Here is a 55189-nt window from a genome sequence, read left to right on the forward strand (position 1 = left end):
CTCGGGCCCGGTGACACCACCCCCCAGGTCATCCGTTCGACAGGGGGACACAGTCATGCCGGGCCCGGAGGCCAGCGGCCCTCTTGCAGGACCGCAAAGAACATAACGGGGGCCGCGTCAGTGGCGCGGCACGCCCAGCGGGTTGCCGTCGCGCAGCTCCGGCGGGAGCAGGTGCTGCGGGGTCGACTGGTACGTGACCGGGCGCAGCCAGCGCTCGATCGCGGTCGCGCCGACCGAGGTCGAGGTGGAGGTGGTGGCCGGGTAGGGACCGCCGTGGTGCTGCGCGGCCGCGACCGCCACGCCGGTCGGCCAGCCGTTGACGAGCACGCGGCCGGCCAGCGGCGTCAGCTCGGCGAGCAGGGAGGCGGCGTCCGGGTCCTCGTCGGCCATCTGGAGCGTGGCGGTGAGGTTGCCGGGGAGCAGGGCGAGGACCGCGGTGACCTCGTCCCGGGTGGCGTAGCGGGAGACCACGGTCACCGGTCCGAAGCACTCCTCCAGGAGCGCCTCGTGGCCGCCCGCCAGCAGGTCCGCCGCGTCGACGGTCAGGATGCCCGCGTTGACCGTGTGCTCCCCGCCCGCGCCGGGTGTGACGGGGGCGGTGACGCCCGGGAGTCCGACACGCTCGCTCGTTCCCGAGAGGAACGCGCCCCGCATGCGGTGGTCGAGCATCACACCGGGTTCGGTCCGGCTGACGGCGTCCGTGAGGGCCGACACGAAGCGGTCGCCCGCCTCGCCCGTGGGGGCGAGGACGAAACCGGGCTTGGTGCAGAACTGCCCCTGGCTCATGGTCATGGAGGCCGCGAGCCCGGCACCGATCTCCGCGGCCCGCTGCTCGGCTGCGGTGCCGGTGATCACCACCGGGTTCAGCGAACCGAGTTCGCCGTGGAAGGGGATGGGCACGGGCCGGGCCGCCGCCGCGTCGAAGAGCGCCCGTCCGCCCCGTACGGAACCGGTGAAGCCCGCCGCGGCGACCAGCGGGTGGCGGACGAGCTCGACGCCCGCGTCGAAGCCGTGGACCAGGACGACCACGTCCTCGGGGAGACCGGCCTTGGTGGCGGCCCTGCGCAGCAGCGAGGCGCAGAGCTCGGAGGTGGCGGGGTGGTCGGGGTGGGCCTTGATCACGACCGGGCAGCCGGCGGCGAGCGCGCTGGCGGTGTCGCCGCCGGGGACGGAGAAGGCGAGCGGGAAGTTGCTGGCCGCGTAGACGGCGACGACCCCGAGGGGGATCTTCCAACGGCGCAGATCGGGCCGGGGCGGGGTGGTCGACGGATCGGGCAGATCGACACGTACGTCGAGGAAGGAGCCCTCGTCGACGACGTCCGCGAAGGACCGCAACTGGGCCGTGGTGCGGGCGAGTTCACCGGTGAGCCGGACCGGGCCGAGCGCGGTCTCGGCGTCGGCGGCCTCGATGACCTGCGGCCCCGCCTCGTCGAGGAGGTCGGCTGCGGTGCGGAGCAGCGCGGCCCGCGCCGTACGGTCGGCGAGCGCCTCGCGTGCGGCGGCCGCGGCGCGGACGGCCCGGTCGATCTCGTCCGTCGTGGCCTCCACCGCAACCTGTTCCCGCGGCTTCCCCGTCCGGGGGTCCACACTCCACACTGGTTCAGCTGCCACCGCATGCCCCTCCGTGCGCCCTGTTCGCTATTCTGAACAGAGTTCCTGTAGATGAATCAGGACTCTATTGACGGGCGTGCCGACTCCACAAGAGGCACGGGAAGAGGGGGCGAGGTCAATGTCGACCGACACGGGTGGGGCCCAGGTCAAGTCCGCGGTGCGCACGGTGGAACTGCTCGAGTACTTCGCCGGGCGTCCCGGAATGCACTCGCTGGCCGCCGTCCAGGAGGCTGTCGGCTACCCCAAGTCCAGCCTGTACATGCTGCTGCGCACCCTGGTCGAGCTGGGCTGGGTGGAGACGGACGCGACGGGCACGCGGTACGGCATCGGCGTGCGGGCCCTGCTGGTCGGCACCTCGTACATCGACGGCGACGAGGTGGTGGCCGCCGCACGGCCGACTCTGGACCGGCTCTCCGACGACACGACCGAGACCATCCACATGGCGCGGCTCGACGGCACCAACGTCGTCTACCTGGCGACCCGTCAGTCCCAGCACTATCTGCGGCCGTTCACACGCGTCGGCCGCCGGCTGCCGGCCCACTCGACCTCGCTGGGCAAGGCGCTGCTCGCCACCCACAGCGACGAGCAGGTCCGCAAGCTGCTCCCGGAGACGCTGCCCGCGCTGACCGAGCACACGATCACCGACCGCGAGCAGCTCATCGAGGAGCTGCACCTCGTCCGCGAGCAGGGATACGCGGTGGACCGCGAGGAGAACACCCTCGGGCTGCGCTGCTTCGGCATCGCGATCCCCTACCGGACCCCGGCCCGCGACGCGATCAGCTGCTCGGTGCCGGTGGCCCGGCTGACGCCCGGACACGAGCAGATGATCAAGGACGCGCTCTTCGACGCCCGCGACCGCCTGACGCTGGCGACGCGCCGCCTCTGACCTCCTCACCGGCGCGGGGCGCGGGCCGTCCGGCGGGCGTAGGGGCTTCTCCCCCACGCGGCGGATGCGGTTCGCCGGCGGGCAGGAGGCGCGGGGAGGGACCCGCGCGGGAGCGTGGAGCCATGACGCAGACCGCTCCTCTCCCCACTTCCGCGCCCACCGCGTCCGGCCGGCGGAGCGCCGCCCGCCGGATCCTGCGCGCCCTGGCAGCCGTGGCCTGTCTCCCGTACATCTCGCTGAAGATCGCCTGGGTGGCAGGCAGCGAGATCGGCATCCCGGCCGGCAGCGTGCTCCTGGAGCACCGGACGCTGCTGATCGTCGCCAACTCGGCCTCCGTGGTGATGGACGCCGTGGTGGCCGTCCTCGCCCTGCTCCTCACCCAGCCGTGGGGCCTGCGGGTGCGGGCCTGGCTCCTCGCCTTCCCCATGTGGGCCGCGACCGGGCTGCTCTCACCGATCATGATCGGCTTCCCCGCGCAGCTCGCGGTCTCGCTCGTCACCGGCCCGTCGAAGCCCGCCGCCGACAGCGAACCGTTCCTCGACGGCTGGGTCTTCGGGGTCGTCTACGGCGGTTTCATCGTGCAGGGCCTCGCGCTCGGCACGCTCTTCGTCCTCTACGTACGCGAGCGCTGGGCGCTCGTCTGGCACGGCACCCTGGGCGACCTGCCCACCCGGCTCTGCGGCACCGGTACACGCGTCGCGGCCGTCGTCGCCTCGCTGCTCGCCCTCGCACCCGCCACCGTCCATGTGTTGTGGGCCCTCGGCTCGACGCGCGGGCTCGCTCCGGCGCAGATCGCCCGGCGCGGCGCCGACTTCCACGTACTGGAGGGGATGCGCGCGCTCTTCGTCGCCGTCGCCGCCGTCGGAGTCCTCCTCCTGGTCTTCCGGAGGACCGGCGCGTGGTCGGTCCGTACGACCCTGGCCCTGGCCTGGGTCGGCTCGGGTGGAGTCGGGTGCTGGGGCGCGTACATGCTGCTCGTGACGTTCATGCCGGACACCGATCCCGCCAAGACCTTCACCGGCCTGGCGCAGCTCACCTACGCTGGGGAAATGATCATCGGGTTCCTGCTGGCGGGCTGTGTGGCCGTCTTCCTGCGACGCCGGAGCGCGAGCGCGTGAGACCTCCGTCGGCATCGCTGCTCGGCCGGCGCGCCCGGCTCCGCTGGGTCCATCTGATCCTGGGCGGCGCCCTGTTCATGCCGTACTGGCTGGTCGGCACCGTGGTCGTGGGGTTGCTCACGGGCGAGGGGTCGATGCTCTCGGGCGGTCTCACCGTGCAGTTCGGGGCGTACGCGGTCGGCCTGCCGCTCGTCACTCTCTCCGCGCTCTTCCCGCTGACCCGGCCGATGTCGGTGGCGGCGGCGCGGGCGCTCTGCGGGGTCGAGGGCGGTCGGCTGGCGGACGGACCCGCGCGGGGGCGGAGCGCGAAGGCGCGGACGGCGGGATGGTTCACGCTCCATCTGGGCATCGGCGCGCTGGTCAGCGGGGCGACGCTGGCCCTGCCGCCGTTCGCGGTCACGGTGATGGCGCTGCCGTTCTCGGAGTCGCTCCAGAAGTCGGAGCTGACCTCGTTCTGGGGTCTGGACCGGCCCTGGCTGCAGTGGGCCGCCGTACCGGCCGGGCTGCTGATGCTCCTCGCGCTGACCGCCGTCGCCGCCGGCACGGGGGCCCTCCTCGCCCGGCAGGCGCCGGTGCTGCTCGGGCCGAGTCCGGCGGACCGGCTCGCCGCGGCCGAGCGGCGGGCGGCCGAACTGGCGGTACGCAACCGGCTGGCGCGCGAGCTGCACGACTCCGTGGGCCACTCCCTGAGCGCGGTGACGCTCCAGGCGAGCGCGGCCCGCCGGGTCCTGGACACCGACGTGGAGTTCGTACGCGAGGCCTTGGCGGCGATCGAGGAGACGACGCGGCGCGCGGTCGGCGAACTGGACTCGGTCCTGGGCCTGTTGCGCGAGGGTGAGGACGGCGGGGAGCTGCCCGGACCCCGGCTCGACGCGCTGGACGGGCTGGTGAGAGGCGCCGGGCGGCAGGTGGAACTGACGGTGACCGGGGCCCTCGACCGGGTGCCGGACGCGGTGTCGAGGGAGGCGTACCGGATCGTCCAGGAGGGTTTGACGAACGCGGCACGGTACGCGGGCGGGGAGCGCGTGACGGCGCGGCTCTCCCTGCACGACGACGAGTTGGAGATCACGATGGAGAACCCGCTGCCCGCACGGGCCCCGGTGACCCGCCCCGACGGCGGACGCGGCCTGCGCGGCGTCGCCGAACGCGCACGGCTGCTCGGCGGCACGTCCGAAGCGGGCCGGGTGGCCGGCGTCTGGCGCCTCGCGGTACGCCTGCCGCTGGGGACAGCGAGCGGGCCGAAGGGCGCCGCGGGCGCCGAACGAGAGAACGCGGGCGGGCAGCGAGGAACGAGCGACCGAGCACGTTCGACCGTCGACGCACGCTCGACGGCGCCCGCAGGCGAGCCGAGCGTGAACGAGGAGGGTGGCCGGTGATCCGGGTGGTGCTCGCGGACGACGAGCGGATGGTGCGGACCGCCCTGCGGGTGATCCTCGACGCGGAGCCCGACCTGGAGGTCGTCGGCGAGGCGTCCACGGGGGCCGAGGCCGTGTCGGTGGTGCGTGAGGCGCGGCCGGACGTGGTCCTGATGGATGTGCGCATGCCGGAGATCGACGGGATCCGGGCGACGGAGCAGATCCTGGCCGGGATGGCGGAACCGCCGCGGATCGTGGTCGTGACGACCTTCGAGAACGACGCGTACGTCTATGACGCGCTCCGGGTCGGGGCCGCCGGCTTCCTGCTGAAGCGGGCCGGAGCGGAGGAGCTGGTGGACGCGGTCCGGCTGGTCGCCCGCAGCGACTCGCTGCTCTACCCGGCGGCCGTGCGGGGCCTGGCCGCCGAGCACGCCCGCCGCCGGCCCCCGAAGGCACCGCCCTGGGTGGCCCGGCTGACCGAGCGGGAGGCGCAGGTGCTCCGGCTGGTGGCGACCGGGCTGACGAACGCGGAGATCGCCGGGCGGATGGGGGTCGGTCCGGCGACGGTGAAGACCCATGTGGCGGCGGTCCTGGCCAAGACGGGGGCGCGGGACCGGACACAGGCGGTGATCGTCGCGTACGAGTCGGGTTTCGTGAGCCCGGGATGAGATGAACGTTTCCTGAGAAACGGGACACATCCGGAACGCGGCGCCCCCACTCGCTCGTCCCGCACATGGGATGAACAAGACGATCAGGCGCGCCTCGGCCTTCTCGCTGCTCCTGGTGCTCGCCCTGCTGGGCAGGGCGACCTGGGTGCAGGCGTACGAAGGCAAGGCCCTCGCGAACGACAAGCAGAACCGGCGGCAGGTCATGGCGCAGTACGCGCAGCCGCTCGGGAACATCGTCGTGGCCGGTTCGCCGGTCACGGGCTCGAAGCGGACGGAGGGCGGTGACCTCGCGTACAAGCGCGACCACACCGACGGCGAGCTGTACGCGGCCGTCACCGGGTACAGCTCCCAGGCGTACGGCGCCACCCAGCTGGAGGGCATCTACTCCGACGTCCTGGACGGCACCGACACCCGGCTGAAGAACCCGCTCGACGCCCTCACCGGCAAGCAGCAGGAGCCGGGTGATGTCCTCACGACCATCGACCCGGCCGTCCAGAAGGCCGCGTACGAGGCGCTCGGCGACACGAAGGGCGCGGCCGTCGCCATCGATCCGAAGACCGGCAGGATCCTCGGGATGGTGTCCACCCCCTCGTACGACCCCTCCGCGATCGCCGGTCTGACCGACGGCGCCACCTGGAAGGAGCTGACGGGGGACGAGGACAAGCCGCTGGTCAACCGTGCCCTGAGGCAGCCGCTGCCGCCCGGCTCGACCTTCAAACTGGTCGTCGCGGCGGCCGCCCTGGAAGACGGCCTGTACGGCTCCGTGGACACGGCGACCGACAGCCCGAACCCGTACCGGCTGCCCGGCTCCACGCGCGACCTGGAGAACGAGAACCCCTCCGCGCCCTGTGAGAACGCCACGATCCGCACCGCGCTCCAGTACTCCTGCAACAACGTCTTCGCCAAGATCGCGGTCGATCTCGGCCAGGACAGGGTGAGGGCGATGGCGGAGAAGTTCGGCTTCAACGACGAGGAGCAGGACGTGCCCGTACGCGCCTACGCCAGTGTGTACCCGTCCGGCATGGACAAGGCGCAGACGGCGCTGACCGGAATCGGCCAGTTCGACGTGACGGCGACCCCGCTCCAGATGGCCATGGTGTCCGCGGCGATCGCCAACGACGGGCTCATGGCGGCCCCCCACATGGTCTCGCGGGTGGTGGACTCCGACGGGGACACCCTCGACTCCTTCGAGGACGGGGACACCCGGCGGGTCGTCTCGTCCTCGACGGCGGAGCAGCTGCGCAGCGCGATGGTGACCGTGGTGGACAAGGGCACGGGCTCGAACGCGGCGATCGGCGGCGCCGAGGTGGGCGGCAAGACGGGCACCGCCCAGCACGGCGAGAACAACAGCAGGACGCCGTACGCCTGGTTCACCTCCTACGCGAAGGACGCGGACACCGGCAAGGAGGTCGCGGTCGCGGTGCTGATCGAGGACTCGGGCGCGGCGCGCTCGGAGGTCAGCGGCAACGGCCTGGCGGCCCCGGTGGCCCAGAAGATGATGAAGGCTGCGCTGAAGTGACCTACCGGTCCAGGGGTTTTGCCATGAAAAGGGCGGTCTCGCCCTCGGACTCGGTCCCGGTGTAGAGGGTGGTGTCCAGGCCGCAGAGCCGGAAGCCCATGCGCCGGTAGGCCCGTACCGCCGGGACGTTGACGCTGGTGACCTCCAGCCAGGCGGTGCGGGCGCCGTGCTCGCGGCCGTGGGCGAGGGCGCGGCGCATCAGCTCGCCGCCGATGCCGCGGCCGCGGTGGCCGGGGCCGACGGTGAGCTGGTGGACGACGAGCCGCCGGTTCCACTCCTCCACGCCGACGGCGATGAACCCGACGGGTGTGCCGTCGGCGTCGACGGCCACGATCTCGTGCCGGTCGTCGTCCGGTCCGCCGTCCCCCGGCTCGTCCTCCGGCTCGTCCTCCGCCGGGAAGACCTTGACCAGCGGCGGGTCGACGGCGACGAGCCGCAGCCCGAACCCGACGTCCCCGGAGGCGACTTCGTAGACGTACTCGGTGCTGAAGGAGTCGTCGAGCGCGGCGAGGGCCGATTGGTCGGCAGGCCCCGCGACACGATATGCAAGGTCACGCATGAGCCGAGCATAGTTTCGAACCGCGGAGGACCGCCGTGCGACTGCCCCGTTCAATGTCAGGCTGGACCATGGCCGTCTTCGGACTGCTCGCCGCTGCGCTGGGGGTGGTGGGACTGGTGTCGCCCGATGCCCTGCTCGGACTGATGGGCTTCGACCCCATACCCGGCGCGAGCCGCGCGGACGGGGACCACACCCTGGTCTTCCTGACGGCCTCCTCGATGGCCGCGCTCAACATGGGCGTCTACTACATCCTGGCCGCGCTCGCGGACTGGAAGGCGTTCTTCCGCTGGACGGTTCCGTTCCGGCTCCTCACCTGCGCCGTCTTCACCCTCGCCGTCGTCACCGGCCGCGCCCCGTCCGGCTTCCTCGGCGTGGGCCTGTGGGAGGGCCTGGGCGCCCTGGTGACCTGGGCCGCCCTGCGCCACGAGGACCGGGCGCGCACGAAGGCCGTGGCGTGACCGTTCCCTCTTCCGCGGATCCGGGCCACCCCTAACCTCAGGCGAGCGCCCGCAGGGCCTCCGCCACCAGGGCCAGGTCGGCGTCGGAGGCCAGACCCGCGTGGTAGAGGCGGAGTTCGGTGGCGCCCTCGGCCGCCGCCCGCTCGGCGTCCTCGGCGAGCGTGCCCGGGGAGCCGCCCATGCCCGTCACCACGCCGACGTTGGCCGCGAGGACGGTGTCCGGTCCGGACGCGCGGGCGAAAGGGGCCACGGAGGCGGCCGGGGTGACGACGCCGTCCGCGATCCCGAGGACATGGTCCGGGTCGGTGCCGGCGTTGGCGCCGCAGCGGTACGGGAGCGGGTCCGCGTGGAGCAGGACGCGGAAACCGGGTGCGGCGGCCTCTCGGACGGCGGCGACGGCGGCCTCCTGGAGGGTGCGGGCCGTCCGGGTGCGCCAGGCGAGCACCGCCTCCTCGAAGGCGTCGAGCCCTCGTGCCGGTTCCCCCGCCCACACCGGCTCCAGCGCGCCCCGCACGGCCGCCGCCAGCGCGTCGGGGTCGACGGCCTCCTGCCCGTACCCCTGCCGGCAGGAGGGGCAGAAGCAGAGGGACATCAGATACTGCTCGCGGTCGCCGAGCGCGACACCCGCGGTCTTGTCGTGGGCGTGGAGGTGGGCGAGGCTGTACCAGCCGCAGGCCTCCAGCTCGGTACCGGCCGCCCCGGGCCGTACCGCCGCTTCGACCGCAAGGTCCACCAGATAGGCACGGACGTCCGGTTGGGCGATGCAGGGCGCCCAGGGGTAGCGGTCTCCGTAGCCGTTGACGACCGGGGTGGCCGGATGGTCGGCGCCCAGACGGGAGTTGTGGGCGAGTCGACCCAGCTGTGGACCTCCAGGCCGGTGTCCGCGAGCGCCTGGGCCGCCTCGCCGTAGGCGTCGCCCGGCGCCCACTCGCCCGCCTCGAACGGCCGCAGCCCGCGCCCCGACCAGCGGTCGCCGTCCGGGGGATGGAGCACGGCGGCGTGTTCGGCGGTGACCACGCGGTGCTCGGGGTGCCGGGGCGTCAGGGCGCGGGTGGAGTGGTACGCGGAGGCGAGCGTGACGCTCGCGACGCCCAGGTCCGCGATGCGGCCGGGCGCGGCCGGGTCGCCGACGACGTCCCACGGGTAGACGAAGGTCCCGGTCCTCACGCGTCGCCCCCGAGCAGCGCGCGTCCGCGCTCGATGATCGTGGCGAGTTCCCTCAGATGCTCGGGAGCGGGCTCGCTGAGCGGCGGCCGTACCTCGCCGACGTCCAGGCCTCCCATCCGTACCGCCGCCTTGACGAGGGAGACGGCGTAGCCGCGCCCCTTGGCGCGGAGTTCGACGAGCGGCCGGTAGAAGCCGTCGATCAGCCGTTCCACGGCCGTGTCGTCGCCGGCCGCGAGGGCGCGGTGGAAGGCGAGGGCGATGTCGGGGGCGAAGCAGAAGACGGCCGAGGAGTAGAGGGTGACGCCGATGCCCCGGTAGGCGAGTCCGGTGAGCTCGGCGGTCGGCAGGCCGTTGAAGTAGAGCAGGTCGAGGCCCTCGGATCGTACGGCGCTGATGATGCGCTGCATCAGGTCGAGGTCGCCGAGGCCGTCCTTGAGGCCGATGATCCCGTCGGTCCGGGCGAGGGCGACGGCCGTCCCGGGGGTGAGGATCGCGTTGTCGCGCTGGTAGACGATGACGTCGAGGGAGGTGGCGGCTGCGAGTTCGGTGTAGTGCCGCAGGAGTCCTGCCTGGTCGGCGACGACGAGGTACGGGGGCATGGCGAGGAGCCCGTCCGCGCCCGCTTCCTCGGCCAGCCGCGCGTACCGGACCGCGAGCGCCGTGCCGTATCCGGCGCCGGCGAGGACCGGGACCCGGCCGGCCGACTCCTCCACGGCGGCGGCGACGCAGGCGTGGAACTCCTCGGGGGTCAGGGCGTGGAACTCGCCCGTGCCGCAGCAGGCGAAGACCGCGGCGGCGCCCGCCTCGATGCCCGCGTGGACGTGGGCGCGGAAGAGGTCGAGGTCGACGGTGCCGTCCGGGGCGAAGGGAGTGACGGGGAAGAACAGCAGGCCGTCGAGCCGTTCGGCGAGCGGGGCTGTGGTCACGGGCGCTCCCAGCGAAGTCCGTCGTGCACCGTCATGCACAGTCATGATTACTGTCCATACTCTTGAACAATCTCACGCTAAAGCAGCCCCGGAGCGCGGGTCAAGGCTCAAACCCGGCTCGGCCGGGCGGTCTTGACGGAGTGTGCGCACTCTTGCGCCCTCGCGGGCCCGCTCCCTACCGTGTCCATGGTTGTGAATACGATCCACGGACGGAGACTCCTCGCATGCCCGCACCCCGCACCGTCCTGCTCACCGGCGCCGCCGGTGGTGTCGGCACGCTGATGCGCGCCCTGCTGCCCGCGTACGGATACGAACTCCGCCTGCTCGACGTGGCACCCGTCGACGGCGCGCCGGACGCGATCGTCGCCGATCTCGCGGACCCGGAGGCGCTGCGCGCGGCCGTCCGCGGCGTCGACGCGGTGGTCCATCTCGCCGGCATCTCCCTGGAGGCGGACTTCGAGAAGATCGTGGCCGCGAACATCACCGGCCTGCACCACCTCTACGAGGCCGCACGCCAGGAGGGGGTTGGCCGGATCGTCTTCGCCTCCAGCAACCACGCCGTCGGCTTCACCCCGCGGCCGCGCGAGGACGGCCCGGTGATCCCCGTCGACACCCCGCACCGCCCGGACACCTTCTACGGCCTGTCCAAGTGCTTCGGCGAGGACCTGGCCCAGTTCTACTGGGACAAGCACGGCCTGGAGACCGTCTCGGTAGGGATCGGCTCCTGCTTCCCCGAGCCGACCTCGGTGCGCATGCTGTCGATGTGGCTGAGCCCGGCCGACTGCGCACGACTGCTGCACGCGGCGCTCACCGCCGAGGGCGTGGGGCACACCGTGGTGTACGGCTCCTCCGCCAACACCCGGCTGTGGTGGGACCTCTCCTCCGCGCGGGCACTCGGCTACGAGCCGCGGGACGACTCGGAGCCGTACGCGGAACGGATCATCGCCGAGCAGGGGCTGCCGAAGGAGGACGACCCGGCCCACGCGCACGTGGGCGGCCACTTCTGCACCGAAGCCCCGCGCTGGCCGCACTGACTGCGGGCGGGGACGGTCCTGCACGGGCCCGGCCGGACTTTTGCGGGGGCGCCGGCCGGACCCGGGTCACAGCATGCTTGGCACACGCGACAGAGGGAACGTTACGGCGGCCGCATATGCGGCCGCGATCCGCTGAGCGCGGCGACTGTCCGCGAAACGCGGCGGATCCGGCGAAGGCCCGCTGTCGGGCGGACGCGGGCGCTTCAGCAGGCGCGGACCGTCCGTCGACCGCCGGAGCTCCGACGGGCGCGGCCGACCACGAGCCGTCCCGCCGGCGCCTCAGCGGCCGCCGGCACCTCGCAGCGTCTGCGAGGGCGTCTCCCCGAACCGGGTCCGGTACTGCGCCGCGAACCGGCCGTGGTGCGCGAAACCCCAGCGCCAGGCCACGTCGCTCACGCTCAGCTCCCCTGGCTCCGCGCCCCGCAGTTCCTCATGGACCCGTTCGAGCCGGACCTGACGGACGTACGCCATCGGCGACATACCCACGTACTGCCGGAACGACTCCTGGAGCCGGCGCACGCCCACCCGGGCGAGACCGGCGAGTTCGGTCGTGGTGAAGGGGTGCTCGGGGCGGGCCCGCACGGCGTCCATCGCCCGTTTGACGGGCGCGGGCCGCAGCGGTTCGCCCGGATGGGCCAGCTCGTCGCGCCACGGGTGCTCGGCCGCGAGCAGCAGCCCGTTGAGCAGCGCCTCCTGGAGCGGCACGGCGACCAGCGCGTGATGGGCCAGGCTGTCCCCGGCGAGCGCCTCGCGGGCCACCTGACGGGCGAGGCGCACCCAGCTCAGCCCGGGGCCGCGGGTGGTGTCGAAGCGTGGCGCGAAGGCGAGGCGCCCGCGCGGCGGGCGCCCGAGCAGCCCTTCGAGACGCTCGTGCAGCGCGGCCGCGTCGATCTTGACGGAGAGGGTGCGACAGTCCCCGCTCCAGCGCTCCAGGACAGTGTCCCCGCACGGGTCGAGCAGCACCGCTTCGGCCGCCGTCGCGACCACCGGTGCTGCGCCGCCCTGGCGCAGCTCCATCGTCCCGCCGAGCGGGGCGTTGACGTGGAAGGCCCCGAGCTCCCCGAAACGCATGCGGACGTCCGCCCCGCAGGACAGGTCCCCGATGACCAGCGGCCCGAGGGCGACGGTGTCGAACCGGGCGGCGAAGGGCCGCTCGCGCCGCTCGATGACGTCCATGAAGTTGGCGTAGTACCGCGCGTCGATCTCCTGCCGCGCCTGGTCCACGTCCTGCGTACGAAAAGACCTCCCACCCACGAACGGAAGAATACGATCCGCTCGAATATTCATATGACGGACCTGCCCGGGACGGGCAGGATGCCCGTCATGCCACAGCCTCAGGGATTCAGCTACGAACAGCGCGCGGACGGCACGGTCCTCATCACCCACCGCGGGCGCGCCGCCGGCACCCTGCGCGGCGGCCGCGCGGAGAAGTTCCTGGCGGAGGTGGGTTCGGGGGACGCGCAGCTCGTCATGGCGCGCTGGACGGGCGCGTACAGGTTCGGCAACGAGCGCATGGCCAGGAACCACCCGCGTAACCGGAGTGGCCGAAGGTAGGGAAGGTAAGGGAACGGCAAAGCTGCCTCGCTCGTTAGCCCTGGCATGACCGCTATGACCCCCGGCTCGAACATCCCGCTCACCGCCGCGCGCGTGGCGGTGGACGTCGCCGCTCCGGTACGGCTCGACGTCTCGGGCCTCCTGCTCAGCGCCAACGGCAAAGTCCGCTCGGACGACGACTTCATCTTCTACAACCAGCCGACCGGCCCCGGTGTGACCTACCGCTCCGGCGGCGGCTCGGCTCCGGACGCGATCGTCGTGGACACCGGCGCCGTGCCGCCCGGCATCGAGAAGATCGTCGTCACCGCGAGCCCCGACGCCGCGGGCCAGACCTTCCAGGGCGTGGAGCCCACGGCGACGATCCGCAACGCGGACGACGGCAGCGTCCTCGCCACCTTCACCCCGCCGCAGCTCGGCACGGAGACGGCCCTGGTGGTCGTGGAGATCTACCTGCGCAACGGAGCCTGGAAGGCCCGTGCGGTGGGCCAGGGGTACGCCGACGGGCTGGCGGGCATCGCCACCGACTTCGGCGTCTCCGTCGACGAGGAGCCCGCGGCGGCCGCGCCCGCCGCCGTCCCGGCACCCGCGGCGCCGGTCGCGCCGCCCGCGCCCGCGGACCCGCGGATCACCGCTCCCACGCCTCCCCCGCCGGCCGCTCCCCCGGCCGCTCCGGCGGCCCCCGTCTCCACCGGCAAGATCAACCTGGACAAGGGCCGGGTCAACCTCCAGAAGAACCAGACCGTGTCGCTGGTCAAGGGCGGCCGTCCGCTGCTCTCCCAGGTCAAGATGGGCCTGGGCTGGGAGCCCGCGTACCGCGGCAAGGACATCGACCTCGACGCCTCGGTCATCGCGTACGGCCCCCAGCGCAACCACCTGGACAGCTGCTACTTCGGCAAGCTCTCCATCCTGAGCGGGGCGATCAAGCACTCCGGCGACAACCTGACCGGTGAGGGAGCGGGCGACGACGAGGTCATCGTCGTCGACCTCGGCCGCCTCCCCGCCGACGCCACGGGTCTGGTCTTCACGGTCAACTCGTTCTCGGGCCAGAAGTTCACCGAGGTCGCCAAGGCGTACTGCCGGCTGATCGACGCGGCGACGGGCGAGGAGCTGGTCCGCTTCGACCTGACCACGGCCGAGCCGCAGACGGGCGTGATGATGGCCAAGCTCATCAAGCAGTTCAGCGGCGAGTGGGAGATGACGGCGATGGGCGAGTTCGTGAAGTCGCGGACCGTCCGGGGCATGGTGAAGCCCGCCGCCCAGGCGCTCTGACGACCCCGGACACGCACAAGGGCCCGCCGGTCACCCGGCGGGCCCTTCCGTCGTCCGTCGTTCCGTCGTAGCGGCGTCGCTGGTCAGCGGCGCGGCTGGCGGCGCCACGGGCCGGTGATGGCGACCATGATGCCCGGGTCCTGGATGCTGGCGTAGAGGGTGTCGCCGTCGGGCGAGAAGACGACGCCGGCGAACTCGCTGTCGTTCAGGTCGTTGCGGGCGATCGGGTAGGTACGCCCGCGCTCGGTGGCGCCGAAGAGGTGCTGGACGCCCTCGCCGTCCTCGGCGATGACGAGACCGCCGTACGGGGAGACGGTGATGTTGTCCGGCCCGTCGTAGGCGCCGTCCTCGTCCGGGTTCGCGTTGACACCCAGAAGCACCTGGAGGGTCAGGGTGCGGCGCTTGGGGTCGTAGAACCAGACCTGGCCGTCGTGCGCGGCGCCGGGGCTCTCGTCACGGGCGTACGAGGAGACGATGTACGCGCCGCCGTCGGCCCACCACATGCCCTCCAGCTTGCGGGCGCGGGTGACCTCGTCGGGGCCGAACTGCTCGCGGACCTCGACCTCGCGGCCGTCGCGGTCGGGGACGTCCAGCCAGTCCACGCCGTAGACCGTGCCGATCCGGGTGGCGCGGGAGAGGTCGTCGACGAAGCGGCCGCCGGAGTCGATGCAGCGGGGCGCCTGGAGGACGCCGGCGTCGTCGGCGAGGGTGCGGAGCTTGCCGCGGCCGTGCTCGAAGCCCTTCGGCGGCACCCAGCGGAAGAAGAGGCCGTTGGGCTTGGAAGCGTCCTCGGTGAGGTAGGCGTGGCCGCGCTGGGGATCGATGACTACGGCCTCGTGGTCGTAGCGGCCGAACGCCTTGATGGGCTTGGGGTCGCGGTTGGCGCGGCGGTCGCGAGGATCGACCTCGAAGACGTAGCCGTGGTCCTTGGTCATGCCGTTCTCGCCGGCACGGTCGGAGTTCTCCTCGCAGGTGAGCCAGGTGCCCCAGGAGGTGCGGCCACCGGCGCAGTTGGTGGAGGTGCCCGCGATGCCGACCCACTCGGCGACGGTGCCGTCGCGGTGCACCTCGACGACGGTGCAGCCGCCGGACGCGGCGGGGTCGTAGACGAGGCCTTCGGTGAGCGGGACCGGATGCTTCCAGCCGGAGCGCTTGCCCTTGAGCTCGTGGTTGTTGACCAGGAGCGTGGTGCCGCGCGGGCCCGCGAAGGTGGCGGTGCCGTCGTGCTTCTGCGGAGTGAACTCGCCGGACTCCAGCTTGGTGACACCGCTGTGGGTGATGACGCGGTACGTGAAGCCTGCGGGGAGGGCGAGCATGCCGGCGGGGTCCTCGACGAGGGGTCCGTAGCCGAGCCGGTGCCGGTTGCCCGAGGCCGCGAGGTCGTCGGCGCGTTCGTCGAGCCGGTCGTCCGCGGTGGCGAGCGCCTCGGGTGCGGTGGCGAGCGCGGCGACCGAGCCGGTCAGGACGAGCCCGGCTCCGGCGGCGGTGGAGTGCTTGGCGAACTCTCTGCGGTTGAGGGGCATGGCGTGTTCGTCTCCCTGTCGTCACCCGATGTCGGGCACACGGTCCCGCCCACGCACGAACGACAGTTGAACGGGGAGACGCCCCCCGATGAACTGCACCCCGGCGAGGGGCACGCGGACGGCCGCCGCCCTCGGCGGACCGCCGGACGTCCCGTCGCGCGGGCCCGGTCCGCCGGGCCGTGCGACGGCCGCCGAGCGCCGCACGGAGCGGCCCCGCGAGCGCCCGTACCGGGCCGGGCGGCCCGCTCGACGACCGCGCAACACCTCACGCCGTCGGCGGACGCACGCGCCCTACGGCCCGCGCTGCGCGCCCGCGCCCGGCACCGCGCCCCGCGCCTGCCCCCCCGAATGCCGCGCCCCCCACCCCGCGCCGTCGGAGGCCGCTCACGAACCCGCGCGGGACCTCGCCTTGAAGGCCGCCTTGCGGGCTTCCTTGGCGGCGGTCTTGTCGGGGTGGAGTCGGCCCATGGCCTCCAGGACCTCGGCCGTCGCCGGGTGTTCCACGCGCCAGGCCGCGTCGAAGAAGCCGCCGTGCCGGCCGGTCAGCCCCTCGATCAGCTCACGGAGCTCGTCCAGCTCCCCCCGGGCGTCAAGCTGCGCCGCGATCGTGTCGATCGCCAGCCAGAAGATCATCGACTCCGACGGCGCCGGCACGTCCGCGGCCCCCCGCTCCGCGAGCCAGACCCGGGCGAGCCCGCCCAGTTCGGCGTCGTCGAGGACCTCCCGTACCGCGGGCTCGGCGTCCGCGCCCACGAGGGAGAGCGCCTGCTGGCAGTGGAGCCGGCGCAGCGGCGAGCCGGGATCGGCGCCGCGCGCCGCGGCGAGCAGGTCCCGCGCCGCGCTCACGGCGTCCCGCCCGGCAAGCCAGCCCACGGTCTCGGCGCGGGCCGCCGCCTCGGGGTAGACCGCGAGCCCGTCGAGGAGCACGTCCGCCCCCTTGTCGGCCAGTTCGCCGACGGCCGGGGCGTCGACGCCCGCCTCCAGCATCCGGGCCCGTACGCCGTAGAGCCCGAGCGGCGTCAGCCGGACCATGCCGTACCGGGTGACGTCCTCGTCGTCGACCTCGTCGATCCGCCCGGTGGGCTCCTCGCCCTCCTCGACCATCAGCGCCTCGTCGACGGGCTGGTACTCGACGAGCCCGATCGGTTCGAGCAGCCGGAACTGCTCGTCGAGGCGCATCATCGCCTCCGAGACCTGCTCCAGGACGTCGTCGGTCGGCTCGCCCATGCCGTCCGGGACGATCATCGACGCGGCGAGCGCCGGCAGCGGCACCGGACCCTCGCCCGGTCCGCCCTCGCCGACCGTCAGCAGGTAGAGGTTGCCGAGCACGCCCTCCAGGAACTCGGCCTCTTCCTCCGGGTTCCAGTCGAGCAGCTCGAAGTCGATCTCGCCGTCCTCGCCGATGACGTCCGCCAGGTCGTCGAGGACGGGCGCGGTGGCGTCGGCGAAGACGACGTCCAGGCCGTCGAGCCAGATGCCGAGGACGTCGAGCGGGGCGCCGCCGGTGAGGAGGCCGAGGTTCTCGCCCGGGGTGACCGCGCCCGGGGTGTCGTCGTCGCCGTCCTCGACCTCGACGAGCCCGGTGTCGACCGCGAGGCGCCATGCCTCGCTCGCGTACGCCGGGCCGTCCTCGTCCGATGTGATCCCCAACACTTCTGCGGCGGCAGGCAGTTGCTCGTCGAGGAGTTCGCCGCCAGCGCCGACCCTGGTCTCGGGCCCGGCCCAGCGGGCGAGTCGGGCCGCCCGCGCCAGCAGGGGCGCGGCCAGGGCATCCCTCGCCAGCTCCGCGTCCGAGTGCAGCTGAACGGGGGGCAGGGTGGGGCGGTCCGGTGCCATCTGGGGTCTTCTCCTCGAAGGTCCTGCGAGTCTGGGGGAGCCGGTCGTGCGGTCGGCGAACGGACTTCAGCGTAGACGCATTTCCCGTCCGGCCCGCCGGTTCACCGAGGCGTCAGCCTTCGTACACCCGTCGACTCTTGACAAGTCCACCGCTCAGCCAAGAGATTGACGCGCGTAGATACATCGACCGTTCATCCAAGTGCCTCCGGAGCCCCCTGATGCCTTCCTCCATACCGAGATCCGCGGCCGTGGCCGCCGTCGTGTCGGCCGCTCTCGCGGCCGGACTCCTCGCCGGCTCCACCGCCTCGGCGGACACCTCGACGGAGACCACCGCCGATGTCCGTATCCACGACATCCAGGGCACCACCCGCGTCTCACCCCTCGTCGGCACCCAGGTCACCGGCGTCACGGGCATCGTGACCGGTGTGCGGACCTACGGTTCGCGCGGATTCTGGATCCAGGACCCGCAGCCCGACGACAACCCGGCCACCAGCGAAGGCCTGTTCGTCTTCACGAGCTCGTCGCCGACCGTCGCGGTCGGCGACGCCGTCAGCGTCAACGGCACGGTCGGCGAGTACGTCCCCGGGGGCCTGAACTCCGGCAACCAGTCGCTGACGCAGATCTCCAGGCCCACGGTCACCGTGGTCTCGCAGGGCAACCCGGTCCCGGCCCCCGTGACGATCTCGGCCTGGTCCGTACCCCACGCGTACGCGCCCGAGGGCGACGCGGCGGCGGCCGGCTCCATCAACGGCCTCACCCTGAAGCCGAGGCGCTTCGCCCTGGACTACTACGAGTCCCTGGAGGGCACCAACGTCCGCGTGGGGACCTCGCGCGTCGTGGGCGCCTCCAACGCGTACGCGGAGCTGTGGGTGACGGTGAAGCCGTGGGAGAACCGCACCTGGCGCGGTGGCACCGTCTACGGCTCCTACACCTCGCAGAACTCCGGTCGCCTCAAGGTCCAGTCGCTGACCCCGCTCGCCCAGCAGCCCTTCCCGACGGCGAACGTCGGCGACGTGCTCGCCGGTTCGACCGAGGGCCCGCTGGACTTCAACCAGCACGGTGGCTACACGGTCACGGCCCGCACCATGGGCACGGTCGTCGACCGCGGCCTGGAGCGCGAGACCACGGACAAGCAGCACAAGAACGAGCTGGCGGTCGCGACGTACAACGTCGAGAACCTCGACCCGTCCGACCCGCAGGAGAAGTTCGACGCGCTGGCCGCGGCCGTGGTGAAGAACCTGGCCTCGCCCGACATCCTCGCCCTGGAGGAGATCCAGGACAACAGCGGCGCCAAGAACGACGGCACGGTCGCCGCCGACCAGACGCTGAAGAAGTTCACCGACGCCATCGTGGCGGCGGGCGGACCGGCGTACGAGTGGCGCTCGGTCGACCCGGAGAACAACAAGGACGGCGGCCAGCCCGGCGGCAACATCCGCCAGGCCTTCCTCTTCAACCCGGAGCGCGTCTCGTTCACCGACCGCGCCGGCGGCGACGCGACCACCGCGACGGATGCGGTGCGCGGTGAGGACGGCCGCCCGGAGCTGACCTTCTCCCCCGGACGGATCGACCCGGCGAACGAAGCGGCGTGGGAGAACAGCCGCAAGCCGCTGGCGGGCGAGTTCACCTTCCGTGGCCGCACGGTCTTCGTGGTCGCCAACCACTTCGGCTCCAAGGGCGGTGACGAGTCCCTGACCTCGCACCACCAGCCGCCGGTCCGCTCCTCCGAGGCCCAGCGCCTGCTCCAGGCGCAGTCCGTCAACGCCTTCGTGAAGGACGTGCTCTCGATCCGGAAGCACGCCGACGTCGTCGTCCTCGGCGACATCAACGACTTCGAGTTCTCGGAGACGACGAAGGCGCTGACGGACGGCGGGGTGCTCTACCCGGCGGTGAAGTCCCTGCCGCGCAGCGAGCGCTACTCGTACGTCTTCCAGGGCAACAGCCAGGTTCTCGACCAGATCCTGACCAGCCCGGGGATCGGCCACTTCGAGTACGACAGCGTCCACATCAACGCGGAGTTCGCGGACCAGAACAGCGACCACGACCCGCAGGTCCTGCGCTTCCGCCCGTGATGCCGCTCGCTACGCGCCCGCGCCGAGACTCAGCGCGGGCGCGTAGCGCCGCACACCGCCGCCCACCACGCCCGCGTACGTCCGTACCTTCGCCCACTGCGGGGTCGACGAGCCGATCCCGTCCCCGGGCCGGGCGAGCGCCTCGATGTGGGCCTGCTCGCTCTCCCACTCCGCGTAGTTGAGGATCCTGGTCCCGTCGGTGGAGAGGTGGAAGTGGCCCGAGATCCCGCCGGGCGCGGGTGCCGGGTCGGTCTCCAGCGCCTCGAAGACCCCGTCCACCCAGTCGCGCTGCCGGGCGGCGTCCGGCGCGTCGAACTCCACGTCGACGATGACGACACAGCCGGGAATCCTGGTATCGGCAGGCCCGGTGGACCGGTACGGAGGCGCGTACCGGTGGAGCTCGACGCGCTCGATGCCGGGCACGGCCGCGTCGATCTCGGCGTTCCGGTCGTCGCGGAAGGTGCGGACGAAGTCCTGGTACGTCTCCTCGCTCGTCCACTGCGAGTAGTGGAGCAGGGTGTCCCCGTCGGTGCCGATGTACACCGAGTACGAGAGCAGCCCGACGTCCGGCCAGTCCCGGCTCTCCCACACCTTGGCGATGGCGTCGACGGCGGCCGCCTGCCGCGCGGGCGTACCGACCCGCCACGTACTGGCGAGGACGAGTCCCACCCCGGGGCGGCGCAGGTCCGGGCGGGCATCGGGCTGAGCAACGGCGTTCATGGGACGGCCTCCTGTCGTCGGCGCCCCCAGTGTTCGACCTCAACCTTGCTTGAGGTCAAGCCTCGCGCCCGTGCGACACTTCGGACACGATCCTCCGCCCCGCCGCCCGCGCCGTCCTCGCCGAGCGGGCCCTGATCGAGGCGGTACGGATCAGGGCCGACCGGCGGGGCGGCGGACTCGGGCGGGAACTGATGCGACAGGCGGTGGAGCGGGCGCGGGGGCGTGGCTGCGGACTCGTCCAGCTGACCAGCGACAAGCGTCGGTCGGAGGCTCACCGGTTCTGCGGAGCGCTGGGCTTCGCCCGAAGCCGCGACGGCTTCAAGCTCACGCTCCGACGCGGGATCAGCCCGGCATCCGGACCAGGATCAGCCCGACAGCCGACCGGGCTCGGCCCGGCAGATGGCCTCCGCCGTCGGCGAAGACCCTTCAGCGAAGCTTACCCCTCACCCGAAGAAGAACTAAGTGGACCTTCAGCGTCAAGGACCGCAGACTTCCCGGATGAGCACTGAACACCCCTTCGGCCGGGCCCTCTGCGCGATGATCACCCCGTTCACCGCAACCGGCGGGCTGGATCTCGACGTCGCCCGCGAGCACGCCGCCCATCTGATCTCCGAGGGCTGCGACGGCCTCGTCCTCAACGGCACCACCGGCGAGTCCCCGACCACCACGGACGCCGAGAAGAGGGCACTGATCGAGGCGGTCCGCGAGGCCGTCGGCCCCGGTCCGGCCGTCGTCGCGGGCGTGGGCACCTCGGACACCCGCCACACCGTCGAGCTGGCGCGCGAGGCCGAGAAGGCGGGCGCGGACGGGCTCCTGGTCGTCACCCCGTACTACAGCCGCCCGCCGCAGGCCGCCGTCGAGGCGCACTTCCTGAAGGTCGCCGACGCGACCGGCCTGCCGGTGATGCTGTACGACATCCCCGGCCGCACGGGCACCCGGATCGAGCCGGAGACGATGCTGCGGCTCGCCGGCCACCCGAGGATCGTCGCCGTCAAGGACTGCGCCTACGACCTGCTCGGCTCCACCAAGGTGATCGCCCGCACCTCGCTCGCGTACTACTCCGGCTGCGAGGAGCTCAACCTCCCGCTGTACGCCGTGGGCGGCGCCGGATACGTCAGCACGGTGGCCAACGTGGTGCCCCGTCAGATGCGGGCCGTGCTCGACTCCTTCGACGCCGGCGACACAGTCGAGGCCGCCCGGCTCAACGCCCTCACCCTCCCGCTCGCCGAGCTGATGATGGCCTCCGGCCTGCCCGGCACGGTGACGGCCAAGGCGCTCCTGGGCGACTTCGTCCGGGAACCGCTGCAGCCCGCCGACCTGGAGACGGTCGACGGGCTGCGGGCGGCGTACGAGGATCTGGTTCAGTCGAACACGTAGGTGGTGCCGAACAGCGCCGCGTGTTCGAGGACGTCCTCCAGCGGGTCGTCGATCTGACCGGTGTGGAGGGTGAGGCTCGGACCGTTCGAGACGTACGGACCGTTGTGCGTCCGTGTGTGCGTCTCGTCCGCGGAGGCGACCGCGGCCGGCAGGAGCGCCGCCGCCACGGTCAGCGCCCCGACGATGATGGGCCTCGTCCTCATGTCGACTCCTCGCCTTGTCTGCTCGTGTGACCACTTCATCCTGTTAACGCAGTGTCACACGACCAGGTCACGGCCTCAGTTGTGGCTGTGGAGGATCTCGTTGAGTCCGCCCCACACCGCGTTGTTCGGGCGGGCCTCGACGGCGCCGGTCACCGAGTTGCGGCGGAAGAGGATGTTGTCGCCGCCGGACAGGTCGCGGGCCTTGACGATCTCGCCGTCGGGCATCGTGACGCGCGTACCGGCGGTGACGTAGAGCCCGGCCTCGACGACGCACTCGTCGCCGAGCGCGATGCCGACGCCCGCCTCGGCGCCGATGAGGCAGCGCTCTCCGATGGAGATGATGACGTTGCCGCCGCCGGAGAGGGTGCCCATGGTGGAGGCGCCGCCGCCGATGTCGGAGCCGTCGCCGACGACGACACCGGCCGAGATACGGCCCTCGACCATCGAGGTGCCCAGCGTGCCGGCGTTGAAGTTGACGAAGCCCTCGTGCATGACGGTCGTACCGGCGGCGAGGTGCGCGCCCAGGCGGACGCGGTCGGCGTCGGCGATCCGGACGCCGGCGGGGACGACGTAGTCGGTCATCCGCGGGAACTTGTCGATCGAGGTCACCTGGAGGTGCAGGCCCTCGGCGCGCGCGTTGAGGCGGACCTTCTCGACGTCGTCGACGGCGACCGGGCCGAGCGAGGTCCAGGCGACGTTGGCGAGCAGGCCGAAGACGCCGTCGAGGCTCTGGCCGTGCGGCTTGACCAGCCGGTGGCTGAGCAGGTGCAGACGCAGGTACGCGTCGTGGGCGTCGAGCGGCTTGTCGTCGAGCGAGGAGATGACGGTACGGACCGCGACCACCTCGACGCCACGGCGGGCGTCCACGCCGAGGGCCTTGGCGGCGCCCTCACCGAGGGCGTTGACGGCGGCGTCGGGGGTGAGCCGCTCGGTACCGGCGGGCCCGGGCGCGTCGGTCAGCTCGGGGGCGGGGAACCAGGTGTCGAGAACGGTGCCGTCACCGGCGATGGTGGCGAGGCCGGCGGCGACGGCGCCGGTGGTGCGAGGAGCAGTGGTCATGCGGAAAACCTAACGTTCGGGGCCCCGCCCGGGCCAACCGGTCTCAGGTGTCGGTCGAGCGTCCCGGCGGATCCGCCAACCCCCGCGCCGCGGCCCTCGTCGGATCACCCGGCAGGAGACGCGCCAGCATCTCGCGGGCGTACTCCTTGTCGTACGTCCCGTCCGTCAGCAGGACCTGGAGACAGATGCCGTCCATGAGCGCGACCAGCGCGCGGGCCGTCGTGGAGTCCGTCCGCCGGGACAGGGCCCGGGTGACGGCGTCCGTCCACTCCGCGGCGACCGGCCTCAGCGCGGGGCGGCGGAGCGCGGCGAGGTAGAGCTCGTACTCCAGCTCCACCCCCGTCCGCGCGCCGCCGATCCACTCCCCCATCAGCCCGGCGAGGGCGGCGGCGAGGTCGGTGTCCGGGTCGGCGAGCGCCGGGCTCTCGCGCAGCCGCCGGCCGAAGCCCTCGTTGGCCTGGCGCAGCGCGGCGACGAGGAGTTCGTCGAGGGAGGCGAAGTGGTACGTCGTGGAGCCGAGCGGCACGTCCGCCTCGGCCGCGACCGTACGGTGACTGAGCCCGCCGATGCCCCGGGCGCCGACCACGCGGAGCGCGGCGTCGACGATCCGCTGCCGCCGCTCGGGGTCGTGGCGGCGGGGGCGGGCCATCAGTGCGCGCCCCCCATGTTGAGCACCAGGACGCCGGCGATGATCAGGAGGACCCCGGCGGCCTTGGCGACGCTGAGCGTCTCGTTCATGAAGAGGATGCCGATGACGGCGACGGCGGCGGTGCCCACGCCGGACCATATCGCGTAGGCCGTGCCGACCTGGAGGGTCTTGAGCGCCTGGGCGAGCAGGGCGAAGGCGACCAGATAGCCGACGCCCGTGACGACGGAGGGCCAGAGCCTGGAGAAGCCCTCGCTGTACTTCATCGAGACCGTCGCGATGATCTCCGCCGTGATGGCGCCCGCCAGCAGCCCGTATCCCATGCGTACCATCGTACAGAACGCTGTGTACGGTCGTACGCAAAGCCTGCCGCTACCGTGTCCCGCATGACGTATCCCTCCGGGCCGTACGGTTATGGCTACGCTCCCCCGCCCCCTCCGCCGAAGCCCGGCGTGATACCCCTGGCGCCGCTGGGTCTCAGCCAGATCCTGACCGGCGCCTTCGCCACCATCGGCCGCTACTGGAAGCCGCTGCTCGGGGTGGCCACGGCCGCCTTCGGCGGGGCGCTTCTGCTGGTCGCGGCGGCCGGCGGCCTCGCGTACGCGGCGGTCGCGGACCATGTGCCACGCGTCTTCGACCTGCCGAGCGGGCAGGAGCCGAGCTGGGACGACGGCCGCCCGCTGCTGGTCGCCTTCGGCCTCGTCTGGCTGATCGCCATGGTCGGGATGCTGGTCGCGACCGCCGTCGTGTACGCGGCCTGCCCGGCCGTCCTCCAGGAGGCGGTGCTCGGCCGGCGGACGACCTTCGGTGCGGTCTGGCGCCGCTCCTGGTCGCGGATGCCGGCGGTGATCGGCACGGTCTTCCTGACGATGCTGGTCATCTTCGTGCCCGCCGCCCTCTTCATGGTGGCGACGATCGGCTTCGTGGTCGCGCTCGTCACGGCAGCGTCGAGCGCGGGCACCGAACCGGACTCGGCGATGGCCTCGTCCGGCCTCGCCCTCATCGCCCTCCTCATCGCCCTGGCCGCCATGCCGCTGGCCACCTGGATCTGGGTGAAGCTGAGCCTGGCACCGACGGCGGCGGTGTTCGAGGGGCAGGGCACGACGGCCTCCATGCGCCGCTCCGGCGAACTGGTGCGCGGCTCATGGTGGCGGATCTTCGGTGCGCTGCTGGTCGCGGGCCTCATGGCGGGGATGGCGAACTGGCTGATCCAGCAGGTCCTCAGCACGCTGCTGTCGTTCCCGGTCTCGTTCACGGCCGCGTCCGGCTACGAGACCCCGGGCGAGGTCATGATCGCGCTCGTACCGGTCCTGGTGATCGCGGTCGTCGGCGGCATGCTGGCGCAGGCCGTCTGCTCGGTCTTCCCGCCCCTGGTCACCGGACTCGTCTACGTCGACCAGCGCATCCGCAAGGAGAACCTGGCCCCCGCCCTCGTGCAGGCCGCCGGGACGCCCCCGTTCAGTCCGTGAGCGAGCGCTTCGGCCTCAGCACGCAGAACTCGTTCCCCTCGGGGTCTCCCTACAGGGGCCATGGAGAACACGACACACAGGCAAGCTCCGCACCCCCAGAAGGGTATGGAGACCACCCACACATCCCAGAACCCCCTCGCGGGGACGGTCTACACCGAGACCCTTCGGGGTGTGCGGTGTGTCCGTCTGTCCGTGCTCACCGATGAGACCACCAGCCCCGAGCGGCAGCGCGAGGCCGACGACGTAGCGGCAGCCGCGCACAACATCAGCTTCGGCGAGGGTGACCAGCTCCGCGAAGCGGTGGACCTGGACGTGTCCGCGTCCAAGGTGTCCCCGTTCGACCGTCCCGCGCTCGGCGGGTGGCTTGCCCGCCCGGACGACTTCGACGTGTTGGTGTGGTGGCGCTTTGACCGTGCCATCCGGTCCATGAGCGACATGCAGAACCTTGCCGAGTGGGCGAGGAAGCACCGAAAGGTGTTGCTGTTCGCCGAGGGCATCGGCGGGGGCCCGATGGTTCTGGACTTCCGGAACCCCATGGACCCCATGAGCGAACTCATGATGCTCATGCTTGCCTTTGCCGCTCAGGTGGAGTCGCAGAGCATCAAGGACCGGGTTACCGGCGCCATGGCTGCCATTCGCAAGATGCCGCTTCGGTGGCGCGGCGGACGCCCCCCGTACGGCTACATGGTCGTCCCGATGCCCGCCGAGCATGGCGGGGTCGGTTGGACGCTGGTACCGGACCCCGACGCGGTCAAGGTCATTGAGCGCATCGTCCGCGAACTGTTCGACGGCATGACCATCTCCGCCATCGCTGCGGGGCTCAACCAAGACAAGGTGCCGAGTCCTCGCGATCACTGGGCCGTGAAGATGAAGCGCGAAAAGGGCGGGAAGACCGGCGGGGCCAAGGGGTCGCACGTCGTGCGTGACGTGTTCAAGTGGACCCCCGCTGTCATTACGCGGATGCTGCGGAATGAATCGCTGCTCGGCTGGAAGATGCACAAGGGCAAGCCCGTGCGAGACGCCGAGGGCAACCCGATCATGCAGACCGAACAGCCGATCATGACTCGGGCCGAGTTCGACGCGATCGGCGCCGTGCTCGACGCCCGCAGCATTGAGAACGGAGATCGCCACGACACCGACGCACTCTTGTTGCGCGTGATCCACTGCGACTCGTGCGGGGGCCGTATGTACCTGTCCAAGCCCACCAAGAACGGCGCGAGCGTGAACCCGTTCTACAAGTGCAACAGCCACGCGCGGGGCGACGTGTGCGAGCTGCCCGCCAACGTCCGTGCGCAGTGGGTTGACGACTACGTGAGTGCCGAGTTCCTGCGTCTGGTCGGGCCCGTCCAGACGAAACACACAGTCGAGATTCCCGGGTACGACCCTGCCCCCGAGCTGCACGCCACGTTGGCCGAGTTCGAGGAGCACCAGCGGCAGCACGGACGTCAGAAGTCGCAGCACGCCGCGCGAGCGTGGCAGGAACGGGCGGACGCACTCGACAACCGCATAGCCGAGCTGGAGTCCCGGGAGAAGACCGAGCCGCAGCGCATCGTCACCCCGACCGGCCGCACGTTCGCCGACGAGTGGGCCGAGAAGGACACGGCGGGCCGGCGAGCCATGCTCATAGAAGCGGGGGTGCGGCTCGACGTGCGGCGCGGCGTCCGGGGCGGGTGGCGCAAGCTCGACACGCGGCGCGTGGACTTCACCATGCGTGGTGAGCTGAACCCCGCAGTGGAAGAACTCGGCGGAGTCGCAACGGCGCTGGAATCCGAGACACGCGGAGACGAGCCCACCCCGGGTGCGAGTGTGCGCCTGGTCGAGCCTGCCCGCGAACCGGTCGCCGCGTAGCCGCCCCGAGACTGGCCCCGGCTGGGTTCACCCGCCGGGGCTCTCTGCTGCCCGCACACGGGCGTACAGGGGCCCTCGCCGACTTGCCCTCGGGCGGGGCCGCAGGGCAGCGAGAGGCGAAAAGGTGTTGAGAGTGACGACTTTCGACACTTTTTGAGATAGCCAAGAAAAACCTAAGAGAAAGAGAAACCGGGGTCTCTGTCGTCACCCCGACACCGCTCGACATCCTCGGGCCACCCTCGGTTCCTACTACTGGGGCAAGAGAGAACGAGTCCGACCGTCCACCGTGCGAAGCGGCGAGGGCGCGGGAAACCTTTGGTCCCTACTACTGGGGCAAGAGAGAGCGGGACTACCGCGCACCCACCCCGAGGGGGATACCGGCGGACCGAGTGCCCGCTCTCTCTTCCAGCGTTGCCCGTGCAGCACGCACCCTCTCGGGGGTGGCCGCAGTGGTCGTGAGGCAACGTGCGGGGACCGCACCGCCCATGAGTAACCGCCCTTGACCGGGGCGCCGAAAGGGGTCGTAAGCGCGTGCGCTGATCGGCACCCCGAAAAGGGGTTCAGCATAGAGACACCCGCAACGCAATTTCAGAGCCGCCATCACGAACCCCCTGACGTGCCATACGCAGGGGCTTTTTCATGCCGAGACGCAATGGAGAAAGATTATGAGCGAATATCTCAACGGTGCCGCATTCCTGGACGGGAAGCGCGATAAGGGGCAGAGGCGCGCCGACGCATTTAAGTGGGATGAGCGCATCGAAGCACTCGCCACACTGCGAGAATCGCGCCCCGAAGTGTTCGAAACGCTCGGCACGTCCATTCGGATGAGCCTTGGCTACTACGAGAACGACAAGAAGATTGCAGCCGAGCACGGCCGCGACGTGACGAAGGGGAGTAACTGACTATGACGACCGACATTCAGAAGGCAGCCGAGCGAGTCGCGAAGCTGCGGGCGCAGGCAGAGAAGGTATCCGCCCCGCTTGCGGACGCCGAAGCACAGTTGCAGGCAGCGCAGGAGGCGGAATCGGCACGGCGTGCGGAACGCGCCAAGGAGTACAACCGTGAGGTTGTCGAGACGTGGCGCGAGCGCGCCGACGATGTAACCAACTCCGGTAACACCGCGCGGGAAACGTTCCTCGCGGCCCTCTCCGCAGAGCCCTGGTTCGCGGCATACGTCGAATACCGGGCAGCCCGCCACAAGCGCGGGCACGTACTGACCGAGGCGCAGCGCGCGCAGACGGCTTTGGGCGAGGTGCAGACCATTCCCGAACAGCGCTGGTATGTCGCAAGGCTGTTGGAAGACATGGCGTCGCACGCTGACCGAAAGGCTGTCGAACTCGGTGCCGAGTTCGACCAGGAACTCACTGACAAGCGCGACACCTACATTTCGGGAACGGACTGACTATGGCGACTGACGCACTCGACCCCGGACCGAATGGGGATTACCCGTACTTCCCGCGCGACGCCGAGGGGCGCCCCGTGTGGTCCGACACGCCCCACGGCGAAGAAGAGGGCACCGTGATGCCCCGGGGCGTTCAGCGTATGCGTGACCCTGCGCGGCCCGGTCGGGTTCTACTCGTGGACGTCACGCCTCGCCGGCCGGACGGGACACCCATTCAGCCGCCGACCATTCCGCCCCAGGGAACGACGCCCTCATAGGGCTGGGCGTGCGGAGAGCGTGGGGGCTGCGCAAGGTGGTGCAGCTCCCACCGTGTCCGCACACGGCGAGCACGGAGCCGACGACGAGCGGCCCGGAACAACGCTGCGGCACGGCTCCGCCGGATCATCGAGCGGAAGGGGACCGCGTGGTGTGACTGGTGCCTGAATGCCTTCCCCACGGCGGACGTGGACGTGGACCACGTGCGGCCCCTCTCGATGGGAGGGACCGACACGGACGGAAACGTTCAAGTGCTGTGCCGGGGGTGCCACCAGCTCAAGACGAGCACGGATTTTGGGAACACGTCACCATCCGTGTGACGCCCCGCCCGTCCTGTCACCCTTGTCCGATGCTCGGTGCTATCACTGCGAATGACCAGTGATAGGAGAAAGACCGTGAACGTATCAGCGCAGGATGTTCCCTGGACGGCTGTTGTGTTGGCTGCGGTAGGTGCGGCTAGCCTTGCCGCTACGGTGGTCACACTGGCTTGGCAATTCGCGATTTGGCGATGGTCCGGCGCCCGAATTAAGCCCGATGCAAGTCCGGGACTCATGTTGGGGAGCAGAATTCCGCTTCCCTCTGTAAACGTTGAGGCAGCGAACAGAGGGCGTGGGGCTTGTGAGGTATCCCGGTGGTATCTAGAGGATGACACGGGGCGGAAGATCGTAGTTCCACAACCCCTTCCGGGATCATCGCCGGTTCCTGTCAGACTCGAAGGGCTGTCTTCGCTGACTTGGTATTTCCCCCAAGACTCACTGAGGGACGCCAAGCAACGAGGAGTAACCCGGGTACGCCCCGTGGTAGCCATCGGGTCCGGGAAAGAATTTCGCGGTGAGTGGGTAGAGATCAAAAAACTGACCCTTGGTGTCAAGTAGCCATAAGAGGGTGTCTCACGTGGTGAGTTTCGCGAGTCTCTTGTAGCAGGTCAGGGCTGCGGCGAGGCCGAAGAAGGCGAGGAAGTGGCTGCCTTTTCGTTCGTAGCGGACGGTGAGGCGGCGGTAGCCGAAGAGCCAGGAGATCGACCGCTCGATCTTCCAGCGGTGCCGGCCGAGCCGCTCGCCCGACTCGATACCGGGACGGGCGATCCGCCCGACGAGGTTCCTGCTGCGGAGCCAGCGGAGGTGCTCCGCGGAGTAGTACGCCTTGTCCGCGCGGACCTTCACCGGCTTCCTCCGACGCGGTCCGCGCCGGGAGCGGACCGCGGGGATGCCGAGAACCAACGGCTTGAACGCCTGGCTGTCGTGCACGTTCGCGCCGGACACCGCGACGGCCAGCGGCAGGCCCTGGGCCTCGGACAGCACATGCAGTTTGCTGCCCTTCTTGCCGCGATCGACCGGATTCGGACCGGTCAGCGAGCCCCCCTTTTCGCCCGCACCGACGCGGCATCGACGATCGCGGACGTCCAGTCCAGCTCGCCCCTGGCGCCGAGCTCGTCCAGCACCGCCCGGTGCAGCCTGCGCCACAGCCCGGCCTCGGTCCACGCGGTGAACCGGCGGTGCGCGGTGGCCGGCGAGACACCGAACGACTCCGGCAGATACCGCCACGCGCACCCGCTCGTCAGCACGTACACCACGGCCGTGAACACCGCCCGCTCGTCCACCGGAGCAGTACCCCCGCCCTGCGGACGGGACGTGAATCTCGGCACCAACGGAGCTGTCAGCTCCCACAGTTCGTCCGGAACCAGCCGACGCGACAGATCAACCCTCACGGTGCATCATCATGCCGCACCACCCAAGCACCACGTGAGACACCCTCTAAATCTTGTACCCAAAGCCCCGGCAACTCCGCCGGAGCTTTGCTATGCCCGTCTTGTCCGGAGGTATCCCCATGCCGCGTAGGCCCCACCCCCCTTGCTCGGTACCCGGGTGCCCCGAGCTGACGGCCCGTGGTGGCCGTTGTGCGGCTCATGAGCGGGAAGCGGAACGGCAGCGCGGTACGTCTGCCGAGCGGGGCTATACGACCCGTTGGCAGTGCGTACGGCGTGCGTTCCTGTACCGGCATCCCTGGTGCTTGCTGTGCGGTCGCACGGCCACGGTTGCGGACCACTTCCCGGAGTCGCGCCGTTCGCTGGTCGCTCGGGGCGTGTCCGATCCGGACGCGTTCTCTCGGCTGCGTCCGCTGTGCTCGACGTGCCACAACCGCGAGACGGCGAAGCGTCAACCGGGCGGATGGGCAGCCGAGCGGGTCAAGCCTCGCCGCTGGTGACGCCGACCAGGGGGGTACTCCCCTCCCTCCCGCCAAAAGATCGGCAGGGAGAGTGAAAGCCCGAATGGCTCATTAGAGCCTTTCTGTGGAGCGCCAATTGCCCCGCCAGTCCTCCGCCGTGAGGATGGCGGGGCTTTTTGCGTGCAGGAAGTCACGCGGCCTTGAGCTTGGCCACTTCGCGCACGCGTTCGTGGAGTTCCCGAACCACGGAAGAATTGCGCGGCATCGTGAGTGCCCGAAGCTTGCCGAAATGCTCGTCCCCGCGCGCGGTGGACAGTACTTCGTAGTCGTCCAGGAAGCGCCCCCACGTACGGCACGACTCTTCGAGGTGTCCGTGTTCGTGCTGCCGCTGTGCCAGCACCGCGTGCGCATGGAGTCGGCCTTGACGTTCCGATGGGTTCATGACCCGGATGGAGGACTTGAGTGCCTTGATCGAACTCTCCAGGTCCCGCCCCTCGTAGTGGACGTGAGAGACGTGGAACAGGAACGCAGCGCGGTCGTAGCCGCCCACGGCGTCGCGCCGCGAGTCCGCCCGCGAGAGCGCGGTTTCCGCCTCCCGGAGTCGGACGACGGCCGTCCGCCGGTCACCGACCATCGCGGAGGCGTGGGCTTGCTGACCCCGCAGGAACGCCACGAGACGGGGACCGGCCGCGCCGGTCGGAGCTGCCTCGGCCGCAGAGTCCGCGAACTCCAGGGCTCGCCGGCCGTAGCGCAGGTGCGATGCTTGCAGGCTCATCCCGCGCAGGGTCCGGCAGTACGTGAGCTGGTCGCCGGATTCCCGGGCGAGATCGAGAGCGTGCAGGTAGTAGGTCTGCCCCAGACCATGGGCGCGCTCGTACATGGCCATCCACCCGGTGAGGTAGACCAGATCCGACGCGGCGGAGAGCATGTCACGGTGCACGGCGTCCGGAGCCGCCGCGCGCAGGTACCCGCCAACGGTGTTGACGAGGAACGCCGATGCCATCGGACGGGCGTGCCCGCCGCCGAGATCATCGAGGATGTCGGCGATCTTGTCCGTCATCCGTCGAACGGTCTCGACCTCACCTTGACCGATGCGGCCCGTGGGCCTGGTGAGCCGTCCCTGGTCCTCCGCGTGCGCCGTGGTCATCAGCGCGGAGAAGGCCGGAACGGTGAGGGCGGCGGAGTACAGAGTCGTCGTGAGCAGCTTGCGGCGGGACGGGTCCATATCTTCCTTCCCGAGGTCGATAAGAGAATCCACGGTGTCACGCCCAGGATCGGCAGCTACCCCGGCAGGCCGCTGCAAGCCCGCTTCCGCGTAAGAGACCGGGCGCCCTAGCTTCCGTTCCAGTACGGCGATGATCACGGGCCTGATCTGGGGTTTCGGCTGTCCGCCCTGCTTCCACTGCGAAACGGAAGGTTGGCGGTAGTCCACCGACAGACCCGCTTCGGCAGCAACTCGGTTCACAGCATGGGCGAACTTCGTTTCCGAGTATCCCGCCTGTTCAAGGAGGGTGCAGAGACCTTCATTGCGCGGTCGTTCGGAAGCTCTGGGCACGACAACCCCCGGCGCTTATGAGTCTTATGGTTTGCCCTCCCCGCAACGGTACCGGTTCAAGCGTGCTTCGCGGTTTGCTCTTCGTACGCAAGAGATCAGCGCACGGCGGGAACAAGCCGTTCCCGTAAAGGAGGTGAGCCGTGCTGAATGGCCCCCCGGCAGACCCGGTAACGAGTGCGCCCTGCCCGCAGGTGCCCGACGGAGACCGGATCGACGACGCCAGGCACGACCAGGCCGTGCCGACCGGCACCACCGATGACTCGCCCGTGATGGTCGCCCTCATGGCGCGGGTCCCGGAGGAGAACGGGATGCGCCGAGCCATCCGGAGCGGGACCCCGGGGATGCCCGCGTGAGGACCGACAGAACGCGGACCTACGCCGAGTCCCCGATCACCCTTCCGATGACGTCGGTACCGCCCGCCGTGCCTGTCCCGGGCTGCACGACATGTGCGCTCGCGGCGGAGGCAGAGCGGCACAGCGTCCGCGTCCGCGACGAGTCGGCGGCTGCGGACTACCGCGTCGAGATACGCAATCACCCTCACGAGGAACCGAAGTTGATGATCAGGGAGTGTGCCCCGTGACTGCGGCGCCGGCTGTCGCGGTCCCGGTCTACCGCATGGCCAAGCATCCCGGGCCGGAGTCCGAGGTCACCATGACGGCTCGCTGCCTGGGCGGCGGGTGTGCTTGGGAGTCGGAGCCGACACCGGCCGACATGTCGTCGGGTGGATGTGAAGCGCACACGGTCACGACCGGACACACCGTCTTCGCCGTGACGCTGGAGTACGTGGCGCTGGTGACCCGTGAGTGAAGGAAGCCGTGGCCGTCACGGTGACCACTGTTCTCCTGCTGCTCTCTCTGGTCGTCGCCGTCCTCGCGAAGTGACGCGGCGCGCGTCGGTTTCGTAGAGCGGACGTGACCCGCTCGCGGTCTGACAGGTTGGTGCCGTATCCGGCGACCCTGCGGACCTGTTCCCCTCGAAAGGCTTGCTCATGAAGCGTGTTGTGGCCCGGCTGTGGCGGCTCATCCGGGGCCCGTTGCAGTGGCGCGTCCTCTGGTTCGCCCACGCCAAGTTCATGGTGGGTGTCACCGGTGTCGTACGCGACGACCAGGGGCGCGTTCTGCTCCTCAAGCACCGGATGTGGCCGCCGGAACGCCCGTGGGGACTGCCTACGGGCTATGCGATCAAGGGCGAGGAGTTCCCGGCGACCATCGTCCGGGAGGTGAAGGAAGAGACCGGACTCATCGTCAAGCCCGGTCGTCTGGTGAGCGTGACGAGCGGTTACAAGCTCCGCGTGGAAGTCGCCTACGAGGCACTGCACGCCGGAGGAACGCTGACCATCGACGGTTTCGAGATCTTGGAGGCGCAATGGTTCGAACCGGACTCCCTGCCGGAGGGGATGCAGGAATCCCACCGGCAGCTCATCAGGGGCACCACCCCGTCGTAGCCTCTCTGGCCCCGAACGAAACGGTGGTCGGCGCGCGGGCGTCAGAGGCTCTGGCCTCCCTGCGGGCCGACACCGCCGTCCTCACCTCGGCCCACCCCGATCACGTGTTCCGCACCGCCACCGAACGTCTGGCCCGATGGCAGGCGGCGGGTCTGGACACGGGGGTCTTCCACGCCGGCTTCTACATGGCCTGGGACCGGTACGCCGAGCTGGGACTCTCGCAGATGCTCCCGCTACACCGGGTGCTGGTCGGGGCGGAGTCCTCGCGCCCCGGCGCGTTCGGGGGCTTCCACCACCCCGACCAGGGATACCGGCACTTGCAGATGATCGCCCTGGTCACCATGCATGGTCCGTTGGGGAGGGACGTTCCCGAACGGGCGAGTCTGGCCCTACTCGATCTGTTGCGTGCCTACGCACACGACTGTCTGCACTTCGGTTCCCGCCGCCGGTACGTGGACATCGACGGGCGATTGGTTCGCACGCAGTACGGGATCAACTTCCGTCGTGCGTCGGGACGTACGTACTCCGCCGCTGATCCGAAGGACGCGCCGCACACCCGAAACCTCGGTGTCGTCATGGAAGGTGCGTGCGACAGGGAAGCTCGCCGCATCACCCGTGAGGCTGCGGCACGTGTCGGAGTCGAGGAACCCGGGGACGCGGTGGGAAGGCTCGCGTTCCGAGACGTGACGGGAACCCTGGCGGGGGACGAGGGAGCCGCTTCGGCCGACGCGCCCACGGACGAGATCACCCGATACACCGGGGCGCTCTGGCGCTACGAAGCCGGAGTGAACCGGCGGTACGCGTCATTCCTGGACGAGTTCGCTCCCGGGGAGCAGGAAGACCTACACACCCTTGTCCTGCGCTCGGTGATCAGCGGAGCGACTGGGGCCCTCTCGGGATGGCTGGACGACCGGCACGGCCCCGGCACCTTCGCCGGTCTGTTCCGTACGCTGGAATACTTCGACCCCGGGGTGCCCGTCTGAACGGTTCCTACGTTGTCCGTGCACCCGCCCCCCACGGGTGCGCGGACGGCCTACTGCGCGTCCTCGCTGCGGTCGCGTACGTAGGTGCCCCGCTGCGGCACGGTGTAGACGTACCCGAGTTCCCGCAGGTGCCGCACCGCGCGGCGGGCGGTGTCCCGCGCCACGCCCCAACGCTGGATCAACGACGACTCCGAGGGGATCGGACGGTCCACGGCGAGCGTGCCCGACTCGATGTCCCGGATGATCTCCGCCGCGATCTGCTGATACGGCGGTGTCGGGGCTTCGTAGTCAATGCTCGGGCTCATAGGGGAAGCGTAGACAACCGGACACGGCGGGGTCCGTTTCTATACGTAGGTAGACGAGGGTAGAGGAGTTGGCTACCGTCGAAAACGAAAGCGCCCCGAGGGACCGATTAGGCCCGGTCCATCGGGGCTTGCCGAAACAGCTAACAGGAGCTGAAACGACCATGCGCGACTCTATCGCCCGCACGCTTATGTGGGTGCTGTCCCTGCTGCTGCCCGCACGAGGAAAGCGCCGAGCCGTCCCCGTGCTCGCCCCCGAGCCGACGACCCCGCCCCGCGTCATCTGCGGCCCGACCACACCGATTCCCGCTCACGTCCTCGCCCGCTCGATTCCGTCCCCGTGGCGCCACCGCGTTGGCCCGTGGCTGCTCGCGCGGGAAGTCGAGCGGACGCTAGAGCTGTGCGTGATCCGGGAACGTCGGCGCGCTGCCGTACTCGCTACGGAAGGGGTGGACTACCCGTACACGTACGAGGGTGCTCCGTTCCCCGCGTCCGCGTTCGCCGCTGCGGGGGTGTCGGCATGACCCGCGAGGCAGTCACCAGAGAGGCACCCGAGCCCGCCCGGTCCGTATTCACGGTCTGCGGGCACTGGACCGACGTTCCCGTGATCATCGGCGAAGTGCAGAGCCAGAGCGGCGGAGCCTGGTACACCCACTACGCGTGCGCTGAACACGCCCACCGGTACCCGCAGCACGCGCAGTGGAACGAGCTGCCCGCGATGCGCCGGCCCCCTCGGCACTGACCAGCCCCAGACAGCAAAACGCCCCGTGCGGCTCAACTGCCGTGCGGGGCTTATGTGTTCTCTGACGTGCGCGTATGCTCAGAACTGGTAGTCAGGAGTGTTGGGGTCGGCGAGGACGACCCATGTCGCCTCCTCGTCCTGACCGACGTCGATCCGGCGGGCGCCGAGTCCGATGATCCGCTCGACCTCCGCGTCCCGGTCGTCGGGCGCGAGGTCGATGTGAAGCCGGTTCTTGACGGTCTTGGACTCGGGCACCGGCAGGAAGCACATCCCCGGCCAGGCGTGCTCGTCGGCGCCGATGACGATCTCCCCCTCGTCCTCGAAGAGGATCTTCCAGTCGAGGACCTCGGCCCAGAAGCGGGCCTGGCCCGGAAGGTCGTGACAGTCGACGGCGAGGTGGTACATGCGAACGGCCATGCCCTCAGTCTTCCTGAAGAGCATGGCCGTTCGACAGTACGAAACGGTCGGACGCCGAGAACGTCAGACGTTGAACCCGAGCGCGCGGAGCTGCTCGCGACCGTCGTCCGTGATCTTGTCCGGACCCCACGGCGGCATCCAGACCCAGTTGATCTTCAGCTCGCTGGCGATGCCGTCGGTCGCGGCCTTCGCCTGGTCCTCGATCACATCGGTCAGCGGACAGGCCGCCGACGTCAGGGTCATGTCCAGCGTGACGACGTTGGAGTCGTCGACGTGGATGCCGTAGATCAGGCCGAGGTTGACGACGTCGATGCCCAGCTCGGGGTCGACGACGTCGTACAGCGCCTCTCGGATCTCTTCTTCGGAGGCCGGCTTCATCGTGGCCTCGGCGTTCTCGGTCATGCCGACTTCCTCTCCGCGTCGCCCAGAGCCTGGGCCGTCGCGTCCTTCCACGCCATCCAGCTGAGCAGCGCGCACTTCACCCGGGCCGGGTACTTGGAGACACCCGCGAACGCGACCGCGTCCTCCAGGATCTCCTCCATCGCGTCGTCCGGCTCGATCTGGCCCTTGGACTGCATCAGCTCCAGGAACGTGCCCTGGATCTTCTGCGCCTCCTCCAGCTCCTTGCCGACGAGCAGCTCGTTCAGGACCGACGCCGAGGCCTGGCTGATCGAGCAGCCCTGACCCTCGTAGCTGACGTCCTCGATCCGCGAGCCGTCGTACTTCACCCGGAGCGTGATCTCGTCGCCGCACGTCGGGTTGACGTGGTGCACCTCGGCGTCGCCGTCCCGAAGACCGCGCCCGTGCGGGTGCTTGTAGTGGTCCAGGATGACGTCCTGGTACATCGAATCCAGCTTCACGAGGGTCCCCTAGCCGAAGAAGTTCCGTACGTGCTCCAGCCCCTCGACCAGTGCGTCGACCTCGGCCGGGGTGGAGTACAGATAGAACGACGCTCGCGTGGTCGCAGGAATTCCGTACCGCAGGCAGACCGGCCGCGCGCAGTGGTGGCCGACCCGGACCGCGATGCCCTGCTCGTCCAGGACCTGGCCCACGTCGTGCGGGTGGATGTCGCCGAGCACGAAGGAGATCGCCGCGCCGCGGTCCTCGGCCGTGGTGGGGCCGATGATCCGCAGGTCCGGCACCTCCTGGAGGCGGCGGACGGCGTACTCGGTGATCGCGTGCTCGTGGCGCGCGATGTTCTCCATGCCGATCGCGGAGAGGTAGTCCACGGCCGCACCGAGGCCGACGGCCTGGGCGATCGGGGGCGTGCCCGCCTCGAACTTGTGCGGAGCCGGCGCGTACGTCGAGGAGTGCATCGAGACGGTCTCGATCATCTCGCCGCCGCCGAGGAACGGAGGCAGGTCCTCCAGGAGCTCCTGCCGTCCCCACAGCACGCCGATGCCGGTCGGGCCGACCATCTTGTGGCCGGTGAAGGCCACGAAGTCGGCCTGCAGCGCCTGCACGTCGAGCACCATGTGCGGGGCCGCCTGCGACGCGTCGATGCAGACCAGCGCACCGACCTCCTGCGCGCGCCGGACGATCGTCTCGACCGGGTTGATCGTGCCCAGCAGGTTCGAGACCAGCGTGAACGAGACGATCTTGGTCTTCTCGGTGATGACCTCTTCGATGTTCGAGAGGTCGAGACGGCCGTCGTCGGTGAGGCCGAACCACTTCAGCTTCGCGCCGGTGCGCTGCGAGAGCAGCTGCCACGGCACGATGTTGGAGTGGTGCTCCATCTCGGTGATGGCGATCTCGGTCTCGTGGTCCACGCGGTAGGGCTCGTCGGCCCAGCCCAGCATGTTGGCCACGAGGTTGAGCGACTCGGAGGCGTTCTTGGTGAAGATCACCTCGTCGCGGCTCGGCGCGTTGACGAACGCCGCGACCTTGTCACGGGCGCCCTCGTAGAGCGCCGTCGCCTCCTCGGCGACCGTGTAGACGCCGCGGTGGACATTGGCGTTGTGGCGCTCGTAGTAGGTGTTGAGCGCGTCGAGCACCTGGCGCGGCTTCTGCGAGGTCGCCGCGGAGTCCAGGTACACGATCTTCTTGCCGTCGTGGACCACGCGATCCAGGAGCGGGAAGTCCTTGCGGATCGCCTCGGTGTCGAGGAGGCCGGAGAGCCCCTGATGGGCAGATGTCACGCGGATGCGCCACCCTTCACGTACTTGTCGTAGCCCTCGGCCTCCAGCTGGTCGGCGAGTTCGGCGCCGCCGGACTCGGCGATGCGGCCGTTCGCGAACACGTGCACGAAGTCGGGCTTGATGTAGCGCAGGATGCGCGTGTAGTGGGTGATCAGCAGGGTGCCGACCTCGCCGGTCTCACGGACGCGGTTGACGCCCTCGGAGACGATGCGGAGCGCGTCGACGTCGAGGCCGGAGTCGGTCTCGTCGAGGATCGCGATCTTCGGCTTGAGGAGCTCCAGCTGAAGGATCTCGTGACGCTTCTTCTCACCGCCGGAGAAGCCCTCGTTGACGTTGCGCTCGGCGAAGGCCGGGTCCATCTGGAGCTTCTCCATGGCCTCCTTGACCTCCTTCACCCAGGTACGCAGCTTGGGGGCCTCGCCGCGGACGGCGGTGGCGGAGGTGCGCAGGAAGTTGGAGACCGAGACGCCGGGGACCTCGACCGGGTACTGCATGGCCAGGAAGACGCCGGCGCGGGCGCGCTCGTCGACCGACATCTCCAGGACGTCCTCGCCGTCCAGGGTCACGGTGCCACCGGTGATCGTGTACTTCGGGTGTCCCGCGAGGGAGTACGCCAGGGTCGACTTGCCGGAGCCGTTGGGGCCCATGATGGCGTGGGTCTCGCCCTGCTTCACGATCAGGTCGACGCCCTTGAGGATCTCCCGGGGGCCGTTCTCGGCCTCGACGGAGACGTGCAGGTCGCGGATTTCAAGCGTTGCCATGGGTGACTCAGGACTCCTGGGTGACGGAGACGAGCACATCGTCCCCTTCGATCTTTACGGGGTATACGGGGACGGGGCGCGTCGCGGGAAGGCCGGACGGCTTACCGGTGCGGAGGTCGAAGCTGGAGCCGTGCAGCCAGCACTCGATGGAGCAGTCCTCGACCTCGCCCTCGGAGAGGGAGACGTTGGCGTGCGAGCAGATGTCGTTGATCGCGAACACCTCGCCCTCGGTGTGCACGACGGACACCGGCGTGCCGTCGACCTCGACCCGCTTCGGGGTGTCGGCCTCCAGCTCGCTCAGCGCGCAGACGCGGACGAAGTCGGCCATCAGACGGACGCCTCCAGCTCGGCCTCGATCTTGGCGATCAGACGCTCCTCGACGTCCGGCAGACCGATCTGCTGGACCAGCTCGGCGAAGAAGCCGCGGACGACGAGGCGGCGGGCCTCGGCCTCCGGGATACCGCGAGCCATCAGGTAGAAGAGCTGCTCGTCGTCGAACCGGCCGGTGGCGGAGGCGTGACCGGCGCCGGCGATCTCGCCGGTCTCGATCTCCAGGTTCGGCACGGAGTCGACGCGGGCACCGTCCGTCAGGACCAGGTTCCGGTTGAGCTCGTAGGTGTCGGTGCCCTCGGCGGCGGCCTGGATGAGGACGTCACCGATCCAGACGGCGTGCGCGTCCTGGCCCTGCAGCGCGCCCTTGTAGGCCACGTTCGACGTGCAGTGCGGCGTGTTGTGGTCGACCAGGAGGCGGTGTTCCTGGTGCTGGCCGGCGTCGGTGAAGTAGAGGCCGAACAGCTCGGCCTCGCCGCCGGTGGCCGCGTACCGCACGCGCGGGTGGATGCGGACGACGTCGCCGCCGAAGGTCACCACGACCGACTTGAAGGAGGCGTCGCGGCCCACGAGCGCGTTGTGCTGGGCGACGTGGACGGCCTTCTCGTCCCAGTCCTGGACGGAGACGACGGTGAGCTTGGCGCCGTCGCCGAGGAGGTAGTCCACGTTGGCGGCGAGCACCGCGTCACCGGTGTGGTCGATGACCACGACGGCCTCGGCGAAGGCGCCGAGTTCGATGACCTGGTGGCCGAAGGCGACCCCGCCCTCGCCGTGCACGGTGATGCGGATCGGCTCGCCGAGGACGGCCTCCTTGGCGACGGTGACGACCGAGGCCTTCTCGAAGGAGGAGTACGCCTGGGCGGCGACGCGGTCGACGGGCGTGCCGGCCTTGCCGAGCCGCTCGTCGTCACGGCCGACGGTCTCGACCGTGACGCCCTCGGGGGCCTCGATCTCGACCTTGACGCCCTCGCCGGTCGCGACGGCGGTGCCGTCGTGCAGCCCGCGCAGGCGCTCCAGCGGGGTGAACCGCCACTCCTCCTCGCGGCCGTGCGGGACCGGGAAGTCCGCCACGTCGAAGGACGGGGGCGCGCTCATGCGCGTGGCGACGGTGGACTCGGCGGCCACCGCGATCGAGCCGGCAGTGGTGGAGCCCGCCGGTGGGGGTCCCCCCTGGACCGCAGTGGAACGGAGGTCCTTGGGGGAATTCTGAGCCTCAGCCATGGCTGTCGTCTTGCTCTCTTCCTACGTTTCGATCCTCGGCCCGCCGCGTGGGGCGGGCCGCTAGCTGGTGGTGGGGCGTCGGTACGTCAGCCGACGGACCCTTCCATCTGCAGCTCGATCAGCCGGTTCAGCTCGAGCGCGTACTCCATCGGGAGCTCCTTGGCGATCGGCTCGACGAAGCCGCGCACGATCATCGCCATCGCCTCGAACTCGGTCATGCCGCGGCTCATCAGGTAGAAGAGCTGGTCCTCGGAGACCTTGGAGACCGTGGCCTCGTGACCCATGGAGACGTCGTCCTCGCGGACGTCGACGTACGGGTACGTGTCCGAGCGGGAGATGGTGTCGACGAGCAGCGCGTCGCAGAGCACGTTCGACTTGGCGCCCGGGGCACCCTCACCGATCTCGATGAGACCGCGGTAGGAGGTGCGGCCGCCGCCTCGCGCCACCGACTTGGAGACGATGTTGGAGGAGGTGTTCGGGGCCATGTGGACCATCTTGGCGCCGGCGTCCTGGTGCTGGCCCTCGCCCGCGAAGGCGATGGAGAGGGTCTCGCCCCGGGCGTGCTCGCCCATCAGGTAGACGGCCGGGTACTTCATGGTGACCTTGGAGCCGATGTTGCCGTCGACCCACTCCATGGTCGCGCCCTCGTAGGCCACGGCACGCTTGGTGACCAGGTTGTAGACGTTGTTCGACCAGTTCTGGATCGTCGTGTAGCGGCAGCGGCCGCCCTTCTTCACGATGATCTCGACGACCGCGGAGTGCAGCGAGTCGGAGGAGTAGATCGGGGCGGTGCAGCCTTCGACGTAGTGGACGTAGGCGTCCTCGTCGACGATGATCAGCGTCCGCTCGAACTGGCCCATGTTCTCCGTGTTGATACGGAAGTAGGCCTGCAGCGGGATCTCGACGTGCACGCCCTTCGGCACGTAGATGAACGATCCACCGGACCACACGGCCGTGTTCAGCGAGGCGAACTTGTTGTCGCCGACCGGGATGACCGTGCCGAAGTACTCGCGGAAGAGCTCCTCGTGCTCCTTCAGCGCGGTGTCGGTGTCGACGAAGATGACGCCCTGCTCCTCCAGGTCCTCACGGATCTGGTGGTAGACGACCTCGGACTCGTACTGGGCCGCGACACCAGCGACGAGGCGCTGCTTCTCCGCCTCCGGGATGCCGAGCTTGTCGTACGTGTTCTTGATGTCCTCGGGCAGCTCCTCCCAGGAAGCGGCCTGCTTCTCGGTGGAGCGCACGAAGTACTTGATGTTGTCGAAGTCGATGCCCGACAGGTCGGAGCCCCAGCTCGGCATGGGCTTCTTGTCGAAGAGGCGCAGACCCTTCAGCCGCAGCTTCAGCATCCACTCGGGCTCGTTCTTCTTGGCGGAGATGTCGCGGACGACATCCTCGTTCAGACCGCGCTTGGCGGCGGAGCCGGCCGCGTCGGAGTCGGCCCAGCCGTACTCGTACCGACCCAGGCCCTCGAGCTCGGGGTGGCTGATCTCGGTGGTCATGCGGGGTTCCTCCCGGCCGTGCTTGCGGATGCTTCTGATGGGGTGGTCTGTGGGGCGCTGTGCGGGATGAACGTCGTGCAGACGCCGTCGCCGTGGGCGATGGTGGCGAGACGCTGGACGTGCGTTCCCAGGAGGCGGGAGAAGATCTCCGTCTCCGCCTCGCACAGCTGGGGGTACTGCTCGGCGACATGGGCGACCGGGCAGTGGTGCTGGCAGAGCTGCTCGCCGACCGGCGCGTTCCGCGCAGTGGCAGCGTACCCGTCCGCGCTCAGCGCCTTGGCAAGCGCCTCGGTGCGCTGGTCGGGTTCGGCCGACTCGACGGCCTCGCGGTACGCCTCCGCCTGGTGCGCGAGCCGGTCGCGGGCGAAGGCCGCGACGGCGGCCTCACCTCCGGCGTTCTTCTCGATCCAGCGCAGGGCGTCGACGGCGAGGGAGTCGTAGGACTGGTCGAAGGCGTCCCGGCCGCAGTCGGTCAGCGCGAAGACCTTGGCGGGGCGGCCGCGCGTACGGGCCCCGTAGACCCGCTTCTCACGGGCTTCGACCACGTTCTCGGCGACGAGCGAGTCCAGATGCCGGCGGACGGCCGCCTGGGTGAGTCCGAGGCGCGCCGCCAGGTCGGCGACCGTCGACGGGCCGTGGTCCAGGATGGAGCGCGCGACGCGGTTGCGCGTGGAGCGCTCACCGGTCGCGAGTTCCTCCACGGGAGCCTCGTCGACGTTTTTCACAACGCCATTGTTGCGTAATTCCTCGGAGAGTGACAAGCGACGTCCTGGCGGGGCCACGGTGCTCTGCATCACTCAGGTAAGGCTTACCTGACCTGCGGAAATGATCATAGGTAGGACGAATACGAGTCCGATCCGGGCCCCGCGCCGGAACCACCCCGGAAGGCTCTCTAGACTTCCCGGCATGCGAAACGAGTCCGTCGTCCAGGTCCGCGGCCTGGTCAAGCGGTACGGGACCAGGACCGCCGTCGACGGCCTCGACCTCGACGTCCGCGCGGGCACCGTCACCGCCGTCCTCGGCCCGAACGGGGCCGGGAAGACCACCACGATCGAGACCTGCGAGGGCTACCGGAAGGCCGACGCGGGCACCGTCCGCGTGCTCGGGCTCGACCCGATCGCCGACGCGGCGCTGCTCCGGCCCCGGATCGGCGTGATGCTCCAGTCGGGTGGCGTCTACTCCGGCGCCCGGGCCGACGAGATGCTCCGCCACATGGCGAAGCTGCACGCGCACCCGCTGGACGTGGACGCCCTGATCGAGCGCCTCGGCCTCGGCTCCTGCGGCCGGACCACGTACCGGCGGCTCTCCGGCGGCCAGCAGCAGCGGCTCGCGCTCGCGATGGCCGTCGTGGGCCGCCCGGAGCTGGTCTTCCTCGACGAGCCGACCGCCGGACTCGACCCGCAGGCCCGCCGCGCCACCTGGGACCTCGTCCGCGAGCTGCGCTCGGACGGCGCCACCGTCGTCCTCACCACCCACTTCATGCACGAGGCCGAGGAGCTGGCGGACGACGTGGCCATCGTCGACGCCGGCCGGGTCGCCGCCCAGGGCAGCCCCGAGGCGCTGTGCCGCGGCGGCGCCGAGAACACCCTGCGCTTCACCGGCCGCCCCGGGCTCGACCTCGGCTCGCTGCTCAAGGCCCTGCCGGACGGCACCCAGGCCGCGGAGCCGACGCCGGGGACGTACCGGATCACCGGCGAGGTGGGCCCCCAGCTCCTCGCCACCGTCACCACCTGGTGCGCCCAGCACGGCGTGATGCCGGACGGCATCGCGGTGGAGCGCCACACCCTCGAAGACGTCTTCATCGAGCTGACGGGCAAGGAGCTGCGGTCATGATGCGCGCCGACACCAGGATTCGCCGGGGGTCCGGGGGTTGTCCCACGGGAAAGCACAGCATCGAGCTGACGGGCAAGGAGCTGCGGTCATGAGCACGGGAACCTATGCCCCGAAGCCCGGAGCCGCCCCCGTCGGGCGGATGATCGCGGCGCAGACCGTCCTGGAGACGAAGATGCTGCTGCGCAACGGCGAGCAGCTGCTGCTGACGGTGATCATCCCCTCGCTGCTCCTCGTGCTGTTCTCGACCGTCGACATCGTCGACACGGGCGCCGACAAGGCCGTCGACTTCCTCGCGCCGGGCGTCCTCGCCCTCGCCGTCATGTCCACGGCCTTCACCGGCCAGGCCATCGCCACCGGCTTCGAGCGGCGCTACGGCGTCCTCAAGCGGCTCGGCGCCTCCCCGCTCCCCCGCTGGGCGCTGATGACCGCCAAGACGCTCTCCGTCCTGGTCACCGAGGTCCTCCAGGTCGCGCTCCTGACCGCGATCGCGCTGGGGCTCGGCTGGTCGCCGCAGGGCGACCCCGTCTCCGTCGTGCTGCTGCTCGTCCTCGGCACGGCCGCCTTCTCGGGCCTCGGCCTGCTGATGGCCGGCACGCTGCGCGCCGAGGCGACGCTGGCCGCCGCGAACCTGGTCTTCCTGCTGCTCCTGGTGGGCGGCGGGGTGATCGTGCCGCTCGACAGGTTCCCCGACGCGGCCCGCTCCGTCCTGGAGCTGCTGCCGATCGCGGCGCTCTCGGACGGACTGCGGGACGTGCTCCAGGGCGGCGCCGCGCTGCCGTGGGGACAGGCGCTGACGCTCGCCGTCTGGGCGGTCCTCGGGCTCGGCACCGCGGCGAGGTTCTTCCGCTGGGAGTAGCGGAGGGGCGACGTTCCGGGGTGACTTCTCCCGTAACGCACCCCTCGTGAAAGCGTGCACAAGCCCCGTCCTACGATAGGGCCCGTGCTGACCCCCCTCGCCCTCATCGCCAAGCGCTGGACCCCGTCCCCGAGGACGCTCCGGCGCGCCGCGCTCTCCGCCGTCGTGATGAGCGTCCTCATCATCGTCACGGGAGGCGCGGTCCGGCTGACCGGCTCCGGTCTCGGCTGCGACACCTGGCCCAAGTGCACGGACGACAGCCTCATCGCCACGCCCGAGCAGGGCTACCGCGGTGCGATCGAGTTCGGCAACCGGATGCTCACGTACGTCCTGTCCGCCGCCGTCGGCTGGGCGATCATCGCCGCGCGTTCCACCAAGCCGTGGCGCCGCGGGCTGACCCGGCTCGGCTGGGCGCAGTTCTGGATCGTCGCGAGCAACGCCGTCATCGGCGGCATCACGGTGTGGATGGGGCTCAACCCGTGGACGGTCGCCGGCCACTTCATCGCCGCGAACGGGCTGCTGACCGTCGCCGTGATCACGTGGCACCGCACCGGTGAGGGCGACACGCCGCCCCGACGACGGGTGCCGGGCCCGGTGCGCAAGCTCTCCTGGGCGATCGTCGCCACGGCCGTCGTCCTGATCGTCCTCGGCACGGGCGTCACGGGCTCGGGCAAGCACGCGGGTGACAGCAGCGACGTTCCGCGCATGCCGTGGGACTGGACCGCCGCCGCCCACGCCCACGCGATCGCCGCCTGGGTGGTCTGTGCGCTGGCGCTGGCGATGTGGCTGGTGCTGCGGGTGGTCGACGCTCCCGACGACATCCGGGCGCGCGCCCGTGACCTGCTGCTCGTGCTGCTCGCCCAGGGCGGGATCGGCTACCTCCAGTACTTCACCGGGGTCCCCGAGATCCTGGTCGGCGTCCATATGCTCGGCTCCGCTCTGATGTGGATCGCCGTCCTGCGCCTGGCCCTGAGCCTGCGCGAGCGCCCGCTGCCGGCCCCGGAGATCCCCGCCCAGGGCGAGGCGGCTCTGGCGAAGGCGTAACCCCGCGGCGCCCTCGGCCGGTCCGGTCCGGCGCCCTCGGCCGGCGGTCCGGTCCGGCCCCCCCTCGGCCGCGGTCCGGTCCGGCGCGCCTGCCGGACCGCTCAGGCCAGCCCGTAGATCCTGCGGGCGTTGCCCGAGGCGATCATGGTCGCCACGCGCTGGGCGTCGGTGAGGGACCAGGCTCCGTCGCCGACCCACTCGCCGAGCACACGGCTCAGCGCGCCCCGGAAGACGCTCGCCGCGACGACGTGCAGCTCCGGCAGGGCGTGGGCCCCGCTGGAGAAGAGCAGCTTGCCGAAGGGTGCCAGCTCCAGGAGTTCGGCGAGGACGGCCGCCGCGCGGGCCCCGGTCCTGCCGAGGACGGAGCCGAGGTCGGCGTACACATGCGGGTAGACACCCGTCAGCTGGGCCGTCTGCCGGTGGTAGGGGTATCCGTGCAGCAGGACCACGTCCGTACCCAGGCCACTGGTGGACGCGGCGAAGTCGGCCAGCCCGGCCGGGTCCTCGGCTCCCACGTGCAGCTGGAGCGGCCGTCCGGAGGCGACGGCGACCCAGAGCAGATGGCGCAGCAGCACCGGGTCGGTGAGCGGGCCGCCGGCCGGACGCCGCGCGAGCCAGCGCCCGGCGGCCCCGCGTACCTCGCCGGGCCCCGGGGGCTCCGACCCCTGGGCGAGGCCCCGGCTCACCCCCGCGACGGAGGTGAACGCGACGGCGGTCGTGGCGGCGCCGTGGACGGCCTCGGAGAGGTTGGCGAGCAGCGCCTCGACAGAGCCGGAGGTGTCGGCGACCTGCTCGGCGAGCGGTTCGAGCCGGATGATCTCGTGCGCGGCGGCGCCTCCGGCGGAGGCCATCTCGGCGGGGCCGGTCAGATCACCGGGCACTCCGGTGTCCACGAGATACGTGGAGATGCCGGAGGCGCTGAGCAGCCGCCGCCCGGACTCCAGTACGCCCAGTTCCCGGCGGCGGGCGAGATAGCGGGCCGGCGGGCAGTGGGGTTCCAGACCGAGCAGCGGCGGGCACCAGCGGCGTACCGCGAAACCGGTCTGGGTGTCGAAGAAGGTGGTGCCGGGCGCGGGCGGCCGGGCGGTCCTGCCGAGGTAGGCCTCGAAGGTGCCGAGGCCGAGCTCCGTACGGAGCACCCCGTGGCAGTACTGGTCCACCAGGCTCGGGGTCTCGATCATTCGGGGGGCTCCCTGCGTGGACGTTCTTCCACACGTCCTAACGGGTGAGCCCCACCCGAGGTTGTTGCCTCGCGCCTCGAACGCTTACGCGTTGGACGGGCCGCCCAGCTGGATTCCGGCCATCCGGGTCCACTCGTACGGGCCCGTGACGACCTTGGCGGCGAACTCGCCGTCGAACTCCTCGTGGAGGGTCAGCCCGGCCTTCTCCGCCGCCTTCTCGGCCACGGCGTACGTCGGGGCCACGAGGTCGCCCCAGCCGCCGTCCTCGCCGACCAGGACGATCCGCGTGCCCGCCTGGCCGATGTGGGCGATCTGCCCCTCGGCGCCGCCGTGCTCCTTGGAGAACGCCTGGATCTGCTTGGCGAGCTTGACCGCCCTGCGCTCGGCCTGCTTGCTCTCCGCCTGCTTGGTTTCTGCCATGCCACAGATGCTACCGAGGGGTAGATCCACTGGCGACGGCCGGTGCACGTGGTCTTGCCCACGTGCGCCGGCCGTCGGTCAGGGGCTGCGGAACTACCTCAGGAAGGGGTCGACCGCGACCGCCACGAAGAGCAGCGAGACATAGGTGATCGACCAGTGGAAGAGGCGCATCTCCTTGAGCTTCGCGCCGGTCGCGCCGTTCTTCGCGCGGTTCAGCAGCGCGTGCGCCTCCCAGAGCCACCAGCCGCCGGTGAGCAGCGCGACGGCCGTGTAGAACCAGCCGGTGTAGCCGAGCGGCGTCAGCAGCAGCGAGACGGCGACCATCACCCAGCTGTACGCGACGATCTGCCGGGCGACGACCTTGTTGGAGGCGAGGACCGGGAGCATGGGCACGCCGGCGCGGGCGTAGTCGTCCTTGACCTTCATCGACAGCGGCCAGTAGTGCGGCGGCGTCCAGAAGAAGATGACCAGGAAGAGGATGACCGCGGCCCAGGACATCGAGTCGGTGACGGCCGACCAGCCGATCAGCACCGGCAGACAGCCCGCGATGCCGCCCCAGACGATGTTCTGCGCCGTGCGGCGCTTGAGGATCATCGTGTAGATCACGACGTAGAAGAGGAGCGCGCCGAGCGAGAGCGCCGCGGAGAGCCAGTTGACGAGGAGGCCGAACCAGAGCGTGGAGACCACGGCGAGGGTGAGGCCGAAGACCAGGCCCTCGCGCGGTGTCAGGACTCCGGTGACCAGCGGCCGCTGCGAGGTCCGGTCCATCAGTGCGTCGATGTCGCGGTCGATGTACATGTTCAGCGCGTTCGCGCCGCCCGCCGACAGATAGCCGCCGAAGCAGGTGGCGAGTACCAGCCACAGGTTCGGCACACCCTGCTCGGCGAGGAACATCACCGGCACGGTCGTGATGAGCAGCAGCTCGATGATCCGCGGCTTGGTCAGCGCCACGAATGCCTTGACGCGAGCCCCGAACGGCCGATGGCCCCCCGGGCTGGGAGTCAAGACGACCCCTGCGGGTCGGGACTCGACGGCCGTCACGCACACCCCTGACAGAGAATTCCCAGCAAGCTCCCCGGATGAAGACGGGGTGAAGACTTGCGCGTACCACGCCACTGTAGACGCTGCCCAGACGCCGATCTTCGCGGGGGTGGGGTCGTGTTGGGGGGCCTTGTCCCAAGGGGTGGACAGCGTTCGGGAGGCGAAGTGACAGAGTGACCCGCACTCTTGCCGTGTCTTCTGTTTTCCGGGGCCCGCACTCGAAAAGATGGACGCGATGACGGGGGTAGGCTCGACAACGCCGGTACACCCTCAGTCACCGGCTTCCAGTACATGTGGAGAGGAGCCCTGACTCAGGGTGAGCACTAAGCCGACCACCACAGACCTCGAGTGGACCGAATTGGACCAGCGGGCCGTGGACACCGCCCGCATCCTGGCAGCGGACGCCGTACAGAAGGTCGGCAACGGCCATCCCGGTACGGCCATGAGCCTCGCGCCCGCCGCGTACACCCTCTTCCAGAAGGTGATGCGCCACGACCCGGCCGATCCGGAGTGGGTGGGGCGCGACCGGTTCGTGCTGTCCGCCGGTCACTCGTCCCTGACCCTCTACACCCAGTTGTACCTGGGGGGCTTCGGGCTCGAGCTGGACGACCTGAAGGCGTTCCGCACCTGGGGTTCGAAGACCCCGGGCCACCCGGAGTACGGTCACACCGCGGGCGTCGAGACGACGACCGGCCCGCTGGGCCAGGGTGTCGCCAACGCCGTGGGCATGGCGATGGCCGCCCGCTACGAGCGCGGTCTGTTCGACCCGGAGGCGGCCCCCGGTACCTCCCCGTTCGACCACCGGATCTACGCGATCGCCGGTGACGGCTGCCTGCAGGAGGGCATCTCCGCCGAGGCGTCCTCGATGGCCGGTCACCAGAAGCTCGGCAACCTGATCCTGCTGTGGGACGACAACCACATCTCGATCGAGGGCGACACCGAGACGGCCGTGTCCGAGGACACGATGAAGCGGTACGAGGCGTACGGCTGGCACGTCCAGCGCGTCGAGCCGCAGGCCAACGGCGACCTGGACCCGGCGGCCCTGTACGCGGCGATCAAGGCCGCCGAGGCCGAGACCGAGCGCCCGTCGTTCATCGCCATGCGCTCGATCATCGCCTGGCCCGCCCCGAACGCCCAGAACACCGAGGCCGCGCACGGCTCGGCGCTCGGCGACGAGGAGATCGCGGCCACCAAGCGGGTCCTCGGCTTCGACCCGGAGCAGACCTTCGAGGTCTCCGACGAGGTCATCGGGCACACCCGCTCGCTCGGCGACCGGGGCCGTGAGTCACGCGCCGCGTGGGAGAAGTCCCTCGCCGAGTGGCGTACCGCGAACCCGGAGCGGGCGGCCACCTTCGACCGCATCCAGGCGAACGAGCTGCCCGAGGGCTGGGAGTCGAAACTCCCGGTGTTCGAGGCGGGCAAGGGCATCGCCACCCGCGCCGCGTCCGGCAAGGTCCTGCAGTCGCTCGGCGCGGTCATCCCCGAGCTGTGGGGCGGCTCGGCCGACCTGGCCGGCTCGAACAACACGACGATCGACAAGTCCTCGTCGTTCCTGCCCGAGGGCAACCCGCTCCCCGAGGCGAACCCGTACGGCCGCACGATCCACTTCGGCATCCGCGAGCACTCCATGGCCGCGGAGATGAACGGCATCGCGCTGCACGGCAACACCCGTGTCTACGGCGGCACCTTCCTGGTGTTCTCCGACTACATGCGCAACGCCGTCCGGCTTTCCGCGCTGATGCACCTGCCGGTGACGTACGTCTGGACCCACGACTCGATCGGTCTCGGCGAGGACGGCCCGACGCACCAGCCGGTGGAGCACCTGGCCTCGCTGCGCGCGATCCCCGGTCTGAACGTCGTCCGTCCCGCGGACGCCAACGAGACCTCCATCGCCTGGCGCGAGATCGTCAGGCGTCACACCCGCGTGTTCGGGAAGGGCGCCCCGCACGGCCTGGCCCTGACCCGTCAGGGTGTGCCGACGTACGAGTGGAACGAGGACGCCGCCAAGGGCGGCTACGTCCTGTTCGAGGCCGAAGGCGGCGACGCGCAGGTCGTGCTGATCGGCACCGGCTCCGAGGTGCACGTGGCCGTCGAGGCCCGGGAGCAGCTCCAGGCCGCCGGCATCCCGACCCGCGTGGTCTCGATGCCGTCCGTCGAGTGGTTCGAGGAGCAGGACCAGGCGTACAAGGACTCCGTCCTGCCGCCGTCGGTCAAGGCGCGTGTGGCCGTCGAGGCCGGCGTCGGTCTCACCTGGCACAGGTACGTCGGCGACGCCGGCCGGATCGTCTCGCTGGAGCACTTCGGTGCCTCCGCCGACGCGAAGGTCCTCTTCCGCGAGTTCGGCTTCACGCCGGAGGCCCTGGCCGCCGCCGCCCGGGACTCGCTTGCATCGGTTGACGGGCTGGACGCCGCGGCGCGCTGACGCCACTAGACACGAATTTTGGAGAACCTCTCATGACAGACGCTCTCAAGCGCCTCTCCGACGAAGGCGTCGCGATCTGGCTGGACGACCTCTCGCGTCAGCGGATCACGTCCGGAAACCTGGCCGAGCTGATCGACCAGCAGCACGTGGTGGGTGTCACCACCAACCCGTCCATCTTCCAGAAGGCGATCTCGGAGGGCCACGGCTACGACCAGCAGCTCGCCGACCTCGCCGCCCGCAAGGTGACCGTGGACGAGGCCATCCGCATGATCACGACGGCTGACGTGAGGGACGCCGCCGACATCCTGCGCCCGGTCTACGACTCCACGGACGGCCAGGACGGCCGGGTGTCGATCGAGGTCGACCCCCGTCTGGCGCACAACACGGCGGCCACCATCGCCGAGGCCAAGCAGCTGGCCTGGCTGGTGGACCGTCCCAACACGCTCATCAAGATCCCGGCCACCAAGGCGGGTCTGCCGGCGATCACCGAGGTCATCGGCCTCGGCATCAGCGTCAACGTGACGCTGATCTTCTCGCTGGAGCGCTACCGCGCGGTCATGGACGCCTACCTGGCCGGTCTGGAGAAGGCCCGCGAGCGCGGCCTCGACCTCTCCAAGATCCACTCGGTGGCGTCCTTCTTCGTCTCCCGTGTGGACTCGGAGATCGACAAGCGGCTCGACACCCTCGGCACCGACGAGGCCAAGGCTCTCAAGGGCAAGGCGGCGCTCGCCAACGCCCGTCTGGCCTACGAGGCGTACGAAGAGGTGTTCTCCGGCGACCGCTGGGCCGCCCTGGACAAGGCGCAGGCCAACAAGCAGCGTCCGCTGTGGGCCTCGACCGGCGTCAAGGACCCGGCGTACAAGGACACCCTGTACGTGGTGGACCTGGTCGCGCCCGGCACGGTCAACACCATGCCGGAGGCGACCATGGAAGCCACCGCCGACCACGGCGAGGTCACCGGCGACACCGTGCGCGGCACGTACGAGCAGTCGCGCGCCGAGCTGGACGCCGTCGAGAAGCTCGGCATCAGCTACGACGACGTGGTACAGCTGCTCGAGGACGAGGGCGTCGAGAAGTTCGAGGCGTCCTGGAACGACCTGCTCAAGTCGACCGAGGCGGAGCTTCAGCGCCTCGCACCTTCGGAGGCGTAAGCACTTTGAGCGCAGTCCACGGAGCCAACCCGCTCCGTGACGCCGCAGACCGACGGCTCCCGCGTATCGCGGGGCCGTCGGGTCTGGTGATCTTCGGCGTCACGGGCGATTTGTCCCGTAAGAAGCTGATGCCTGCCGTCTACGACCTGGCCAACCGCGGTCTGCTGCCGCCGGGCTTCTCGCTCGTCGGCTTCGCCCGCCGCGAGTGGCAGGACGAGGACTTCGCGCAGGAGGTCTACGAGGCCGTCAAGCAGCACGCCCGCACCCCGTTCCGCGAGGAGGTGTGGCACCAGCTGATCCAGGGGATGCGCTTCGTCCAGGGCGACTTCGACGACGACGACGCCTTCGACCAGCTGAAGACCACCATCGAGGAGCTGGACAAGGCGCAGGGCACGGGCGGCAACTTCGCCTTCTACCTCTCCGTGCCGCCGAAGTTCTTCCCACTGGTCGTCCAGCAGCTGAAGAAGCACGGCCTGGCAGACCAGAAGAACAACTCCTGGCGCCGCGCGGTCATCGAGAAGCCCTTCGGCCACGACCTGGCCTCCGCCAAGGAACTCAACGAGGTCGTCCACGAGGTCTTCCCGCCCGACGCGGTCTTCCGGATCGACCACTACCTGGGCAAGGAGACCGTCCAGAACATCCTGGCGCTCCGCTTCGCCAACACCCTCTTCGAGCCGATCTGGAACCGGTCGTACGTCGACCACGTGCAGATCACCATGGCCGAGGACATCGGCATCGGCGGCCGCGCCGGGTACTACGACGGCATCGGCGCCGCCCGTGACGTCATCCAGAACCACCTCCTCCAGCTGCTCGCGCTGACCGCGATGGAGGAGCCCGCCTCCTTCGACGCGGACGCGCTCGCGGCCGAGAAGACCAAGGTGCTCGGCGCGGTGAAGCTGCCGAAGGACCTGGGCGCCTCGACCGTGCGCGCCCAGTACGCGCCGGGATGGCAGGGCGGCGCGAAGGCCGTCGGCTATCTGCAGGAGGACGGGATCGACCCCCAGTCGAAGACCGACACCTTCGCGGCCGTCAAGCTGGAGATCGACAACCGCCGCTGGGCGGGCGTCCCCTTCTACCTCCGCACCGGCAAGCGGCTCGGCCGCCGCGTCACCGAGATCGCGGTGGTCTTCCAGCGCGCGCCGCACTCCCCGTTCGACAAGACGGCGACGGAGGAGCTGGGCCAGAACGCCCTGGTCATCCGGGTCCAGCCGGACGAGGGCGTGACCATGCGGTTCGGCTCCAAGGTTCCGGGCACCTCGATGGAGGTCCGGGACGTGTCGATGGACTTCGCCTACGGCGAGTCCTTCACGGAGTCCAGCCCCGAGGCGTACGAGCGGCTCATCCTCGATGTGCTGCTCGGCGACTCGAACCTCTTCCCGCGGGTCGAGGAGGTCGAGCTGTCCTGGAAGATCCTCGACCCGATCGAGCAGTACTGGGACAAGCACGGCAAGCCCGCGCAGTACCCGTCGGGTACCTGGGGTCCGGTCGAGGCGGACGAGATGCTCGCACGAGACGGACGGAGCTGGCGCCGGCCATGAAGACCGACCTGACGGACACCACGTCCAGCAAGATCAACAAGGCGCTGGTGCTCGGACGGCGTGCCATCGGCACGCCCGCCGTCGGCATGGTGCTCACGCTCGTCATCGTCACCGACGAGGAGAACGCCTACGACGCGCTCAAGGCTGCCAACGACGCGTCCCGCGAACACCCTTCGCGGACCCTGGTGGTCATCAAGCGGGTCTCGCGTTCGCCGCGGGACCGGGCGAAGGCGCGGCTCGACGCCGAGGTCCGCCTCGGCGCCGACGCCAGCACGGGGGAAACGGTTGTCCTCCGGCTGTACGGCGAGGTCGTCGACCACGCCCAGTCGGTGGTCCTCCCCCTGCTCCTGCCGGACGCACCCGTCGTCGTCTGGTGGCCGGTCAACGCCCCGGCCGACCCGGCGAACGACCCGCTGGGCGCGCTCGCCCAGCGCCGGGTGACCGACACGTACGCCTCCGAACAGCCGATCCACGAGCTGACCGGTCGCGCGGACACGTACACCCCGGGCGACACGGACCTGGCCTGGACCCGGATCACCCCGTGGCGCTCGATGCTGGCCGCCGCGCTCGACCAGGTCGTGTGCGAGGTCACCTCGGCCGAGGTGGAGGGCGAGGAGTTCAACCCGAGCGTCGAGCTGCTCGCCATGTGGCTGGCGGACCGGCTGAAGGTGCCGGTACGCCGGTCCACGTCGGCGGGCCCGGGACTCACCTCCGTACGGATGGAGTCCACCTGCGGGCCGATAGTCCTCGACCGGCCGGACGGTTCGCTGGCGACGCTCTCCATCGAGGGACAGCCGGACCGTGGCGTCGCGCTCAAGCGCCGCGAAACGGCCGAGCTGATCGCGGAGGAGCTGCGACGGCTCGACCCGGACGACACCTACGCCTCGGCGCTGCGGTACGGGCTCGACCGGCTGAACGAGGAGTCGAAGACGACGGCTCCGGCGGATGCCGCCGCCGATCCGGAAGCGGCTGCGGCGGATCCGGCGGCGACCGCGGCCGATCCGGCTCACCAGGCGGCCAAGGCGCCCGCCAAGAAGACCCCGGCCAAGAAGGCGGCGGCCAAGTGAGCACTCCCCAGCTCGTCGTCCACCGCGACAAGGAGCTGATGGCCCAGGCCGCGGCGGCCCGGCTGATCACGCGGATCGTGGACGCCCAGTCCGCCCGTGGCTCTGCCTCCGTGGTCCTCACGGGCGGCCGCAACGGCAACGGGCTGCTCGCGGCGCTCGGTTCGGCCCCCGCGCGGGACGCGATCGACTGGTCGCGGCTCGATCTGTGGTGGGGCGACGAGCGGTTCCTGCCCGAGGGCGACCCGGAGCGCAATGTCACCCAGGCCCGTGAGGCGCTGCTCGACCGCGTCCCGCTGGACCCGGCGCGGGTGCACGCGATGCCCGCGTCGGACGGGCCGTACGGCAGTGACGTCGACGCCGCGGCGGCGGCCTACGCGGCCGAACTCGCCGCGGCCGCCGGTCCGGAGAACCACGGATCGGTGCCGGGCTTCGATGTGCTGATGCTGGGCGTCGGCCCTGACACGCACGTGGCCTCGCTGTTCCCGGAGTTCCCGGCGGTCCGCGAGACCGAGCGCACGGTGGTGGGCGTGCACGGCGCGCCCAA

57 protein-coding genes and 1 pseudogene (1 of these 58 cut by a window edge) are annotated in these 55189 nt (G+C 70.5%); 31 read left to right on the forward strand and 27 right to left on the reverse strand.

Translation table 11 applies throughout. The annotated features are described in order from the left end of the window. Positions 1-117: 117 nt before the first annotated feature. On the reverse strand, positions 118-1611 hold the full coding sequence (locus ACFUJR_RS20960) for an aldehyde dehydrogenase (NADP(+)) (protein ID WP_383178542.1): 1494 nt from the start codon (positions 1609-1611) through the stop codon (positions 118-120). 118 nt (positions 1612-1729) lie between these two features. Between ACFUJR_RS20960 and ACFUJR_RS20965 the strand changes: the two genes are divergently transcribed. The 5 genes from ACFUJR_RS20965 (at position 1730) to ACFUJR_RS20985 (ending at position 7157) form a co-directional block, all read left to right on the forward strand. Next, complete coding sequence (locus ACFUJR_RS20965; RefSeq protein WP_383178539.1) at positions 1730-2497, forward strand: IclR family transcriptional regulator; 768 nt, start codon at positions 1730-1732, stop codon at positions 2495-2497. Between the two features lie 122 nt (positions 2498-2619). Further along, positions 2620-3615 carry a hypothetical protein gene (locus tag ACFUJR_RS20970; RefSeq protein WP_383178536.1) on the forward strand — a complete coding sequence of 332 codons (996 nt, stop codon included), beginning with the start codon at positions 2620-2622 and terminating at the stop codon, positions 3613-3615. Next, a complete protein-coding gene (locus ACFUJR_RS20975) occupies positions 3612-4991 on the forward strand; it encodes a sensor histidine kinase (RefSeq protein ID WP_383178533.1) in 1380 nt (459 codons plus the stop codon). The genes ACFUJR_RS20970 and ACFUJR_RS20975 overlap by 4 nt, the downstream gene beginning before the upstream one ends. Next, positions 4991-5638, forward strand: a complete 648-nt coding sequence (locus ACFUJR_RS20980; RefSeq protein ID WP_383178545.1) for a response regulator — start codon at positions 4991-4993, stop codon at positions 5636-5638. Before ACFUJR_RS20975 ends, ACFUJR_RS20980 begins: the two co-directional genes overlap by 1 nt. Before the next feature lie 70 nt (positions 5639-5708). Next, positions 5709-7157, forward strand: coding sequence for a peptidoglycan D,D-transpeptidase FtsI family protein (locus tag ACFUJR_RS20985; protein WP_383178530.1), 1449 nt, complete (start codon positions 5709-5711; stop codon positions 7155-7157). A gap of 1 nt (position 7158) precedes the next feature. On the opposite strand, the gene ACFUJR_RS20990 is transcribed toward ACFUJR_RS20985, so the two are convergent. Continuing rightward, positions 7159-7716, reverse strand: coding sequence for a GNAT family N-acetyltransferase (locus ACFUJR_RS20990; RefSeq protein WP_383178527.1), 558 nt, complete (start codon positions 7714-7716; stop codon positions 7159-7161). A gap of 68 nt (positions 7717-7784) precedes the next feature. On the opposite strand from ACFUJR_RS20990, the gene ACFUJR_RS20995 reads away from it, so the two are divergent. Next, positions 7785-8174, forward strand: a complete 390-nt coding sequence (locus tag ACFUJR_RS20995; RefSeq protein ID WP_383178524.1) for a hypothetical protein — start codon at positions 7785-7787, stop codon at positions 8172-8174. Between the two features lie 37 nt (positions 8175-8211). On the opposite strand, the pseudogene ACFUJR_RS21000 reads toward ACFUJR_RS20995, so the two are convergent. Beyond that, positions 8212-9341 (reverse strand): annotated as a pseudogene (locus ACFUJR_RS21000) (hypothetical protein). After that, on the reverse strand, positions 9338-10267 hold the full coding sequence (locus ACFUJR_RS21005) for a 5-dehydro-4-deoxyglucarate dehydratase (RefSeq protein WP_383178521.1): 930 nt from the start codon (positions 10265-10267) through the stop codon (positions 9338-9340). The pseudogene ACFUJR_RS21000 and the gene ACFUJR_RS21005 overlap by 4 nt, the downstream one beginning before the upstream one ends. A gap of 224 nt (positions 10268-10491) precedes the next feature. On the opposite strand from ACFUJR_RS21005, the gene ACFUJR_RS21010 reads away from it, so the two are divergent. Further along, positions 10492-11301: an NAD-dependent epimerase/dehydratase family protein gene (locus ACFUJR_RS21010; RefSeq protein ID WP_383178518.1), complete on the forward strand. Its 810-nt coding sequence runs from the start codon at positions 10492-10494 to the stop codon at positions 11299-11301. Positions 11302-11580: 279 nt separating this feature from the next. On the opposite strand, the gene ACFUJR_RS21015 is transcribed toward ACFUJR_RS21010, so the two are convergent. Further along, entirely contained in the window at positions 11581-12555 is a 975-nt protein-coding gene (locus ACFUJR_RS21015; RefSeq protein ID WP_383163767.1) for an AraC family transcriptional regulator, read from the reverse strand. 69 nt (positions 12556-12624) lie between these two features. On the opposite strand from ACFUJR_RS21015, the gene ACFUJR_RS21020 reads away from it, so the two are divergent. Continuing rightward, positions 12625-12855 carry a hypothetical protein gene (locus tag ACFUJR_RS21020; RefSeq protein WP_383163770.1) on the forward strand — a complete coding sequence of 77 codons (231 nt, stop codon included), beginning with the start codon at positions 12625-12627 and terminating at the stop codon, positions 12853-12855. A 45-nt stretch (positions 12856-12900) separates the two neighbouring features. Next, entirely contained in the window at positions 12901-14124 is a 1224-nt protein-coding gene (locus ACFUJR_RS21025) for a TerD family protein (protein WP_383163773.1), read from the forward strand. Between the two features lie 83 nt (positions 14125-14207). On the opposite strand, the gene ACFUJR_RS21030 is transcribed toward ACFUJR_RS21025, so the two are convergent. Next, positions 14208-15647 carry an alkaline phosphatase PhoX gene (locus ACFUJR_RS21030; RefSeq protein WP_383163775.1) on the reverse strand — a complete coding sequence of 480 codons (1440 nt, stop codon included), beginning with the start codon at positions 15645-15647 and terminating at the stop codon, positions 14208-14210. A 384-nt stretch (positions 15648-16031) separates the two neighbouring features. Beyond that, a complete protein-coding gene (locus ACFUJR_RS21035) occupies positions 16032-17483 on the reverse strand; it encodes a hypothetical protein (protein WP_383163778.1) in 1452 nt (483 codons plus the stop codon). Between the two features lie 218 nt (positions 17484-17701). Here ACFUJR_RS21035 and ACFUJR_RS21040 point away from each other — a divergent pair, with 218 nt between their 5' ends. Continuing rightward, positions 17702-19552, forward strand: a complete 1851-nt coding sequence (locus ACFUJR_RS21040; protein WP_383163781.1) for an endonuclease/exonuclease/phosphatase family protein — start codon at positions 17702-17704, stop codon at positions 19550-19552. A 9-nt stretch (positions 19553-19561) separates the two neighbouring features. Here ACFUJR_RS21040 and ACFUJR_RS21045 read toward each other — a convergent pair whose 3' ends face one another. Further along, complete coding sequence (locus ACFUJR_RS21045) at positions 19562-20272, reverse strand: antibiotic biosynthesis monooxygenase (RefSeq protein ID WP_383163784.1); 711 nt, start codon at positions 20270-20272, stop codon at positions 19562-19564. 134 nt (positions 20273-20406) lie between these two features. Between ACFUJR_RS21045 and ACFUJR_RS21050 the strand changes: the two genes are divergently transcribed. Continuing rightward, positions 20407-20781, forward strand: coding sequence for a GNAT family N-acetyltransferase (locus tag ACFUJR_RS21050; protein WP_383163954.1), 375 nt, complete (start codon positions 20407-20409; stop codon positions 20779-20781). Next, on the forward strand, positions 20771-21649 hold the full coding sequence (gene dapA, locus ACFUJR_RS21055; protein WP_383163787.1) for a 4-hydroxy-tetrahydrodipicolinate synthase: 879 nt from the start codon (positions 20771-20773) through the stop codon (positions 21647-21649). The genes ACFUJR_RS21050 and dapA overlap by 11 nt, the downstream gene beginning before the upstream one ends. Here the strand turns inward: dapA and ACFUJR_RS21060 are convergent. The 4 genes from ACFUJR_RS21060 to ACFUJR_RS21075 all read right to left on the reverse strand — a co-directional run bounded on the left by ACFUJR_RS21060 (position 21634) and on the right by ACFUJR_RS21075 (position 23880). After that, complete coding sequence (locus ACFUJR_RS21060; protein WP_383163790.1) at positions 21634-21852, reverse strand: hypothetical protein; 219 nt, start codon at positions 21850-21852, stop codon at positions 21634-21636. The genes dapA and ACFUJR_RS21060 overlap by 16 nt on opposite strands. A 75-nt stretch (positions 21853-21927) precedes the next feature. Beyond that, the gene (gene dapD / locus ACFUJR_RS21065; protein ID WP_383163792.1) at positions 21928-22911 is read right to left on the reverse strand and encodes a 2,3,4,5-tetrahydropyridine-2,6-dicarboxylate N-succinyltransferase; all 984 of its coding nucleotides are present in this window, start codon (positions 22909-22911) and stop codon (positions 21928-21930) included. A 43-nt stretch (positions 22912-22954) separates the two neighbouring features. Then, entirely contained in the window at positions 22955-23560 is a 606-nt protein-coding gene (locus ACFUJR_RS21070) for a TetR/AcrR family transcriptional regulator (protein WP_383163795.1), read from the reverse strand. Continuing rightward, on the reverse strand, positions 23560-23880 hold the full coding sequence (locus ACFUJR_RS21075) for a DMT family transporter (protein WP_383163798.1): 321 nt from the start codon (positions 23878-23880) through the stop codon (positions 23560-23562). The genes ACFUJR_RS21070 and ACFUJR_RS21075 overlap by 1 nt, the downstream gene beginning before the upstream one ends. A gap of 63 nt (positions 23881-23943) precedes the next feature. Here ACFUJR_RS21075 and ACFUJR_RS21080 point away from each other — a divergent pair, with 63 nt between their 5' ends. The 5 genes from ACFUJR_RS21080 to ACFUJR_RS21100 all read left to right on the forward strand — a co-directional run bounded on the left by ACFUJR_RS21080 (position 23944) and on the right by ACFUJR_RS21100 (position 28851). Further along, positions 23944-25026: an oxidoreductase gene (locus ACFUJR_RS21080; RefSeq protein WP_383163801.1), complete on the forward strand. Its 1083-nt coding sequence runs from the start codon at positions 23944-23946 to the stop codon at positions 25024-25026. A gap of 105 nt (positions 25027-25131) precedes the next feature. Further along, positions 25132-26874 carry a recombinase family protein gene (locus ACFUJR_RS21085; protein ID WP_383163804.1) on the forward strand — a complete coding sequence of 581 codons (1743 nt, stop codon included), beginning with the start codon at positions 25132-25134 and terminating at the stop codon, positions 26872-26874. A 665-nt stretch (positions 26875-27539) separates the two neighbouring features. Beyond that, positions 27540-27776: a hypothetical protein gene (locus ACFUJR_RS21090; RefSeq protein WP_383163807.1), complete on the forward strand. Its 237-nt coding sequence runs from the start codon at positions 27540-27542 to the stop codon at positions 27774-27776. A 2-nt stretch (positions 27777-27778) separates the two neighbouring features. Further along, positions 27779-28276, forward strand: a complete 498-nt coding sequence (locus ACFUJR_RS21095; protein ID WP_383163810.1) for a hypothetical protein — start codon at positions 27779-27781, stop codon at positions 28274-28276. 419 nt (positions 28277-28695) lie between these two features. Further along, positions 28696-28851 carry an HNH endonuclease gene (locus ACFUJR_RS21100; RefSeq protein ID WP_383163956.1) on the forward strand — a complete coding sequence of 52 codons (156 nt, stop codon included), beginning with the start codon at positions 28696-28698 and terminating at the stop codon, positions 28849-28851. 570 nt (positions 28852-29421) lie between these two features. Here ACFUJR_RS21100 and ACFUJR_RS21105 read toward each other — a convergent pair. Both ACFUJR_RS21105 and ACFUJR_RS21110 read right to left on the reverse strand, forming a co-directional pair. Beyond that, positions 29422-30239, reverse strand: a protein-coding gene (locus ACFUJR_RS21105) for an IS5 family transposase (protein WP_383163813.1) whose coding sequence is annotated in 2 segments (ribosomal slippage) — positions 29422-29889 and positions 29892-30239 — 816 coding nt in all. Because the reading frame shifts where the segments join, the coding sequence is not laid out codon by codon here. Positions 30240-30887: 648 nt separating this feature from the next. Beyond that, entirely contained in the window at positions 30888-32252 is a 1365-nt protein-coding gene (locus ACFUJR_RS21110) for a hypothetical protein (protein WP_383163816.1), read from the reverse strand. A 140-nt stretch (positions 32253-32392) separates the two neighbouring features. Between ACFUJR_RS21110 and ACFUJR_RS21115 the strand changes: the two genes are divergently transcribed. From ACFUJR_RS21115 to ACFUJR_RS21130, 4 genes are all read left to right on the forward strand, one after another. Then, positions 32393-32605, forward strand: coding sequence for a hypothetical protein (locus ACFUJR_RS21115; protein ID WP_383163819.1), 213 nt, complete (start codon positions 32393-32395; stop codon positions 32603-32605). A gap of 223 nt (positions 32606-32828) precedes the next feature. Then, positions 32829-33059 (forward strand): hypothetical protein, encoded by a 231-nt coding sequence (locus ACFUJR_RS21120; RefSeq protein WP_383163822.1) that lies wholly within the window; start codon positions 32829-32831, stop codon positions 33057-33059. A gap of 181 nt (positions 33060-33240) precedes the next feature. After that, positions 33241-33696 (forward strand): NUDIX domain-containing protein, encoded by a 456-nt coding sequence (locus ACFUJR_RS21125; protein WP_383163824.1) that lies wholly within the window; start codon positions 33241-33243, stop codon positions 33694-33696. 23 nt (positions 33697-33719) lie between these two features. Further along, a complete protein-coding gene (locus ACFUJR_RS21130) occupies positions 33720-34679 on the forward strand; it encodes a hypothetical protein (protein ID WP_383163827.1) in 960 nt (319 codons plus the stop codon). A 50-nt stretch (positions 34680-34729) separates the two neighbouring features. Here ACFUJR_RS21130 and ACFUJR_RS21135 read toward each other — a convergent pair whose 3' ends face one another. Continuing rightward, a complete protein-coding gene (locus tag ACFUJR_RS21135) occupies positions 34730-34984 on the reverse strand; it encodes a GntR family transcriptional regulator (protein ID WP_383450629.1) in 255 nt (84 codons plus the stop codon). 161 nt (positions 34985-35145) lie between these two features. On the opposite strand from ACFUJR_RS21135, the gene ACFUJR_RS21140 reads away from it, so the two are divergent. Both ACFUJR_RS21140 and ACFUJR_RS21145 read left to right on the forward strand, forming a co-directional pair. After that, complete coding sequence (locus tag ACFUJR_RS21140) at positions 35146-35505, forward strand: hypothetical protein (RefSeq protein ID WP_383163833.1); 360 nt, start codon at positions 35146-35148, stop codon at positions 35503-35505. Then, complete coding sequence (locus ACFUJR_RS21145) at positions 35502-35723, forward strand: hypothetical protein (protein WP_383163836.1); 222 nt, start codon at positions 35502-35504, stop codon at positions 35721-35723. The genes ACFUJR_RS21140 and ACFUJR_RS21145 overlap by 4 nt, the downstream gene beginning before the upstream one ends. A 78-nt stretch (positions 35724-35801) precedes the next feature. On the opposite strand, the gene ACFUJR_RS21150 is transcribed toward ACFUJR_RS21145, so the two are convergent. The 9 genes from ACFUJR_RS21150 to ACFUJR_RS21190 all read right to left on the reverse strand — a co-directional run bounded on the left by ACFUJR_RS21150 (position 35802) and on the right by ACFUJR_RS21190 (position 42817). Continuing rightward, the gene (locus ACFUJR_RS21150) at positions 35802-36140 is read right to left on the reverse strand and encodes a VOC family protein (protein ID WP_383163839.1); all 339 of its coding nucleotides are present in this window, start codon (positions 36138-36140) and stop codon (positions 35802-35804) included. Between the two features lie 63 nt (positions 36141-36203). Continuing rightward, positions 36204-36542: a metal-sulfur cluster assembly factor gene (locus tag ACFUJR_RS21155; protein ID WP_383163842.1), complete on the reverse strand. Its 339-nt coding sequence runs from the start codon at positions 36540-36542 to the stop codon at positions 36204-36206. Further along, a complete protein-coding gene (gene sufU, locus ACFUJR_RS21160) occupies positions 36539-37000 on the reverse strand; it encodes a Fe-S cluster assembly sulfur transfer protein SufU (RefSeq protein ID WP_383163845.1) in 462 nt (153 codons plus the stop codon). The genes ACFUJR_RS21155 and sufU overlap by 4 nt, the downstream gene beginning before the upstream one ends. 9 nt (positions 37001-37009) lie before the next feature. Continuing rightward, positions 37010-38278 (reverse strand): cysteine desulfurase, encoded by a 1269-nt coding sequence (locus ACFUJR_RS21165; RefSeq protein ID WP_383163848.1) that lies wholly within the window; start codon positions 38276-38278, stop codon positions 37010-37012. Beyond that, on the reverse strand, positions 38275-39039 hold the full coding sequence (gene sufC, locus ACFUJR_RS21170) for a Fe-S cluster assembly ATPase SufC (RefSeq protein WP_361432605.1): 765 nt from the start codon (positions 39037-39039) through the stop codon (positions 38275-38277). The genes ACFUJR_RS21165 and sufC overlap by 4 nt, the downstream gene beginning before the upstream one ends. A 7-nt stretch (positions 39040-39046) precedes the next feature. Then, entirely contained in the window at positions 39047-39367 is a 321-nt protein-coding gene (locus tag ACFUJR_RS21175; RefSeq protein ID WP_260228615.1) for a bifunctional 3-phenylpropionate/cinnamic acid dioxygenase ferredoxin subunit, read from the reverse strand. Then, complete coding sequence (gene sufD, locus ACFUJR_RS21180; protein ID WP_383163852.1) at positions 39367-40590, reverse strand: Fe-S cluster assembly protein SufD; 1224 nt, start codon at positions 40588-40590, stop codon at positions 39367-39369. The genes ACFUJR_RS21175 and sufD overlap by 1 nt, the downstream gene beginning before the upstream one ends. Positions 40591-40676: 86 nt before the next feature. Then, positions 40677-42092: a Fe-S cluster assembly protein SufB gene (sufB, locus tag ACFUJR_RS21185; protein ID WP_361432610.1), complete on the reverse strand. Its 1416-nt coding sequence runs from the start codon at positions 42090-42092 to the stop codon at positions 40677-40679. Next, the gene (locus ACFUJR_RS21190; protein ID WP_383163855.1) at positions 42089-42817 is read right to left on the reverse strand and encodes a helix-turn-helix transcriptional regulator; all 729 of its coding nucleotides are present in this window, start codon (positions 42815-42817) and stop codon (positions 42089-42091) included. Before ACFUJR_RS21190 ends, sufB begins: the two co-directional genes overlap by 4 nt. 181 nt (positions 42818-42998) lie before the next feature. Here ACFUJR_RS21190 and ACFUJR_RS21195 point away from each other — a divergent pair, with 181 nt between their 5' ends. The 3 genes from ACFUJR_RS21195 to ACFUJR_RS21205 all read left to right on the forward strand — a co-directional run bounded on the left by ACFUJR_RS21195 (position 42999) and on the right by ACFUJR_RS21205 (position 45825). Continuing rightward, positions 42999-43925 carry an ABC transporter ATP-binding protein gene (locus tag ACFUJR_RS21195; RefSeq protein ID WP_383163859.1) on the forward strand — a complete coding sequence of 309 codons (927 nt, stop codon included), beginning with the start codon at positions 42999-43001 and terminating at the stop codon, positions 43923-43925. An 88-nt stretch (positions 43926-44013) separates the two neighbouring features. Further along, a complete protein-coding gene (locus ACFUJR_RS21200) occupies positions 44014-44781 on the forward strand; it encodes an ABC transporter permease (protein WP_383163862.1) in 768 nt (255 codons plus the stop codon). Between the two features lie 84 nt (positions 44782-44865). Further along, the gene (locus tag ACFUJR_RS21205) at positions 44866-45825 is read left to right on the forward strand and encodes a heme A synthase (RefSeq protein ID WP_383163865.1); all 960 of its coding nucleotides are present in this window, start codon (positions 44866-44868) and stop codon (positions 45823-45825) included. Positions 45826-45926: 101 nt separating this feature from the next. On the opposite strand, the gene ACFUJR_RS21210 is transcribed toward ACFUJR_RS21205, so the two are convergent. From ACFUJR_RS21210 to ACFUJR_RS21220, 3 genes are all read right to left on the reverse strand, one after another. After that, positions 45927-47006 carry an amidohydrolase family protein gene (locus ACFUJR_RS21210; RefSeq protein ID WP_383163867.1) on the reverse strand — a complete coding sequence of 360 codons (1080 nt, stop codon included), beginning with the start codon at positions 47004-47006 and terminating at the stop codon, positions 45927-45929. An 84-nt stretch (positions 47007-47090) separates the two neighbouring features. Then, positions 47091-47426, reverse strand: a complete 336-nt coding sequence (locus tag ACFUJR_RS21215) for a hypothetical protein (protein ID WP_383163870.1) — start codon at positions 47424-47426, stop codon at positions 47091-47093. 93 nt (positions 47427-47519) lie between these two features. Beyond that, complete coding sequence (locus ACFUJR_RS21220) at positions 47520-48467, reverse strand: heme o synthase (protein ID WP_383163873.1); 948 nt, start codon at positions 48465-48467, stop codon at positions 47520-47522. A 316-nt stretch (positions 48468-48783) separates the two neighbouring features. On the opposite strand from ACFUJR_RS21220, the gene tkt reads away from it, so the two are divergent. The 5 genes in view from tkt to pgl are tightly spaced (at most 32 nt apart) and all read left to right on the forward strand, a layout consistent with a single transcriptional unit that may run on beyond the window. Beyond that, the gene (gene tkt / locus ACFUJR_RS21225) at positions 48784-50889 is read left to right on the forward strand and encodes a transketolase (protein WP_383163876.1); all 2106 of its coding nucleotides are present in this window, start codon (positions 48784-48786) and stop codon (positions 50887-50889) included. Positions 50890-50921: 32 nt separating this feature from the next. Then, positions 50922-52040 (forward strand): transaldolase, encoded by a 1119-nt coding sequence (gene tal, locus ACFUJR_RS21230; RefSeq protein ID WP_383163880.1) that lies wholly within the window; start codon positions 50922-50924, stop codon positions 52038-52040. A 5-nt stretch (positions 52041-52045) separates the two neighbouring features. Then, positions 52046-53578 carry a glucose-6-phosphate dehydrogenase gene (gene zwf / locus ACFUJR_RS21235; RefSeq protein ID WP_383163883.1) on the forward strand — a complete coding sequence of 511 codons (1533 nt, stop codon included), beginning with the start codon at positions 52046-52048 and terminating at the stop codon, positions 53576-53578. Continuing rightward, the gene (opcA, locus tag ACFUJR_RS21240; RefSeq protein WP_383163886.1) at positions 53575-54645 is read left to right on the forward strand and encodes a glucose-6-phosphate dehydrogenase assembly protein OpcA; all 1071 of its coding nucleotides are present in this window, start codon (positions 53575-53577) and stop codon (positions 54643-54645) included. Before zwf ends, opcA begins: the two co-directional genes overlap by 4 nt. Next, positions 54642-55189: the 5' portion of a 6-phosphogluconolactonase gene (gene pgl, locus ACFUJR_RS21245; RefSeq protein ID WP_383163889.1), read on the forward strand. Its footprint extends 235 nt past the window's final position; the window shows 548 of its 783 coding nt (coding positions 1-548); the start codon lies at positions 54642-54644; the stop codon falls past the right edge of the window. The genes opcA and pgl overlap by 4 nt, the downstream gene beginning before the upstream one ends.

The organism is Streptomyces sp. NPDC057271, from assembly GCF_042668715.1.
Lineage (GTDB): Bacteria > Actinomycetota > Actinomycetes > Streptomycetales > Streptomycetaceae > Streptomyces.

Bases quoted from the DNA above. Each gene is read 5' to 3' on its own strand.
- ACFUJR_RS21215 (WP_383163870.1), bottom strand. From the start codon at position 47,426: ATGGCAGAAACCAAGCAGGCGGAGAGCAAGCAGGCCGAGCGCAGGGCG.
- ACFUJR_RS21020 (WP_383163770.1), top strand. From the start codon at position 12,625: ATGCCACAGCCTCAGGGATTCAGCTACGAACAGCGCGCGGACGGCACG.
- ACFUJR_RS21090 (WP_383163807.1), top strand. From the start codon at position 27,540: ATGAGCGAATATCTCAACGGTGCCGCATTCCTGGACGGGAAGCGCGAT.
- ACFUJR_RS20990 (WP_383178527.1), bottom strand. From the start codon at position 7,716: ATGCGTGACCTTGCATATCGTGTCGCGGGGCCTGCCGACCAATCGGCC.
- ACFUJR_RS21125 (WP_383163824.1), top strand. From the start codon at position 33,241: ATGAAGCGTGTTGTGGCCCGGCTGTGGCGGCTCATCCGGGGCCCGTTG.
- opcA (WP_383163886.1), top strand. From the start codon at position 53,575: ATGAAGACCGACCTGACGGACACCACGTCCAGCAAGATCAACAAGGCG.
- ACFUJR_RS21145 (WP_383163836.1), top strand. From the start codon at position 35,502: ATGACCCGCGAGGCAGTCACCAGAGAGGCACCCGAGCCCGCCCGGTCC.
- ACFUJR_RS21135 (WP_383450629.1), bottom strand. From the start codon at position 34,984: ATGAGCCCGAGCATTGACTACGAAGCCCCGACACCGCCGTATCAGCAG.
- ACFUJR_RS21095 (WP_383163810.1), top strand. From the start codon at position 27,779: ATGACGACCGACATTCAGAAGGCAGCCGAGCGAGTCGCGAAGCTGCGG.
- ACFUJR_RS21140 (WP_383163833.1), top strand. From the start codon at position 35,146: ATGCGCGACTCTATCGCCCGCACGCTTATGTGGGTGCTGTCCCTGCTG.
- ACFUJR_RS21175 (WP_260228615.1), bottom strand. From the start codon at position 39,367: ATGGCCGACTTCGTCCGCGTCTGCGCGCTGAGCGAGCTGGAGGCCGAC.
- ACFUJR_RS21200 (WP_383163862.1), top strand. From the start codon at position 44,014: ATGAGCACGGGAACCTATGCCCCGAAGCCCGGAGCCGCCCCCGTCGGG.
- dapD (WP_383163792.1), bottom strand. From the start codon at position 22,911: ATGACCACTGCTCCTCGCACCACCGGCGCCGTCGCCGCCGGCCTCGCC.
- ACFUJR_RS21010 (WP_383178518.1), top strand. From the start codon at position 10,492: ATGCCCGCACCCCGCACCGTCCTGCTCACCGGCGCCGCCGGTGGTGTC.
- ACFUJR_RS21040 (WP_383163781.1), top strand. From the start codon at position 17,702: ATGCCTTCCTCCATACCGAGATCCGCGGCCGTGGCCGCCGTCGTGTCG.
- sufB (WP_361432610.1), bottom strand. From the start codon at position 42,092: ATGACCACCGAGATCAGCCACCCCGAGCTCGAGGGCCTGGGTCGGTAC.
- ACFUJR_RS21080 (WP_383163801.1), top strand. From the start codon at position 23,944: ATGACGTATCCCTCCGGGCCGTACGGTTATGGCTACGCTCCCCCGCCC.
- ACFUJR_RS21195 (WP_383163859.1), top strand. From the start codon at position 42,999: ATGCGAAACGAGTCCGTCGTCCAGGTCCGCGGCCTGGTCAAGCGGTAC.
- ACFUJR_RS21075 (WP_383163798.1), bottom strand. From the start codon at position 23,880: ATGGGATACGGGCTGCTGGCGGGCGCCATCACGGCGGAGATCATCGCG.
- ACFUJR_RS21030 (WP_383163775.1), bottom strand. From the start codon at position 15,647: ATGCCCCTCAACCGCAGAGAGTTCGCCAAGCACTCCACCGCCGCCGGA.
- ACFUJR_RS21150 (WP_383163839.1), bottom strand. From the start codon at position 36,140: ATGGCCGTTCGCATGTACCACCTCGCCGTCGACTGTCACGACCTTCCG.
- sufD (WP_383163852.1), bottom strand. From the start codon at position 40,590: ATGGCTGAGGCTCAGAATTCCCCCAAGGACCTCCGTTCCACTGCGGTC.
- dapA (WP_383163787.1), top strand. From the start codon at position 20,771: ATGAGCACTGAACACCCCTTCGGCCGGGCCCTCTGCGCGATGATCACC.
- ACFUJR_RS20970 (WP_383178536.1), top strand. From the start codon at position 2,620: ATGACGCAGACCGCTCCTCTCCCCACTTCCGCGCCCACCGCGTCCGGC.
- ACFUJR_RS21035 (WP_383163778.1), bottom strand. From the start codon at position 17,483: ATGGCACCGGACCGCCCCACCCTGCCCCCCGTTCAGCTGCACTCGGAC.
- ACFUJR_RS21060 (WP_383163790.1), bottom strand. From the start codon at position 21,852: ATGAGGACGAGGCCCATCATCGTCGGGGCGCTGACCGTGGCGGCGGCG.
- ACFUJR_RS21025 (WP_383163773.1), top strand. From the start codon at position 12,901: ATGACCGCTATGACCCCCGGCTCGAACATCCCGCTCACCGCCGCGCGC.
- ACFUJR_RS21085 (WP_383163804.1), top strand. From the start codon at position 25,132: ATGGAGACCACCCACACATCCCAGAACCCCCTCGCGGGGACGGTCTAC.
- ACFUJR_RS20985 (WP_383178530.1), top strand. From the start codon at position 5,709: ATGAACAAGACGATCAGGCGCGCCTCGGCCTTCTCGCTGCTCCTGGTG.
- ACFUJR_RS21045 (WP_383163784.1), bottom strand. From the start codon at position 20,272: ATGAACGCCGTTGCTCAGCCCGATGCCCGCCCGGACCTGCGCCGCCCC.
- ACFUJR_RS20965 (WP_383178539.1), top strand. From the start codon at position 1,730: ATGTCGACCGACACGGGTGGGGCCCAGGTCAAGTCCGCGGTGCGCACG.
- ACFUJR_RS21155 (WP_383163842.1), bottom strand. From the start codon at position 36,542: ATGACCGAGAACGCCGAGGCCACGATGAAGCCGGCCTCCGAAGAAGAG.
- ACFUJR_RS20995 (WP_383178524.1), top strand. From the start codon at position 7,785: ATGGCCGTCTTCGGACTGCTCGCCGCTGCGCTGGGGGTGGTGGGACTG.
- ACFUJR_RS21070 (WP_383163795.1), bottom strand. From the start codon at position 23,560: ATGGCCCGCCCCCGCCGCCACGACCCCGAGCGGCGGCAGCGGATCGTC.
- sufC (WP_361432605.1), bottom strand. From the start codon at position 39,039: ATGGCAACGCTTGAAATCCGCGACCTGCACGTCTCCGTCGAGGCCGAG.
- tal (WP_383163880.1), top strand. From the start codon at position 50,922: ATGACAGACGCTCTCAAGCGCCTCTCCGACGAAGGCGTCGCGATCTGG.
- ACFUJR_RS21210 (WP_383163867.1), bottom strand. From the start codon at position 47,006: ATGATCGAGACCCCGAGCCTGGTGGACCAGTACTGCCACGGGGTGCTC.